Source organism: Nocardiopsis sp. NPDC050513 (assembly GCF_044457925.1).
GTDB lineage: Bacteria > Actinomycetota > Actinomycetes > Streptosporangiales > Streptosporangiaceae > Nocardiopsis.
This window is the reverse complement of sequence record NZ_JBITHK010000020.1, coordinates 1-56353: the sequence shown is the minus strand read 5'-3', so window position 1 is coordinate 56353 and position 56353 is coordinate 1. Positions and strand designations below refer to the sequence as shown.

Below are 56353 nucleotides of genomic sequence, written 5' to 3'. Positions count from 1 at the left end.
CCGGGGCCGTCGGCGCCGGGCACTTCGTCAAGATGGTCCACAACGGCATCGAGTACGGCATGATGCAGTCCTTCGCCGAGGGCTTCGAGCTCATGGCCGCGTCCGGGATCGTCGACGACGTCCCGGGGACCTTCGAGAGCTGGCGCGAGGGGACGGTCGTCCGCTCCTGGTTGCTCGACCTGCTCAGCCGCGCCCTGGAGCAGGACCCCGACCTCTCCGGGCTGCGCGGCTACGCCCAGGACTCCGGGGAGGGCCGCTGGACGGTGCAGGCCGCCGTCGACCACGCCGTCCCCGCCCCCGCGATGACCGCCGCGCTCTACGCCCGGTTCGCCTCCCGCCAGGACGACAGCCCCGCGATGAAGGTCGTCGCGGCCCTGCGCCAGCAGTTCGGCGGGCACGCCGTGACCAAGTCCGGTCCGGACCCGCGCACTCCCTCCCGGGACTGATCCCCACCGCTCCGAGGACGCGCCCGTCCGGGCTTCCCGCGGGCCGTCCCCGGGCCCCGCGTCCGTCGTCCAGCGCCACCGTCCCAGGAGGAGGGCCGGATGTACGTCTCCCATCTGCAACTGGTCGACTTCCGGTCCTACGGCGACGCCCTGCTGGAGCTCGGCCCCGGCGTGAGCGTGTTCGTCGGCGCCAACGGCCAGGGGAAGACCAACCTGGTCGAGGCGGTCGGCTACGTGGCCACCCTCGCCAGCCACCGGGTCTCCTCGGACACGCCGCTGATCCGCCAGGGCGCGCCCCGGGCCGTCATCCGGGCCAAGATCGTCCGCGACGACCGCCACATGGTGGTGGACCTGGAGCTCAACCCGGGCCGCGCCAACCGCGCCCGGATCAACCAGTCCGCTGCCGGACGCCCGAGGGACGTGTTGGGGATCCTGCGCACCGTGCTGTTCGCCCCCGAGGACCTGGCCCTGGTCAAGGGCGACCCCGGGGAACGGCGGCGCTTCCTCGACGACCTCCTCGTGGCGCGCACCCCCCGGATGGCGGGGGTGCGTTCCGACTACGACCGGGTCCTCAAGCAGCGCAACGCCCTGCTCAAGTCGGCCTCGGGCCGGATGTTCCGGCAGCGCTCGGAGCCCGACCTCAGCACCCTGGAGGTCTGGGACGCCCACCTGGCCGAGACGGGGGCGGAACTGCTGGCGGCGCGGCTGGCGCTCGTGGCCGAGCTCCGGCCGCGCGTCTCGGACGCCTACGCGGGCCTGACCGATTCCGGGGGACCGGCCGTGCCCGCCTACCGGTGTTCGGCCGACCCCGAGGGCGGCGAGCCGCCCGCCGACCGTCCACAGCTTGTGGAAACCCTGCGCGCGGCGATGGCCGAGGCCCGGGACCGCGAACTCCAGCGCGGGGTCAGCCTCGTCGGGCCGCACCGCGACGAACTCCACCTCCAGCTGGGCGACCTGCCCGCCAAGGGGTACGCGAGCCAGGGCGAGTCCTGGTCCTACGCGCTCGCGCTCAAGCTCGCCGCGTTCGACCTGCTGCGGGCGGACGGCGACGACCCGGTCCTCATCCTCGACGACGTGTTCGCCGAACTCGACACCGAACGCCGCCGCCGCCTGGCCGAGCGCGTGCGCGACGCCGAACAGGTCCTGGTGACCGCCGCGGTGCCCGACGACATCCCCAAGGAGCTGGACGGCGTCCGTTTCACGGTGAGCGCGGGGGTGGTCGAGCATGCGTGAGGGCCGTCCACAGCCTGTGGGCCGCCGCGAGGGGATCGCGGGCGCGGGCACGGGGTTGGGGCAGGACCGTCCACACCCTGTGGACAACGCCCGCGGCGGCGCGGCGGCTCCCGCCGTGGGCGCCCCGGACCCGGCGGCGCCCGCCCCGGCCGCTCCGACGGCGCCGGCCGTGTCCGGCGCCGACCTCGCCCGGCAGGCGCTCGCCCGCGCCCGGGCCGAGGCGCGCGAGCGCGGGGCGGTGCCCCGGGGCGCACCCCGCCGGCGCGCGCGTGGCCGGATCCGGTCACGCAACGAGCCCCAGCTGTTCGGCGACGCCGTCCGGGCATGGCTCGTCGAGCACGGTTGGCAGGAGCAGGTCGCGGTCGGCGGAGTGTTCGGCCGGTGGGCGGACATCGTCGGCGACTTCAACGCCCAACATCTCCGACCGGTGAGGTATGCGGAGGGCGAACTCGTCGTCGCGGCCGATTCGCCGACCAGTGCCGCCCTCGGGCGATCGATGGTGCGCGATCTGATGCGCCGCCTGAACGAGGAACTCGGTGAGGGAACGGTCGTCTCGATCGACGTCAAGGGTCCCGGCTCCCGCCGCCGGTGACCGCTCCGACCGCCCACGGGTGTGCGTTCGCGCAGGTCGGGGCGGTGTTTAGGGGCGCCCCGAACCTTCGGGCAGCACGGAGGGGGCGGTTCGGGCGCCGCCGGGGCGACGGCCGGGGCGGTGTGAGCCAACGGCCACTGAACCGCACCGGAACTTGCGAGAGGACCCACCCGCGTGGAGGGAGTCGTCTCCCTCCCTGAACGTTCGTTGTCGAGCGGCACAGCGCCGCGAATGCTCATTTGTCGCACCGCGCGGGGTATCATGGAGGCGGTTCTTCAGATGCCTGTAGCCGGTCCCACGCCCCCAGGAGAGGGTGGGCGGACGGCCCGTACGGTGATGTGGTGATCCCCCTGGTGTCGCGGTACGCCGACCCCTTCGGTCACCGCCCCGCGGGCTGACCGCCGTCCGCTCGGCCACGGCCGGCAGGCGTCCCCAGCAGGAGGGTGTTCCCACTTGGCCTACGACGCTCGATCAATCACGGTTCTTGAGGGGCTTGAGGCAGTACGCAAGCGCCCAGGGATGTACATCGGTTCCACCGGGGAGCGGGGCCTGCACCACCTGGTCTACGAGGTGGTCGACAACTCCGTCGACGAGGCGCTGGCCGGTCACGCCAACGCCATCGAGGTGACCCTGCTGGCGGACGGCGGCGTGCGGGTGGCCGACAACGGCCGCGGCATCCCCACCGACCTGCACCCCGTGGAGAAGCGTCCGGCCGTCGAGGTCGTGCTGACCACACTGCACGCGGGCGGCAAGTTCGACGGCAAGTCCTACGCGGTCTCCGGCGGTCTGCACGGCGTGGGCGTCTCCGTCGTCAACGCGCTGTCCACGGCCCTGGACGTGGAGATCCGCAAGGACGGCCACGTCTGGACGCAGCACTACGAGATGACCGCGCCCACCGGTGAACTGGTCAAGGGCGAGGAGACCGACGACACCGGGACGCAGATCACCTTCTGGCCCGACGGCGACATCTTCGAGACGACGGTCTTCACCTTCGAGACCCTCGCCCGACGGATGCAGGAGATGGCCTTCCTCAACAAGGGGCTGTCCATCACCATCCGCGACGAGCGGCCCGAGCACACCGACGACGGTCCGACGGTCAACACGTTCCACTACGACGAGGGCCTGTCCGACTTCGTCCGGCACATCAACGCCAAGAAGGAGGCGGCGCACGCGTCGATCATCTCCTTCGAGGAGGACGGCGAGGGCATCTCGGTCGAGATCGCGATGCAGTGGAACCAGTCCTACACCTCGTCCGTGCACACCTTCGCCAACACGATCAACACGGCCGAGGGCGGCACCCACGAGGAGGGCTTCCGCTCCGCGCTGACCACCCTGGTCAACCGGTACGCGCGCGACCAGAAGCTGCTGCGCGACAAGGACGACAACCTCACCGGGGACGACATCCGCGAGGGTCTGACCGCGATCATCTCGGTCAAGCTGGCCGACCCGCAGTTCGAGGGCCAGACCAAGACCAAGCTCGGCAACACCGAGGCCAAGTCCTTCGTCCAGAGGGTCACCAACGAGCACCTGCGCGACTGGTTCGAGCGCAACCCCGGCGAGGCCAAGGACATCGTCTCCAAGGCCAGCCAGGCCGCCCGTGCCCGGATCGCCGCCCGCCAGGCGCGCGACCTCACCCGACGCAAGACCCTGCTGGAGTCCACCTCCCTCCCCGGCAAGCTGTCCGACTGCCAGTCGACCAACCCGGAGGAGTGCGAGCTCTACATCGTCGAGGGCGACTCCGCCGGCGGCTCCGCCAAGGGCGGCCGCGACCCGCATCACCAGGCGATCCTGCCGATCCGGGGCAAGATCCTCAACGTCGAGAAGTCGCGGATCGACCGCATCCTCAAGAACAACGAGGTCCAGGCGATCATCACCGCGCTGGGCACCGGCATCCACGAGGACTTCGACGCCGGCAAGCTGCGGTACCACAAGATCATCCTCATGGCCGACGCCGACGTCGACGGCCAGCACATCCGCACCCTGCTGCTGACCCTGCTGTTCCGCTTCATGAAGCCGCTGGTCGAGGCCGGTCACGTCTACCTGGCGTCGCCGCCGCTGTACAAGATCAAGTGGGACCAGCGCGGCAGCGACGCGGGCTACGCCTTCTCCGACGCCGAACGCGACCGGGTCATCGAGGCCGGGATCGCCGCCGGGAAGAAGGACCCGCGTCCGCGCGACATGGTCCAGCGCTTCAAGGGTCTGGGCGAGATGAACGCCAACGAGCTGTGGGACACCACGATGGACCCCGACCGCCGTCTGCTGCTCCAGGTCAGCCTGGACGACGCGGCCCAGGCGGACGAGATGTTCAGCGTGCTCATGGGCGAGGACGTCGAGTCCCGGCGCTCCTTCATCCAGCGCAACGCCAAGGACGTCCGCTTCCTGGACATCTAGTCCGTGCCGCCCGGGTCGCGCCCCCTCGGGTGGCGGCCGGGCGGGAGAACCACGCTCAACGAAGCTTCGTAGAAGGGATCGACATCCGTGACGGATGCGAACAACCCGGACTCTCCTGAGGGTGCGGACTCCGCTGGCGGCGGCCCGGTCAGGGATCGGATCGAACCGGTCGACATCCAGGTCGAGATGCAGCGCAGCTACCTCGACTACGCCATGTCGGTCATCGTCGGGCGCGCCCTCCCCGACGTGCGCGACGGCCTCAAGCCGGTCCACCAGCGCGTGCTGTACGCGATGTACGACGGCGGGTACCGCCCCGACCGCGGGTTCTTCAAGTGCGCCCGCGTCGTCGGCGACGTGATGGGCAACTACCACCCGCACGGCGACAGCGCGATCTACGACACCCTGGTGCGCCTGGCGCAGTGGTGGTCGATGCGCATGCCGCTGGTCGACCCCAACGGCAACTTCGGCTCCCCGGGCAACGACCCGGCCGCGGCCATGCGGTACACCGAGTGCAAACTCGCCCCGCTGGCCATGGAGATGCTCCGGGACATCGACAAGGAGACCGTCGACTTCCGGCCCAACTACGACGGCCGCTCCGCCGAGCCGGTCGTGCTGCCCGCCCGCTTCCCGAACCTGCTGGTCAACGGTTCGTCCGGCATCGCGGTCGGCATGGCGACCAACATCCCGCCGCACAACCTGCGCGAGGTCGCCGACGGCGTCTACTGGTTCCTGGAGAACCCCGAAGTCGGCGACGAGGCGCTGCTGGACGCGCTCATCGAGCGGATCAAGGGCCCGGACTTCCCCACGCGCGGGCTCATCGTCGGCAAGCGCGGGATCGAGGAGGCCTACCGGACCGGCCGCGGCTCCATCACCATGCGCGCGGTCGTGGAGGTCGAGGAGGACAGCCGCGGGCGCCAGACGCTGGTGGTCACGGAGCTGCCCTACCAGGTCAACCCGGACAACCTGGCGCTGAAGATCGCGGACCTGGTCAAGGACGGCAAGGTCACCGGCATCGCCGACGTGCGCGACGAGAGCAGCGGCCGCACCGGTCAGCGCCTGGTCATCGTGCTCAAGCGCGACGCCGTCGCCAAGGTCGTGCTGAACAACCTCTACAAGCACACCCAGCTCCAGGAGACCTTCGGCGCGAACATGCTCGCGCTGGTCGACGGTGTGCCGCGCACCCTGCGCCTGGACCAGATGATCCGGCACTGGGTCAAGCACCAGGTCGAGGTCATCGTCCGCCGGACGCGCTACCTGCTGCGCAAGGCCGAGGAGCGGGCGCACATCCTGCGCGCGCTGCTGCGGGCGATGGACCGCATCGACGAGGTGATCAGCCTCATCCGGGCCAGCGCCTCCGCGGACGAGGCGCGCACCGGCCTGATGGCCCTTCTGGAGATCGACGACATCCAGGCCCGCGCCATCCTCGACATGCAGCTGCGCAAGCTGGCCGCGCTGGAGCGCAACCAGCTCACCTCGGAGTACGACGAGCTGATGGCGCAGATCGCGGACTACAACGACATCCTCGGCTCGGACCCGCGCCAGCGGTCGATCATCCGCGAGGAGCTGGCCGAGATCGTCGACAAGTACGGCGACGAGCGGCGCACGCACATCATCCCGTTCGAGGGTGACATGCGCATGGAGGACTTCATCGCCGAGGAGGACGTGGTCGTCACGATCTCCCGCGGCGGGTACGCCAAGCGCACGCGGATCGACAACTACCGGGCGCAGAAGCGCGGCGGCAAGGGCGTACGCGGCGCCCAGCTGAAGCAGGACGACATCGTCCAGCACTTCTTCGTCACCACCACCCACCACTGGATCCTCTGTTTCACGAACCAGGGCCGGGTGTACCGGACGAAGGCCTACGAGCTGCCGGAGGCGGCCAGGGACGCGCGCGGCCAGCACGTGGCGAACCTGCTGCCGTTCCAGCCGGGCGAGGAGATCGCGCAGATCATGGCCCTGCGCGACTACGAGGCGGCTCCGTACCTGGTGCTGGCCACCCGTGACGGCCTGGTGAAGAAGTCGCGCCTGGAGGACTTCGACTCCGCCCGGTCGGCGGGGATCATCGCGATCAACCTGCGCGAGGGCGACGAGCTGATCGCGGCGCGGCTGGTCTTCGCCGACGACGACCTGCTGCTGATCTCCAGCGACGCCCAGGCGATCCGCTTCCCGGCCTCCGACCAGTCGCTGCGCCCGATGGGCCGTGCGACCAGCGGTGTGATCGGCATGCGGTTCATGGAGGGCGACTACCTGCTGAGCATGGACGTCATCCGCCCCGAGGACGGGCCCTCCGACGTCCTGGTGGCCACGGAGAACGGCTACGCCAAGCGCACCCCGGCCGACCAGTACCCGGTGCAGAACCGGGGCGGCAAGGGCGTTCTGACGGCCAAGGTCGTCGAGGCGCGCGGCAAGCTGGTCGGAGCGATGATGGTCGACCCGGAGGTGGACGAGATCTTCGCGATCACCTCCGCCGGCGGCGTCATCCGCACCGGGTCCGCCGAGATCAAGCAGTCCGGCCGCACCACCATGGGCGTCCGCCTGATGAACCTCGACAAGGGCAACAAGATCGTGGCCGTGGCGCGCAACGCCGAGGCCGCTGAGGACGCCGACGAGGGCGAGGCCGGCGACACGGCCGAGTCCGCGGTGACCGAGGAAGGAAACCCCGAGGCCTAGACTGCGCGTTAGGTCCTATTGGTCCCGTGGGGTTCCGTTCGTGAGCCCCACGGGACAGTATTCTTCGCGGCATTCACCCGTCTCAACGAAAGTCCAGCGGTAACGTTTCTATGTCTGACAACCAGCGGAACACCCCCACGAACGAATCCGAAGCGGACACGGCGGTGACCGCCGGAGACGAGGCTGCGGAGAAGGACACGGTCGAGACGGAGGTCGTCGAGGAGACCCCTCCCGCCGAGGGGAAGGGCTCCGCCGACGAGCCGGAGCAGACCGAGGCCGAGCCGGAGCCGGACACCGAGACGGCCGCAGCCGGGATCCCCGCGATGGAGTCCGTGGAGGACCGCGCAGAGGCGGGAGAGACGGCAGTGACCGATTCCGAGACCTCGGTCCCCGAGGGGCCTGGCGCCGTGAAGGCGACCATGTCGAGCCGCAAGGCGCACCTGACGGTCTCCCGCGTGGAGCCGTGGTCGGTGATGAAGTTCAGCTTCGTCGTGTCGCTGGTGTGCTTCATCATCCTGTTCGTCGCGGTCGCGGTGATCTACGCGACCCTGTCCATGCTGGGTGTCTTCGAGGAGGTGACCAGCATGATGGAGGCGCTCCTGGAGGGTGAGAGCGGCGACGACGAGCTGGGCCTCGACCCGGCCGCGTGGTTCTCCCCGGGCCGGGTGCTCGGGTACACCGGCGTGGTGGGCGCGCTCAACATCGTGCTGATCACCGCCCTGTCCACGGTGGGCGCGATGGTGTACAACCTGGTCGCCGACCTGGTCGGCGGCGTGGACGTCACGCTGACCGAGGCGGAGTAGGCGCCGCGTCCGGCCCCGGGGGGCGTCCCCGGGGCCGCGCCGTGCCCCGGCACGAGCACTCGGGAAGCCCGGTAAAATGGGAGGTGAAGAGGGACGCGGTCGCCCGTGTCCCTTTCCCTTCCGCGTCATCATCCGGTTCGCCCCGCGCACCGGGATGCGGTAGAGTTCCACGAGGAACGAGGGCGTATAGCTCAGTCGGTTAGAGCGCATCCCTGATAAGGATGAGGCCCCAGGTTCAAGTCCTGGTACGCCCACCAGCCAAAAGACCCACCAGAAGTCTGGTGGGTCTTTTGCGTACTGCTGAAAAGTACTGCATCAGGCTTTCTGCGGCCCGACGTCAGGGGCCGTCTCCTCCCCCGGTGATGCTCCCTCCGAGCTTCTTCAGCGCGGCCACGGTCGTGTCGTCGTGCACCTGGGTGTACAGATCCATGGTCAGCTTGATCTGGCTGTGCCGGAGGATCCGCATAGCCACCCGGGGGTGGACGTCCAAGGCGGCCAGCAGGGTGCCGCACGTCTTGCGAGTGGTGTGCACCAGTCGTCCGAGCCCTTCCTGCCGCGCGCGGAGTCGACAACGGTGCGAAGCGCCATGTCGACTCGACCGCATGCGGTCGTCCTCCCAAGGGGAGGGCTGGCGTGTCACCGCCGTTCGGGGGCGAACCGGCGCCGCCAGGCCAGGGAGACGTAGACCAGGGCGATGAGCACCGGTACCTCGATCAGCGGACCGACGACCCCGGCCAGTGCCTGGCCGGAGGTGACGCCGAAGGTGGCGATGGCGACGGCGATCGCCAGTTCGAAGTTGTTGCCCGCCGCGGTGAAGGCCAGCGTGGCGGTGCGGTCGTAGTCCATTCCGATCGCCTTGCCCAGGGCGAAGGTGCCGAACCACATCAGGGCGAAGTAGGCCAGCAGCGGCAGGGCGATGCGCGCCACGTCCAGGGGCCGGCTGGTGATGGTGCCGCCCTGGAGCGCGAACAGCAGGACGATGGTGAACAGCAGACCGTAGAGCGCCCAGGGGCCGATCCGGGGCAGGAACGCCGACTCGTAGCGCTCGCGGCCCATCCTCCTCTCACCGAGCGTGCGGGTGAGGAAGCCCGCTGCCAGGGGGATGCCGAGGAAGATCACCACGTTGAGCGCGATCAGCCACGGGGAGACGTCCAGGCCGTCGGTGTCCAGGCCCAGCCAACCCGGGAGCAGGTCGAGGTAGAACCAGCCCAGGACGCCGAAGACCAGCACCTGGAACACGGAGTTGAGCGCGACCAGGACGGCGGCGGCCTCACGGTGCCCGCACGCGAGGTCGTTCCAGATGATGACCATGGCGATGCAGCGGGCGAGGCCGACGATGATCAGGCCGGTGCGGTACTCGGGCAGGTCGGCCAGGAAGATCCAGGCCAGGGCGAACATCACCGCGGGGCCGACGATCCAGTTGACCGCCAGGGAGGAGACGAGCAGGCGGCGGTCGCGGGTGACGGTGTCCAGGCGGTCGTAGCGGACCTTGGCGAGCACCGGGTACATCATGACCAGCAGGCCCAGGGCGATGGGCAGGGAGATCCCGCCCACCTCCATCGCGGCGAGGAGGCCGTTCAGGCTCGGGATCAGGCGGCCCAGGCCGAGGCCGACGGCCATGGCGAGCAGGATCCACACGGCCAGGAACCGGTCCAGCGCGGAGAGCCTGGCGGCGACGGAGGCGGTGGTCGCGGTGTCCGCGCGGGTCATGGGCAGGCCCTCCTGGTGTCGGCGGCGGCGGTCCGGCGGGCGGTGGCGGCGAGGTCGCCGAGGGCTCCGGCGAGGCCCTCCAGGGCCTGGGGGCGCAGTCGGTAGTAGGTGAACCGGCCGCACGGCTCGGTCTCGACCAGCCCGGCCTCGCGCAGGACGCGCAGGTGGTTGGACAGGTTCGTCTGCTTCGCTCCGGTCTCCTCGACCAGGTGCGTGGTGCAGAGGGTCTCGTGGGCGAGCAGGGAGACGATGCGCATGCGCAGCGGGTCGCCCAGCACCCTGATTAGATCAGTGTCGACTGATATCATCATGCACTGATGATGCCATACCCTTCGAGGCTGGTGCGCGTCGCGCACTGGCCCTGACCGACGACCGGGTCAGACCCGGGAAGAAAGGTGGGACCCCATGGCCGACGCCCCGTCCGTGCTCTTCGTCTGCGTCCACAACGCGGGCCGCTCCCAGATGGCCGCCGCCTGGCTGCGGCACCTGGCCGGCGACCGCGTGGAGGTGCGCTCGGCGGGCTCGGCCCCGGCCGAGACGATCAACCCCGCCGTCGTGGAGGCCATGGGGGAGGTCGGCATCGACGTCACCGACCAGAAGCCCAAGGTCCTCACCGCCGACGCCGTCGAGGCCTCCGACGTCTGCATCACCATGGGCTGCGGCGACGTGTGCCCGGTCTTCCCCGGCAAGCGCTATCTGGACTGGACGCTGCCCGACCCGGCGGGTCGGGGCGTGGAGGCCGTGCGCCCCATCCGCGACGAGATCAGGAAGCTCGTCGAGGGGCTGATCGCGGACCTGCGTGTGACTCCGGTCCGCTGACTCCTCCGGGTCGCCGTCGTGTCGGCCGGGCCGCGGTCGCGCGCGGCGGTCCGGATCGTCCCTGGATCGGAGCTGTCTGATCTGACCGATGATCCACGGGTTTTCCGAGCCCGAGCCCGTCTCCGCGTAGGTCCCGAGCAGCAGGATCACGATTCACGGCCGGAGTGCTCATGGCTCAGGGGCAGGCGCACGGTCACCGTCAGACCGCCGTCCTCGCGTGGGCGGGCGACGACGTCGCCGCCGTGTGCGCGCGCCACGGAGCGCACGATGGACAGGCCGAGTCCAGCACCCTTGGCGGTGACCAGCCGGTCCGCCCCCAAACGGCGGAAGGGCTCGAACAGGGCGGGAACCTCGTAGAGCGGGACAACCGGGCCGGTGTTGTCGACCACCACCTCCGCGACGTCGTCGTCGGCCACGACCCGGCTGGTGACGCGGACCCGGCCGCCGTCCGCGCGGTTGTGCCGGACACCGTTCTCCACCAGGTTCGACACCAGCCGCTCCAACAGCAGCGCGTCACCGAGCGTCGGCGCCTCCGCCGCGTCCTCCTCCACGGAGACCCCCGCCCGCTCCGCCTCCGGCGCGACCTGCGCGACCACGTGGGAGACGATGTCGGCCATGTCCACCGGACGGCGCTCGGGGATCTCGTTCTCCGAACCGGCCAGCAGGAGCAGGCCGGTGATCAGCCGCTCGTGGCGGGCGTTGATCGCCAGGAGGTCCTCCCCCAACCGCCGCACGTCCTCGGAGGCGGTGGCGCGGTTCACGGCCAGCTCGACCAGGGCGCGGCTCAGGGTCAGCGGGGTGCGCAGCTCGTGTGAGGCGTTGGCGACGAAGCGGCGCTGACCGTCGAAGGAGCGGTCGAGCCGCTCGACCATGGTGTCGAAGGCGACGGCGAGGTCCCGCACCTCGCCCTCCGGCCCGGTCATGTCGATGCGCTCGTGGAGGCCGCGGTCGGCGGCGGGGACGGCGGCGATCCGGCGGGCGGTGTCGGTCACACGGCGCAGCGGACGCAGGACCCGGCCCGCGACCAGCCAGCCCAGAACGGTAGCCGCACCGCCGACCACGAGCAGCGCGACCCCACCCCGGGTGAGAAGGGACGTGGAGGCGTTCTCCCGCAGCCGCTCCTGCTCCTCCTCCTGCCACTCCGTGGCGAACCGCACCAACATCTCCTCGGCCTCGGCCGGTGGCAGGGGCCCCCTGGCGCCGGTTGACTCCGCGCCCACCGGGGGCACAGTCATGCCGATGAGCGTTCCGGGTTCTTCGAGCCCCTGCTGGAACAGGACATAGGTGGTGCCCAGCAGAAGCCCTCCCCCGATGAGGAAGAGCCCGCCGAAGAGCAGGGTCAGGCGGTTGCGCAGCGAGATCCGGCGCGGCACGAACCCGCGCGCCGCCGCCCTCAGCACGTTCACGGGATCCGGTACCCCACTCCCGTGACGGTCTCCACGACCGGCGGTTCGCCCAGCTTGCGGCGTAGTTTCAGGACCGCCAGCCGGATCGCCCCCGTGAACGGGTCCGCGTGCTCGTCCCATGCCTTCTCCAAGAGGTACTCGGACGAGACCACGGCCCCGTCCGCGCGCAGCAGTTCGGCCAGGACGGCGAACTCCTTCCTGGACAACGGGACGTAGCGGCTGTCCCGGAAAACCTCGTGGCGGGCCGGGTCCAGGCTCAGCCCGGCGCGGCGCAGCACGGGCGGCGCGGCGGGACGGGAGCGGCGGCCCAGGGCCTGGACCCTCGCGGCGAGCTCGGCCAGGGCGAAGGGCTTGGTGAGGTAGTCGTCCGCGCCGAGCGCGAGTCCGTCGACCCGCTCGCCCACCTCAGCGGCGGCGGTGAGCATCAGAACCCGTGTCCCGCCCCCGGCGGCGACCAGCTCGCGGCAGACGTCGTCGCCGTGGACGTACGGCAGGTCCCGGTCCAGGACCACGACGTCGTAGTCGTTGACGTCGGCCCGTTCCAGGGCCGCCGCCCCGTCGTTGGCGACATCCACGGCGTGGGACTCGCCGCGCAGCCACTCCGCGATCGTGTCGGCGAGCATCGACTCGTCCTCGACCACCAGCACACGCACGTGCCGTCACCCCCTCGGTCCGCGTCCATGGTCGCAAACCGGGTTGTTTCCTCGCTGTTAGCGCTCTCGCGGTCGGGACGGAAACGCAGGGGAAACGGGCCGCGGCGTTGTATCGGCGTCGACGGCCGATATCCGGTCGGCCGCACGGACTCGGGAGACGACGATGCGATCACGAGCGTTCATGGCGCTGGCGGGCCCGCCGCTGGCGCTAGTCCTGTTGCTGACCGGCTGCGCCTCCGGTGACGAGGACCTCGGCATCGCCTCGGCCGGAGGGGACTCGCAGGAAGCCGCGGCGTCCGAGGAGCCGCTCAGCGACGGAGAGTCGGCGCTGGAGTACACCGAGTGCCTGCGCGAGAACGGCCTGGAAGTCGGCGACCCGGACTCGGAGGGGCGTTTGCAGCTCCGAATCCCGGAGGACCAGGCCGAGGTGGCAGAGGAGGCCATGGCGGCCTGTGAGGAGTTCGCTCCGCGCGTATCCGAGGAGCAGGAGGCGGAGACGCGTGACGAAGTGCTGGAGTTCGCGCAGTGCATGCGCGAGAACGGTGTGGAGGCGTTCGAGGATCCGCAGTCGGGCGGGGGAATCAGCCTCACCCCGGAAATCGCCGACGACCCGGACTTCGAGGAAGCCCAGGAGGCCTGTGAAGGAAATCTGAGCGGTCTGCGTGAGGAGCGCGGGGAGAACGCCGGATGATCGCGTTCGACAGCGGAGTAGGCGACGCCCCAGGGCGTCGGGGCGCGCGTACCGAGGCGGATCGGCGCACTCCCGACACAGCGGACACTGTGGACACGATGAACGCCGCCGGTGACGTGGACCCCTCGGAGACCTCGGAGACCGGGGACTCCCAGGACACTGGGCCGGGGACCGGCCGGGTTCGGCGCCGACGGAGGCTGTGGCTGCCGGTGGCCGCCGGAGCCGTCGCCCTGGTGACGGCGGGAGCGGGTTACTGGTTCCTGGAGCGGGGCGCCGCGACCGAGGCGGAGGGTCAGGCCGCCGCTGCGGACGCGACCGACACCGTCACACGGGGCACGATCTCGGCCACCGAGTCGTGGGACGCGACCCTGGGACACGGCTCGCCCCTGTCCGTCACCGCCTCGGCCCAGGGCACCGTCACCAGGATGGCCGAGCAGGCGTCGACGGTCGAGCGCGGCACCGAGCTCTACCGCCTGGACGAGACTCCGGTCACCGCGCTGTACGGAACGGTCCCCATGTACCGGGACCTCGAGCCGGGCGACATCGGGGCCGACGTCGAACAGCTCGAGGCCAACCTCTCCGCGCTCGGCTACGACGGATTCGACGTCGACGGCGAGTACACCTGGTACACACAGCTCGCCGTCCTGGAATGGCAGGAGGACACCGGAGCGGAGGAGACCGGCGACGTCTCCCGGCCGGAGGTCGTCTTCGTCCCCGGCGAGGGCCGGGTCGAGGAGGTCGCCGCCGACGTCGGAACGGCGACCGCCCCGGGCACGGAGGTCCTCACGGTCTCGGGCGGCGACCAGATCGCCACTCTGGAGGCCGATGTCTCCGACCTGGCGCACATGGCGAACGGCGACGAGGTGTCCGTCGTCCTGCCCGGCGGGGAGGGGGTCACGGGCACCATCACGTCCGTCTCGGTCGTGGCCGACCCCGACGCCCAGGAGAACTCCTCAGGATCCGAGGACTCCGTGGCAGAGGTCGAGGTCACGCTCGCGGAGGAGGTCGACGCGTCGCTCCTGGGTGGTCCGGTCGACGTCGTCCTGGCGGTGGCCGACGCCGAGGACGTGCTGTCCGTACCGGTCAGCGCCCTGCTGGCGCTGGCTGAGGGCGGATACGGCCTGGAGGTCGTCGCCGATGACCGCACCACGTCGATCGTCCCCGTCGAGACCGGGCTGTACGCCGACGGCCGCGTCGAGGTCAGCGGCGAGGGTATCGAGGAGGGCACGGTCGTGGGGGTGGCGGGCCGATGAGGACGAGTACCGGGAGCACCGCATCCCCCGCCGCGGTCTCCGACCCCGGCGCGACCGACTCCGACCGCGCTCCTGTCGTCCTCCTGGAACACGTCCATCGCGTCTACCCGGGGAATCCGCCGGTCCGGGCGCTGGACGGCGTCAGCCTGCGGATCGACCCCGGCGAGATGGTCGGCGTCGTCGGCCCGTCGGGGTCGGGCAAGTCGACCCTGCTGAACGTGCTCGGCACGCTCGACCGGGCGGACGAGGGCGTGGTCCGGATCGACGGGTACGACGTCGGCGGCCTCGCCGACCACCGACTGTCCGCGCTGCGCGCCCGCCGGATCGGATTCGTCTTCCAGCAGTTCTTCCTCGCGCCCGGCGTGAGCGCGCTGGACAACGTCGCCGACGGCTTGCTCTACACGGGGTTGCAGCCGCACGTCCGGCGAGCCCGGGCGCGGCGGACGCTGGAGCGCGTGGGCCTGACGGACCGTGTGCACCACCGCCCCGAGGAGCTCTCCGGCGGCCAGCGCCAGCGCGTGGCGTTGGCCCGCGCCGTCGTCGGCGAGCCGCCCCTGCTGCTCGCCGACGAACCCACGGGCGCCCTGGACTCCGCGTCCGGGGCCGTGGTCCTGGAGCTGCTGCACACGCTGTGCGCGGCGGGCACCACGATCGTCGTCATCACCCATGACCACGGTGTGGCCGCCGAACTGCCCCGCCAGGTGCACATCCTGGACGGCCGGATCGAGTCTGACACCAGGACGGGGGGGCGATCGTGAGCGCGCCGGGACCCGCGCCCTCGCGGCTTCGCCCCCGTGACACCGTGCGTGTCGCCTTCTCCGGTCTGCGCACCCGGCCGCTGCGCGCGGTGCTGTCCGCCCTGGGCATCGCCGTGGGCATCGCGGCGATGGTCGCCGTGGTCGGGATCTCCGCCAGCAGCAGGGAACAGGTCAACGCACAGCTCCGCGAGCTCGGGACCGACCTGCTCACGGTCTCCGCGGGGCAGCAGCTCATCGGCGGCGGGGAGTCCACCCTTCCTCAGGACAGCGTCGACATGATCGCCCGGATCGGACCGGTGGGCGCCGTCAGCGCGATCGGCACGGTCCCGGACACCGCGGTGTACCGCAGTGACCGGATCGAGGAGAGCCAGACCAACGGGCTCACGGTCGCCGCCGCGCGGACCGACCTGCTGGACACGGTCGGGGGCACGGTGGCCTCGGGCCGCTGGCTCGACGACGCCCAGGCGGCCTTTCCGACCGTCGTGCTGGGGGCGACGGCGGCCGAGCGGATGGGGATCACCGACACCGGGGTCCAGGTGTGGCTGGGCGGGGAGTGGTTCACGGTCGTCGGAATCCTCGCCCCCGTCGCGCTCGCGCCGGAGCTGGACACCGCGGCCCTGGTCGGCTGGTCCGCCGCCGAGGAGGCGCTGGACTTCGACGGCTCCCCGACCAACGTGTACGAGCGGTCCGGCGAGTCCGCCGTGGAGGCGGTCCGCGCGGTGCTGCCGGCCACGGTCAACCCCGAGCACCCTGAGGAGGTAGAGGTCAGCCGGCCCTCGGACGCACTGGCCGCCCAGGCCGCCGCCGATGAGACCCTGACGGCGCTCCTGGTGGGGCTGGGCGGGGTGGCACTGCTGGTCGGCGGGATCGGTGTGGCCAACACGATGGTCATCGCGGTCCTGGAGCGCCGCTCGGAGATCGGACTGCGCAGGGCCCTGGGGGCGACCCGGTCGCACATCCGGTGGCAGTTCCTCGGCGAGTCCGTCCTCCTGGCGGGGCTCGGCGGCGTCGGAGGCGCGGTCCTGGGCGGGGTGGCCACCGCGGTCTTCGCGGCCTATCGGGATTGGCCGACGGCGCTGCCGCCGTGGGTGCTCGCGGGGGCGGCCGGCGCGACCGTCCTCGTGGGCGCGGTCGCTGGCGCCTACCCCGCGGCACGGGCGGCGCGCATGTCGCCGACGGCCGCCCTGTCGGCCATCTGACCTGGTGACCCGCTCACCGGCCGGGTGTGGGGAGTGCTCGCACCCGGCCGGGACGCTCGTGGTGGGCGCCTCACGGTGCCGCGAACGTGTCGTGCGGGACGAACGCCGGACGCTCCGCGGCTGGCAGCGCGCCGCACGCACGTCTGTGACCGAAAGTGCCGATGGAAATACACTGAGTGGGATCTCGGCCTGGGTCGACGGCCGGCGACGTCGTCTGTCCTCCGCTCGAAGAACGGCTGCCCATGAGCTCACCGCACCGCCCCGCCCGGACCTGGCACGGCGCCCCTCCGACCCGGCGCGGACTGATCGCCTCGACGCTCGGGCTGGCGGCGGGTGCGGCCGTCGCCGCCCGCCCCTCCGCGTCGCACGCCGCGAGCGGCGCCACGGCTGTCGCGGACGGGCCGCCCTTCCGCGGGCCGCGCCAGGCGGGGGTGACCACACCGCACCAGTCCGACCTCCTCCTGGCCGCCTTCGACCTGCCGGAGGGGGCGGACGGCGCCCGGGCGCGCCGGGTGCTGCGCGGTGTCCTCGACACGTGGACCCGGGAGCTGACGTCCGTCCTCGACCGGGGCGAGGCGCCGGAGGTCCTCGCGCACGCCCGCACCTCCCGCCTGACCGCGACCGTGGGTCTGGGCGGCACGGCCTTCGACCGGATGGGGGTGTCCCGGCCCGCGCTCCTGACCGACTTCCCGGCCTTCCCCGGCGACCGGATCGATGACGCCCTCAGCGGCGGCGACCTGGTCGTGCAACTGTGCGCCGACGACGCCTGGACCGTGGCCACCGCGGCCGACCTGCTCACCGAGGCCGCGGAGGACACCATGCCGCCGCGCTGGCGGCAGAGGGGGTTCGTCGCCCCGGCGCCGGGAGGAGGGGCCTCCCGCAACCTGTTCGGGCACAAGGACGGCATCTCCAACCCGACGGCGGAGGAGTCCGAACGGTTCGTGTGGATAGGCGAGGGGGCCGAGAGGGACGGCACCTACCTGGTCTACCGGCGTATCCACATGGATGTGGACGGCTTCGAGGCGCTGCCCGTGGCGGAGCAGGAGCGCGTCATCGGGCGGCACAAGGACACCGGGGCGCCCCTCGGCCAGGACAGGGAGACCGACGAACCGGACTTCGCGGCGGTGACCGCCGACGGCGACCCGGTCATCCCCGACGACTCCCACATGGCGCTCGCGCACGCCCGGAGCCACGACGGTGACCGGATGCTGCGACGCGGCTTCGCCTACGCCGACGACCGGGGCGACCAGGGGCTGCTCTTCCTCGCCTTCATGGACGACCCCCGCCTGTTCACGCGGACCCAGAACCTGCTGGCCAGGAAGGACCCGCTGCACCCCTTCACCGAGCACCGGGGCACCGGTCTGTACCTGGTGCTCCCCGGAGCGACCGAGGGCCGACCGCTCGGCACGGGGGTCCTGTGACCGCGTAGGCGCCCGGCCCCGCGCGGTGCGCGTCGGCCCCACAGGGCAAGATCGGTCAAGCGGCGACGGCCCCGGCGTGAACATACTGGTCGCATGAGCGTTCCCACCGACGAACCGCCCTCGGGGCGCGACCGTCTGCGCGAACTCCTCGACGCGGTTCTGGACGAGGACAACGCGCGCCTGTCGGACATGGCGGTCAGCGCCCACTCCTCGCCGTTCCACTTCAGCCGGCGGTTCTCCCGGGACACCGGGGAGTCCCCGGTGGCGCTGCGCCGCCGGGTCCTGCTGGAGCGGGCCGCCTGGCAGATCGGCCAGGGCGCCAGCGTCACCGACGCGGCCTTCACCGCCGGATACGCGACCGTGGAGGGGTTCACGCGCGCGTTCGCGCGGGCCTTCGGCCATCCGCCCAGCGCCACCACCGCGGGGAGCGGACGGTGGCTGCCCTCCCCCAACGGCATCCACTTCCACCCCCCGCTCCACCTGTGGGTGGAGGGGAACCCGAGGAGTCGCCCCGCCATGGACCTGACCGCACTGCAGATCCACCACGACGTGGACGACACCGCGGCGCTCATCCGCCTGGCCGCGGGCCTGTCCGAGGAGGACTACCGGAAGGTGTGCGGCCCCGGGCGCACCGTCCTGTCCTGGGACGGCCCGGAGGAGACCATCGCCGCCACCCTGGAACACCTGGTGCGGGCCAAGGAGGTCTGGCTCGCCTCCATCGAGGGGTCGGACTTCCCCGAACGCGGGGCCGACGATCCCGAGTCGCTGCGGTCCCGCCACGAGGAGGCGGGCGCGCGCTGGATCGCGGCCGTGGAAGACATCGGGCGCCGCGACGCCTGGGGCGACCGCCTCATCGACGCCCTGTGCGACCCGCCGGAGAGTTTCCTGCTCGGCGGGGTCGTGGCACACGTCCTGACGTACTCGGCGCACCGCAGGCAGGCCGTTCGGCACATGCTGCGCTCGGTCGGGGTCGAGGTCGGCCACGGCGACCCGCTGGAATGGCTGCACCACCGCGACGAACGACGAAAGGACACACCGTGAAGACCGTCTACAACACCGCCACCAGCCTCGACGGGTTCATCGCCGACCAGGACAACTCGCTGGAGTGGCTGTTCTCGGTGGAGGGGGGCGAACCGGGTTCCGAGAGCGGTGACGCCCTCAGCGAGACCGAGGACTTCGTCAACGGTGCGGGCGCGATCGTGATGGGCGCGACCACCTACGAGTGGATCCTGGAGCACGAGGGCGGCAAGCCCTGGCCCTACCGGGCTCCGACCTGGGTCCTCACCCACCGGGAACTCCCCCGGGTCGAGGGGGACCTGCGCTTCGCGAGCGCCGACACCGACCAGGAGCTGCGGGACCTGCACGCGGACATGGTCAAGGCCGCGGACGGCCGCGACGTGTGGGTGGTCGGCGGAGGACGCCTGGCCGCGGACCTGGCCCGGCTGGGCCTGCTCGACGAGGTCGTCGTGTCCATCGCGCCGGTCAGTCTGGGCGGGGGCGCCCCCCTGCTGGACGGGCGGGTGCGGTTGCGCGCTCTGGACGCCAGGCTCCTGGGCCCCTTCGCCTGCCTGCGGTACGAGGTCGTCCGCGACTGAGGCCGCGCCGCCCGCCTCCTCCCCGGACCGGTCAGGAATCGAGAAGCGTCGGCCGCGGAGCCGGAACTAGCGTGACGGGCATGGCATCCATCGCATCCATCACCCTCGACGTGGCCGACCCCGCGGCCGCGAACCGCTTCTACACCGCCTTCGGCGTGGACTCCCTGATCCGTCTGAGGGCCTCCCAGGAACCCTCGACGGGCTTCCGCGGATTCACGCTCGCGCTCACCGTGGCGCAGCCGGCCGACGTCGACGGCCTCGTGGCCGCCGCCGCGGACGCGGGGGCCACGACGCTGAAGCCCGCCGCGAAGTCGCTCTGGGGCTACGGCGGTGTCGTCCAGGCGCCGGACGGGGCGATCTGGAAGGTCGCGACCTCGGCGAAGAAGGACACCGGACCCGCCACCCTCCGGATCGACGACGTCGTGCTCCTGCTGGGCGTCGCCGACATGGCCGCGAGCAGGAGCTTCTACGTCGACCGCGGACTCGCGGTGGCGAGGAGCTTCGGCCGCACCTACGTCGAGTTCGCCGCCGGGACGGGTCCCGTGAAGCTGGCGCTGTACCGGCGCCGTGCCCTCGCCAAGGACCTCGGCGTCTCCCCCGAGGGCACCGGGGCGCACCGGCTCGCGATCGGCGGCGACGCCGGGCCGTTCACCGACCCGGACGGGTTCGCGTGGGAGGCGGTGGACGCGCCCCGTCCGGGCCTGGTGTGACCCGGACGGGGCGCGGGGCGGGACGTTCAGCCCCGTCCGCCCCCGTCCAGGACGGCCAGGTCGATCCGGGCCAGGCGCACCGGGTCGGCCAGCGCGTCGATGCGCACGATCAGCCCGTCCGCCACGGTGAACCCCATGACGGAGAACGGCCGGCCCCCGTCGTCGAGCACGACGACCCCCGCGCCCCCGTTGACCAGGGCGGGCCGCACGAACTCCGCGGGACGCGCGTAGCTGATCGCGGAACGGGCCACGGCCTCGGCGCCGTGCACCACGGCCGCCACCCCCGGGCGCAGCGCGCCCCAGTCGGCGTGGGTCTCCACCCGCGGGTCCAGCACGCGCAGGAGCGCCTCGAAGTCGCCGCCGCGCGCGGCGGAGAGGAAGGCCTCCACCACCCGCCGCTGCAGGACGGGATCGGGGTCGGGCCGCGGCGCGACCCCCTGGACCCTGCGGCGGGCGCGGCTGGCCAACTGGCGTGCGGCGGCGGGGGCGCGGTCGACGATCGGGGCGATCTGGTCGAAGGGCACCGCGAACATGTCGTGCAGGACGAACGCCACCCGCTCGGCGGGCGGCAGCGTGTCCAGGACGACGAGGAGCGCCAGGCCCACCGAGTCGGCCATGAGGGCCTCGTGCTCGGGGCCCGAACGCTCGGCGGGGGCGACGATCGGGTCGGGAAGGTGCGCGCCCACCGGGTCCTCCCGGCGTGACGTGCGCGAGCGCAGCATGTCCAGGCACACCCGGCCCACCACCGTGGTCAGCCACCCGGCGAGGTTCTCGATCTCCTCGGCGTCGGTGCGGCTCAGCCGGATCCACGCCTCCTGGACGGCGTCGTCGGTCTCGGCGAGCGAGCCGAGCATCCGGTAGGCGACCGCGTGGAGGCGCCCCCGCTGTTCCTCGAAGCGCTCGGCCAGAAATTCCTTCGTGTCCACCCGTCACACCTTTCCTTCGTGATCCGTCACAAGGATGACGAACCGAACGGGCCGCCGTGAGCGGCCCCGCGCTGAGGCGCACACCCGAGGAGCGATCGCGTGACAACCCTGGACAAGCTTCCCACCCTCGTCGACGGCCGCGTCCTCCTGGACGGCGACGAGGGCTTCGATGCGGCCCGCACACCGTGGAACCTGGCGGTGCGCCAGCCGGTGGCCGCCGTGGTGGAGGCCGCCGACGCCGATGACGTGGCCGCGGTGGCCCGCTTCGCCCGGACCGCCGGGTTCACCGTGTCGGCGCAGCCCAGCGGGCACGGCGCCTCGGGCAACACGCAAGGGGTGATCCTCCTGCGCACGAGGGCTCTGGACGAGGTGCGGGTGGATCCGCGCGGCCGCACCGCCCGGGTGGGGGCGGGCGCGACCTGGGGCCAGGTGCAGGCCGCCGCCGGGCCGCACGGGCTGACCGGCCTGGCGGGCAGTTCGCCGGGTGTGAGCGCGGTCGGCTACACCCTGGGCGGCGGGGTCAGCTGGTTCGGCCGTGCGTTCGGCTGGGCGTCCGACAGTGTGACCGCGTTCGAGGTCGTGGACGCCGACGGCGCCCGGGGCCGGGTCACGGCCCAGTCCGACCCCGACCTGTTCTGGGCGCTGCGCGGCGGCGGGGGCGACCACGCTCTGGTGACCGCCATGGAGTTCGACCTGCACGCGGCCCCCGCCCTGTACGGCGGCCGGATGGTGTGGCCGGGACACATGGCCGAGGCGGCCATGGACGCCTTCCGGCGGGTGACCGCGACGGCTCCTCGGGAGCTGAGCACGTGGCTCACCCGTCTCCAGGTGCCCGGGCAGGACGCGATGGTCGTGGTGGACGTCACCTATCTGGGCGGGGAGGCGGAGGCCAAGGAGCTGCTGCGCCCCCTGGAGGGAGTCGGCGCCCCGCTGTCGGACTCGCGCGGCCCGCTCTCCCCGGCCGACCTGGGCTCGGTCACCTCCGACCCCCTCGATCCCGCTCCGGGCCAGTCCCGGGCCGAGCTGCTCACCGGCCTGGACGACGGTGCCGCCGAGGCGCTGCTCGGCGCGCCCGTCGCGCCGATGCTGCTCGCCCAGGTCCGCCACCTGGGCGGCGCGCTGGCCGGGCCCTCCGACAGCCCGCAGGGGCCGATGGCCGAGCCGTACGCGCTGTACATGTTCGGTGTGCCCGCCACCGCCGAGGCCGCCGAGGGCGTGCGGGCCCGCCAGGCGGAGTTCGCCGCGGCGCTCGCGCCGTACGTGAGCGGGCGCACCCCCTTCACGCTGTTGGCGCCGGGGAAGACGGCGGCGTCCGCGTTCTCGCCGGAGGCCCTGGAGCGGCTCCGGGAGGTCAAGCGGGCCCGCGACCCGCAGGGCGTGATCCGGAGCAACTACCCGGTCCTGGGCTGATCGTCCCGCCGCCGACGGGCGTGCGACGGCACCGCCCGCCCGCCTCTCGCTCCGCGCCCGGAGCGAGAGGCGGACGGCGTCGAGGAGTCGATCCGACGACGAGTCGACATGGGGACCTGTCCACCGCGCCGGGGCCGCCCGGCCTGGGTCCCGGAACGGAGAACGCGGTGTCCGATCTCCGCCAGCGCACGCGGGCCCCGGTCGGGATGCTGGACCCATGACCTCGACACACCACGCCAGTGCGATCGCCCCCGCCGTGCTCGCGGAGCTGCGCGAACGGGACGACGCGGGGTACGCCCGCGCCCCCTTCACCGACGACGAGGGCGGTGCGCCGCTGCGGTGCTGCCTGCGGCGCAGCGATCCGGGTGAGCGCCTCATGCTCGTCACGTACGCGCCTCTGCGGCGCTGGGCGGCGGACACCGGCGCGGACCCCGGGCCCTACGACGAGTGCGGGCCCGTCTTCGTCCACGCCGGAGAGTGCCCCGGACCCGCCGACGGCCCGGGGCGCCCTCCCATCCTCGACGGGTCGCGCCGTGTGCTGCGCGCCTACGACTCCCGTGGGCACATCCTGTGCGGACGGCTGGTGGAGCCGGTCCCGGACCCGAGGGGAGCGTCCGAACTCGACGACGCCCTGCGTGACCTGTTCGCGGACCGGGGGGTCGCGCTCGTGCACGCCCGCGCCGTCGAGTTCGGCTGCTTCCTCGTGGAGTTCCGCCGGGACGTCCCCGCCTGACCCCGTGCCGCCCGCTCAGGCGGTGGGTCCGTACCCCTCGTAGTCCCGCCAGGTGGGCTCGGCGGTCATGAGCTCACGCCAGGTGGGCCACCGCTCCCCGGTCCGCTGGCGGACGAGTTCACCCGGGAGGCTGAACGGCGGGGCCTTGTGCGGCTTGGCGAGCGCCTGGTCGACGATCGTGTCGAACAGCACCGCCGCGCCGTGCAGACGGGGGAACGAGGCGTGCACCCGGGCGACGAACTCCTCCGGGAGAGCGGGGCCGTCCGGCCCCAGGGGACCCAGGTCGAGCCCCGCGCCGGAGTTCACCAGCGCGATCTCCGGGCGTTTGCGGCGCGCGACGTGCGGTACCAGGTGCAGGGCGATCGCGTCCCAGACGACCTCCACCCGGTCGTCCGCGAGGCCCAGGCCGGACAGGAACTCGGCGGCCAGGTCGGCGCCGTCGACGTCGAAGGTCTGGTCCCGGTCGCCCTCGTCCGTCAGGCCGATGTCGTGGAGCACGCAGCCCAGGTAGAGGAGTTCGTCGTCGTAGTCGTGGCCGGGGCGCAGGCCCTGGTGCTCGCCGAGGAAGCGCCCGTAGAGGTAGGTGCGGACGCTGTGGTGGAAGACCGCGGGGGACTCGGTGCCGCGGGCGAGGCGCGTCGCGTTCCGCGCCAGGTCGGTGTCGGGCAGGTTCAGGTCGTCGGTCGTGGACACGGGTCGGCCTCCAGCGGGCTCGTGGACGGGCGGCGGTCAGGCGTGGTCGCCGGGGCGGACGATCATGAGCACGACCACGGCGGCCCACAGCAGGTTGAAGATCCCGGTGAGCGCCGAGAGCGTGCTCAGTGCTCCGCGATCGCCCGGTTCCCGCAGGGCCCGCCGCTGGCGCGGGTAGATCTGCCAGGCCAGCAGGACGCCCGCGGCGGCGGTGAGGACCATGGAGACGTTGATCCAGACCTCCCCCATCCGCCCCTGCGCGACGGCCAGGGCGATCCCGGCCATGGGCACGGTGACGCCGAGGATCGAGTAGACGCGGGTCGTGCGGTGCAGTGACAGGGCGACCCTCCGGCTTCGCTCGTCCTCGGGCGCCGCGGCGCCGGACGGGGCGGCGGGGACCGGTGCGGCCACCGGCGCGTAGCGGGGGAACAGGCTCGTGGCGACGGTCGCTCCGCCGACGAACACGATGCTCGCCAGGACGTGGACCGACAGCAGGACGTGCTCCATCGGTGCTCCTTCCAACCTTCAGTGTGTTTGAAGGCTATCTCATGCTTCAGGAAGGTTGAAGGTAGGGGCGGGGAAACGCGGGGGAGCGCGCCGCGGCCGGAGGGTCCGGGGTCAGCCGCCCGCGGGGAACGCTCGGCGGATGGTCCCCGCGATCTCCCGGGGAACCGGTTCCGCCTCCGGGCCGAACATCTTCTCGTCGACCGCGGAGATCGCCTCCCTCGCCCTGTCGAGCAGGTCGGCCCCCTCGGACGTCAGTTCGATCTCCGACGCCGAGCCGGCGCGGGCGGTGAGGTCGCGCACCAGCCCCGCGGACTGGAGCGCCCTGATCCCCGTGTGCACGCTCTGCACCGTCACTCCGCCCATGCGCGCCAGTTCGCTGAACGAGGCGCCCGGCAGGCTGGCGACGTGGCCGAGCAGCGCCAGGCGCGCGACGGTCAGGTCCAGCGGCGCGAGCGCGGCGTTCAGTTCGGCCTCCAGGCGGCGTGCCAGCGTCAACACGATGATGGAGGGGCTCGTCACCGGCGGTTCGGGGCGGGTGCTTTCGGTGCTCACCGGTCCAGTCTCCCGCACGGCCGGCCTCCCGCGCCCCACGGCGAACAGCCTCCGGTCCCCGGCGGCAGCGTTCTCACCCGAATCCAACCTTGGGCCGGATCCCTCCTCCCACCTGGGGTTCGGCCCCGGTCTCCCAGGAAACTCCCAGGAAGTTCTCCCCCTCGTCACACACGTGTCGACTTGTGTCCTTCTCGACGTCACCACGAGAGGAGGGCAATCGACGTGCGACCACAGCGAGCCCCGAGGACCGTCGGTCCCGGGGGACCCACCGCGGAGGACGAGGCCGGTCACCGGTTGCGGACGCCGAGCACACTGCACGCCTTCAACCGGTACGAACTCAAGTACCTGGTCCCCGTGTCCCGCGCGGCCGACGTGCGCGCCGAACTCGCCGCGCGCATGCGTCCCGACCGCAACGGGGACGGCACGGGATACGGCGTCTGGAGCCTCTACTACGACACCCGGGCGCTGCGCTTCTACCACGAGAAGATCGAGGGCCTCCGGTTCCGCCGCAAGCTGCGCGTCCGGCGCTACGGCGAGGTCGGCGCCGCCCCCGACGACACACCCGTGTCGGTCGAGATCAAGCAGCGGGTCAACCGGGTCACGCAGAAGCGCCGCGTCCTGCTCCCCTACGACCAGGCGCGGGCCCTGTGCGACCGGCGCGTGCGGATCGAGCACCCCGGCGCGGACCAGGCGTTCGTCGACGAGGTCCTCGACCTGATCGTCCGGCTCGACCTGCGGCCCACCGCGATGACCGGGTACCGCCGCGAGCCCTACGTCGGTGCCGACGCCGACCTCGGCCTGCGCGTGACCCTCGACCACCGCGTCCGGGGCCGCGACCGCGACTTCGACCTGCGCGCGGAGGCCGAGAGCCGCTACATCGTCGACCCGCACCTCGTGGTGATGGAGGTCAAGGCCAACGAACGCGCGCCCTACTGGGTGACGGACATGGCCGCGCGCCTCGACCTCCAGGTGGAGCGGATCTCCAAGTACTGCCAGAGCGTGGAGGCCTTCGGCATGGCCCCGCGCTCGGTCTTCCACGTCCCGGAGGGGGACGATTCCGTCCTCCGCGCCGCCTCCTCCTGACCGGGCGGCCACCGGCCGACCCGACCGACCAGACACCGAGAGCACACCATGAACCTCGACTTCGGCATCACCGACCTGTCCGGCACGTTCAGCGTCACGGACGTGGTCCTGGCACTGTCCCTGGCCTTTTTGACCAGCCTCGTGGTCGCGTGGACCTACCGCTCCACGCACCGCAACATCTCCTACAGCCAGAGCTACGTCCACACCCTCGTCATCCTGGGCATGCTCATCGCCCTGATCATGCTGGTGGTGGGCTCCAACATCGCCCGCGCGTTCGCCCTGGTGGGCGCGCTCTCCGTGGTCCGCTTCCGCAACGCGATCAAGGAGACCCGCGACGTCGGGTTCATCTTCCTGGTCATGGGCGTGGGGATGGCCTGCGGCACCCGCTTCTACACGCTGGCGGTCATCGCCACCCTGGTCATCTGCGCGGTCATCCTGCTCATGCACCGCTTCAACTGGTTCGCGCTGAACGTCCAGCGCCAGGTGGTCAAGGTCCAGGTCCCCGCCGACGGCGTCGACCACGAGCCCGCGATCGACGACGTGCTCGTCCGCTACACCGACGAGTACGAGCTGATCAGCACCGAGACCGTGCGCGGCGGCGCCCTGTTGGAGCTGGCCTACACGGCGCGGCTGAAGAAGGGCGTGCGGGCCGGCGACGTGATCGACCGGCTGCGCGCGATCAACGCCGGTCAGAAGGCCACCGTGCTGACCGGCTACGACCAGACGGACCTGTGATCGCGGTGGCCGACGACGATCACTCCCCGCGCCTGGCGCGGTCCACCCGCCCGCGCCACCGGGTCCCGGTCCGGCTGCGCCAGCACTGGAAACCCGCCGCGGCGGTGCTCACGGCCCTCGCCGTCCTGGTCCTGGCGTTCGGCGAGGCACGGATCCGCCCCTACGTCACGTCCGAACTCGTCTCGGCGGACACCGTCGTCGAGGACGTCGCGGGCACCGCCGACCTGTTCGGCGACGGCGCCCACGCCATCGAGGTGACGTTCGACCGGTCCGAGTACGAGGAGATGCTGGAGACCTTCCGCGAAGAGGGGGAGAAGGAGTACATCCGGGCGGACGTCGTGATCGACGGAACCGCGGTCTCCGACGTCGGGCTCCGGCTCAAGGGCAACTCGACCCTGATGGGCCTGCGGTCGGACGGCGGCGACGGGGAGGACGCCGACACCGGGCGGGCCGGAGGTCCGAGCGCGACCACCCTCTCCGACGACCAGCCCGAGACGCTCCCGTGGCTGATCAGCTTCGACGAGTTCGCCGAGGGCCGCGCCTACCAGGGCCACACCGAGATCGCCCTGCGTCCGGCCACCTCGACCTCGGACACCGCCCTGAACGAGGCCCTCGCCCTGGAGCTGACGGCGGCGGACGGGCAGACCGCACAGGACCACGCGTTCACCTCGGTCACGGTCAACGGCGGGGAGGCGGCGACCCGCATCCTCGTGGACGCCCCCGACGCGCAGTGGGCGGACGCCCTCGGCGACGGCGTGCTCTACAAGGCCGGGGCCGAGGGGTCGCTGGAGTACCTGGGCGGCGACCCCACCGACTACGAGGACGCCTTCACGCAGATCAACGACGAGGGAGGACACGACCTCCAACCGGTCATGGACCTGCTGGAGTTCATCGAGGAGGCGGACGACGAGGAGTTCGCCGAGGAGCTGGACGCGTACCTGGACACGGAGGCCTTCGCGCGCTACCTGGCGCTCCAGGCCCTCATCTCCAACGGCGACGCCATGGACGGCCCGGGCAACAACTACTACCTCTGGTACGACACGGAGGAGGAGCGGTTCACCGTGCTGTCGTGGGACCTGAACGGGGCCTTCGGCGGGATGGGGATGGGTTTCGGCGCCGACGCGGCGGGGGGCGGACAGCTGCCCGGGGGTGCCGAGGCGCCCGAGGGCATGCAGCCGCCTGGGGGAGGCGAGTTCCAGGGGACGCAGACCCCCGAAGGGACGGAGGCGCCCGAGGGCGACGAACGATCGGAGGGCATGGCCGGAGGCGGCAGAGGCAGCGGGGAACTCAAGGAGCGGTTCCTGGCCGACGCCGGGTTCGAGGAGATGTACCGGCAGGCGTACGCCGACATGTACGAGGACCTGATCGCCGGCGGAACCGCCGCCGACCTGCTGGAGGACATCGTGGCCAGCGCGGAGGCCGCGGGCGACGAGGGCGCGGCCCAGGCGGGGGAGCGGCTCGCCGAGTCGATCGCCGCCGTGGCGGAGACCCCGCAGGAGGCCGCGCTACCCGGACCCCGGGCCGACGGGGTCCGGCAGGGGACGGAGGTCCCCGACGCCTCAGCCGCCGACGGCGCCGCCGAGGCCGCGTCGACCCGAGGCACGGCGGCCGGGGCCTGACGCTCACGGCCAGGGGAACACGGCGTCCGGGGCGCCCGCGGCACGCGACACACCCCGGCTCCGAGTCCCGGTCGCGGAGCACATCGCGACCGGGACACCGAGGCCGCCCCGGCGGAACCGCCGGGGCGGTCCGGATCGGCGTCGCCGGACTCAGGCGGCGGTACCGGACGGTGCCGCGCCGCGGACGCGTCGCGCACGTCGGCCGGGTTCCTTGGCCGCCGACCGCGCGGCCAGGAAGGCGTTCCAGCGCTCGACCACCGGCTCCATGGCGTAGGAGGCGGCGGCCCCGACCGCCGCCTCGCCCATCCGCAGCCGCTCGTCCCGGTCCTCGACCAGCCGCAGCAGCCCCGCCGCGAGCGCGTCCACGTCCTGGTCCGGGACGAGCAGGCCGTTGCGGCCGTGCTCGATGATCTCCCCCGGCCCGTGCGGGCAGTCGAAGCTGACCGCCGGGACGCCCACCGAGAAGCCCTCGATGATGGTCATCCCGAACCCCTCCACCCGCGAGCTGACCGCGAGCAGCGACGCCTTGGCCAGTTCGCCGGTGATGTCCTTCGTCCGTCCCATGAGCGTGACCTGGTTGCTCAGCCCCAGTTCGAGGATCTTCGCGCGCAGCTGCCGGTCCAGCTTCCCGCCGCCGTAGATGCGCAGCCGCCACTCGGGGTGCTTGCGCGCCACGACCGCGAACGCCTCCATGAGCTTGGGGTACTGCTTGACGGGGGCCATACGGCCGGCGCCGACGATGATCGGGTTGTCCTGCGTCGAGCGCGGGTAGTCGCGCACGGGCAGGGGGTTGGGCATCGCGGACAGCCAGTCCGGATCGGCGCCGAGCAGGCCCCGGTAGGCCGCGCGGTCGGCCTCGGTGAGCACGGTCATCCCGTCGAGCCGGGGGTACGCGTGCGCGATGGCCGTGCGGAGCCGGTCGTCGTGGTCGGCCAGGTTGACGTGTTCCTGGCCGAGGGCGAGGACGCGCCGCGGCGCCCACCGGGACAGCAGGAGGTTGAGGCCGGGGCGGGTGCCGACGACGACGTCGGCGCTCGTCCGCCGCAGGTAGCGGCGCAGCGCCGCCACGGACCGCGCGGTGAAGAAGTTCGCCCGCCCGGCCTCCGGCGCGGTGACGAGCCGGGTGACCGCGCGCCGGTTGAGCAGGAGTTCGCCCATGCCGGGGGACGTGCGGGGCTCCTGTTCGGCGGCCTTCCCGACCGCGGACAGAGCGCGCAGCCCGACCCCGTCGGGTACGGGGAAGAACGGGGTGTCCGTGTGCCGCACGAGGCTGACGATCTCCACCTCGTGGTGGGCGGAGAGCCCTTCGGCGAGGTTGAAGACCGTGCGGATCGTGCCGCCCATCCCGTAGCCGTTGGCGATGAGGAAGGCGATCTTCACGCCGCGCCCCCGCTCCGCGCGGTGGCGAGCAGGGAGAACTCGTCCCTGACCGTGTAGTACGGCCGGACGCGGACCGCGGTGTCCGCGTCGCCTCCGGCCAGGTCCACACCGGCGTAGACGACCTTGCCCTTCTTGCCGACGACGTCGTCGGCGTGCGAGGCGAGCCGCAGTTCCGCCCCGTCGTCGGGAAGGCGCAGCCACAGGTCCCACTCGTTGTGCTCGCGCCTGGGCTGGAAGGCCCCGGCGAGCGGCGGCAACGGGATCGCGCACTCGAAACGGCCGCCGTCGAGCCGCGCGGGAGCGGTCTCCACCCCGCCGAGGCCGCGCTGGCGGGCGACGACCTCGCCGGCCGCGACGCCGTCCCGCTCGGGCGAGTAGGCGAGGAAGCCCGAGACGGTGACCGCCTCGGGAGCGACCTCGACCCACTCCACCTCCGCGTACGGCGTGACACGGGCGGACACGAGCCGCAACCGCCCCCGCGGGTCGCGGATCGCGCGCAGGTCGCGCGTACGCGGACGTCGGACGTAGTCGGCCCGGTGGCTCAGGCTCAGCCCCGAGTCACGGGTCAGGACCGGGTTCGCGGCTCCCGACCGATCGACCGATACGACGTCCCACGTCCCGTCCTCCAACGCGAGGCCGGCGAGCCGGGCGCGGACGAGCCTGCCCTCCCGCTCCACGTCGGTGACCGCTACCGCGTCCCCCTCCGACTCGCACCGCACCAGGGCCAACCCCGACCCGGGGTCCTCCCCGTCGGCCGCGAGCCGTAGCTCCAACACGTCTCTCGCGGTGATCCGACTGCGTTCGGCGTGCACTGATCCTCCCCAGGAATCCTGGCGGGCCGACCTGGGACGACGGACATCCTCGGGTGCGGCCCGCGACGCTCTCGACCACTCCCTGTGAGCGGGGATGGAGTGATACGTGGCAATAGTGGCAAATGAGATGTTTTGTTTACCTAAGTGAGCTATTGCCGTTCACCCCCGCGGAGGTTCACCGTGCGTCGGACTTCTTCGTCGCCGAACCTCCCGACGGCGTCCTGAGCAGGGCTTTTCTCGCGCGTGGTCGCACAGCGACTCCGGCGCCTCACCGACCGTTCGGTCAGTTCACACCTGCCGAGCTGCGGAAAAGCCCACCCCGCGAGAAAAGTGGACTGTGTCACATGGGATCGTGTCCTCGGACTCATCACCGGTGCACCCCGGCGTCCCCGTCCTGGACGCCCGCCGGTCGAGGGTCCGAGGGTCAGATCCGGCCCCGCGCGGGCCGGTCGAGAGCAAACGGAGTACCCATGGCATCTTCCGACCCCCAGGTCGTACCAGAGGGCACCGCAACCGAACAGCGGGAGAGACGCCGCGTCCTCGCCGGAACCATGGTCGGCACCACCATCGAGTGGTACGACTTCTTCATCTACGCGCAGGCGGCCGGGATCGTCCTCGCCCCGCTGTTCCTCGCGCCGCTGTCCGAGGCCAATCCCGGCGTCGCCCAGGTGCTGTCCTTCGCGACCATCGGCATCTCGTTCCTGTTCCGCCCCCTGGGCGCCGTGGTCGCGGGCTTCCTCGGCGACCGGCTCGGCCGGAAGCGGGTCCTCGTCGGCACCCTGGTCCTCATGGGCCTGTCCACGTGCCTCATCGGGGTGCTGCCCACCTACGCGCAGATCGGCGTGGCCGCTCCCGTGCTGCTCATCGTCCTGCGCGTGCTCCAGGGCTTCTCCGCCGGCGGCGAGTGGGGCGGCGCGGCCCTGATGTCCGTCGAGCACGCCCCCGTCGCACGGCGCGGTGTGTTCGGCGCCTACCCGCAGATCGGCGTGCCCTGCGGCATGATCCTCGCGACCTTCGTGGTGTGGGTGATCACCACCGCCATCGGCCCCGACGCGTTCGTCGCGTGGGGCTGGCGGATCCCCTTCCTCCTGTCCTTCCTGCTCATCATCGTCGGCCACCTGATCCGCAAGTCCGTCGAGGAGTCGCCGGTCTTCCGGTCGATGCGGGAGCTCAGCGCCACCGCCGCCACCCCGCTGCGCCGGCTCTTCCGGGGCAACACCCGCGAGGTGGTCCTGTCGGCCCTGATCTTCCTGGCCAACAACGCCGCCGGGTACCTGGTCATCGCCTTCGTCGCCACGTACGCCTCCCGGCCGGAGGCGGAACTGGGCCTGGGCATGGAGCGCGGTCCGGTGCTGCTGGCCACCACGCTCGCCTCGTTCGGCTGGCTCGTGTCCACGCTGTACGGCGGGTGGCTCAGCGACCGGATCGGCCGCGTGCGCACGTTCCAGATCGGCTACGCCATGCTCGCCGTCTGGTCGGTGCCGATGTGGCTGCTCATCGACACGGGCAGCATCGTCGGCTACTTCGCCGGAGTGTTCGTCTTCACGCTCGGCATGGGGCTGAGCTACGGGCCCCAGGCGGCGCTGTACGCGGAGATGTTCCCGGCGGCGATCCGCTACTCGGGCGTCTCGATCGGGTACGCGCTCGGCGCGATCATCGGCGGCGCGTTCGCTCCGATGATCGCGGAACTCCTGCTCACCAGGTTCGACGCGTCCTGGACCATCGGCGCCTACATCGTGGTGGCCGCGGCGGTCTCGTTCGCGGCGGTCACCCTGGTGAAGGAGCCGAAGGGCGTCGACCTGCACGTGGGTGACGACGCCGCGGTGTGAGGCGTCCCGGCACGGCGGCGCGGGGCGGGGCGGCGGTCCCCGCCCCGTCGTCGTGCCGGGGAGCCGCCGTGCGGACGTGTCGACTTCTCGCCGTGTCGACGGGTCTGTTTCACGTGAAACCCCGACCGGCGCCGTGCGGAGCGGGCCGGGGCCGTCCGGGGGCGCCCCTTGTCCACAGGCACGATTCTCCCCATAGCGGCCCCCTCCACGCTGTGTTTGACTCGCGGACATGCGACGCAACGACATCCACCACGGGGACGCCGACCGCATCGAGCTCGGGCCGTGGCAGCGGAGCCTGCTCCCGCGAGGGCTCTTCCGGCTGGTCGGCATCGGCGGCGCGGCCGCGGTCGTGCTGGCGGGGCTCCTCCTGTTCGGCCTGCCCCCGGCGCAGGGGTGGGCGCGTGCACCGGTATGGACCGGGGTCGTCCTCTCCGGCCTGACCCTCCTCGCCGCGTGCGGCGGTCTGGTCACGGCCGTCGCGTGGCTCCCGCGCGTCCGCACACGTCAGGGGATCGAGGCCGGGCCGTCCGGACTCCTCCTGCACCAGGACGCCCGGGGGCGTTTCCCCGGTCGGGAGCTGCTCATCCCCTGGCCGACGCTGGTCGGCACCGGTGCGCCGGTCAACCCGCGCCGGTGGGGCGGGCACGGTTTCGTCCTGCACCTGTCCGACGTCGCGCTGGGGGACAGGCCGCCGCACTGGGCGCATCTCGTCCTGGCCGGGAGCGAGCCCCCGGAGGGCGAGCCCGCAGGCGACACGGCCCGGCTCTTCCTGCAACTCCCCGCCGAGCGGGCGGAGGAGCTCTCGCGGATGGTTCGGCGGTGGAGCGGCAGGGTCGCCCGGACCGGGAGCGGCGTGGCCGTGCGGGGCTCCGTCGCCTCGACCTCGCCCCGGGGATCCGCGGTGGCACCGCCCCCCGCGTCCGGTGCGGAGGAACGGGTGGCCGTCGGGTTCGCCGGGACCCTGGCCTCCGTCGTCCTGGGCATGAGCGTGCCGACCGCCCCGGCGGTCATCCTCGTCTCCTCCCTCTCTGCCAACGGGTGGGCCGATCCGGTGACGCGGGTCGCGGCCGTGGCGACGGCCGTGTGCGCGGTGGTCGTCGCGGCGCTGGCGCCCTGGCGGCTGGCCCGGCAGGGGGTCGCCGTCGGCCCCCGGGGGATCACGGTGTTCCGGGACCGGCTGCTGTGGGCCCGGGAACGGCGGTCGCACGTGCTGTGGGAGCACGTTCTCGCCGTGGTCGCCACCCCCGAGGGCGCCGGTGGAGGCGCGTCGGCGCTGCCCTCGCTCCAGGTGTACGCCGACCGGCTGCCCGATCGCGCGGGGGTGCGCGGCCTGGCCAGGGTCGTGGCCGCGGACGAGCCCGCGCTCGGCACGATCGCCGACCGGCCGCGCCTGGTGATCCGGCTCGCGGACGTCCGGGACCGGAGCCGGATTGAGCTGCTGGTGCGCCGGGTGCGTCCCGAACGGTCCGCCGCGGACTCCCCCACCGCGCTCCGGCTGGACCCGTGGTTCGACCTGGCGAGCCGCAGCGCGCGCGTGGGGGCGCGGGTCACCTCCCACGGCCTGGTCCTCGCGCGCCGGACACGATCGTCGTCCCCCTTTCGGGAGAGCTTGGTGCCCTGGACGGACGTGCGCGAGGTCCGCCGGACGCGCGTGTTCTCCCCGCACCAGAGCTCGCCTCACACCTTCGAGCTGCGAAGACACGTTGTGGACCTGATCTTCGACGCCGAACGCCTGCCCGCGGTATCGGTGCCCGGGGTGTCGGTCCGGCACGACCGGGCAGGCGGCACCGCACGGTTGCGCCTGAGACCGGACGGCACCGGGCAACGCCTGGCGATGGCGATCGAGTCCGCCCGCAGGAGAGGCCGGGACGCCGGGCGTCCCCGTCCGGTTCCGGGCGGATGCGGACACAGGGGTGGGTAGCGGTACTCAGCACAGCCGGGGCCGGTGACCAGACCATGGAGGCCGTGACGAGGCGGACTCTCCCCCTCACCCCCAGGGCGCACGGGAGGGAAGGCGTTCGAGCGCGACGACCCGGCTCCTCCGGGGCGGCCGGCGTCCTACGGCGGCCCTCTCCGCCCAGCCCCGCCTCTCCCGGGACATGACCCCGGCCACCCGTCCACCATGGACGGTGTTCCATGTCACATCTCTGGACGAAATGTGCATAGAACCGGGCATCTCTGCGACATCTTCTTGAGTTTTTCCGGTCACTGGCGAACATATGGCCCACAACACCACCATGTCTCTGTACACCTCTCCCCGAACCAGGAGGTTGGAGCATGGCTGGTGGCCAGGACCTTCTTCCCTCCGAGCGACCGCTGAGGCTGCTCGACGAGACCGGACGGCGCGTGTCCGGCACGGAGCTGCCGTTCCCGGACACGGACCGCCTCCTCGCCGCGTACGCCTCCCTGGTGATCGGCCGCCGCGTCAACGACCAGGCCGGTGCGCTCGTCCGCCAGGGACGGCTGGCCGTCTACCCCTCCTCCCACGGACAGGAGGCGTGCCAGACCGGCGCCGCCCTCGCCCTGGCCGACGGCGACTGGCTGTTCCCCACCTACCGCGACACCGCCGCGATCGTCGCGCGAGGCGTCGACCCCGTCGAGGTCCTCACCCTCCTCAAGGGCGACTGGCACGCGGGCTACGACCCCTACGCGCACCGGGTCGCACCCCAGGCCACCCCGCTGGCCACCCAGCTCCCGCACGCCGTCGGCGTCGCGCACGCGGCCCGCCTGCGCGGCGAGGACACCGTCGTCATGGCCCTGTGCGGCGACGGCGCCACCAGCGAGGGCGACTTCCACGAGGCGCTCAACTTCGCCGCCGTCTTCGGGGCTCCCGTCGTGTTCTTCGTGCAGAACAACGAGTACGCGATCTCCGTCCCCCTGTCCCGGCAGACCGCCGCGCCCTCCCTCGCCCACAAGGGCGTCGGGTACGGCGTGCCCGGCCACCGCGTCGACGGCAACGACACCGCGGCCGTGCTCTCCGTCCTCGACCGCGCCGTCGAGGCCGCCCGCTCCGGCGAGGGCCCCCAGCTGGTGGAGGCGCACACCTACCGCATGCAGGCGCACACCAACGCCGACGACGCCACGCGCTACCGCAGCGCCGACGAGGTCGACCCGTGGGTGGCCCGCGACCCGCTCGTGCGCCTGGAGGCCTACCTCAGGCGCAGGCGGGTCCTCACCAAGGCCCGCCAGGCCGAGATCACCGAGCGCGCGGAGTCCGTGGCCGCCGCCATGCGCGAGGGACTGGCCCGCGACACCGACCCCGCGCCCGCGGACCTGTTCGCGCACGTGTTCTCCGCCCCGACCCCCCAGCTGGCCGAGCAGGCCGCCGTGCTGGCCGACGAACTGAGCAGAGAGGGCCACTGACATGGCGACGGACCCCACCAAGCTCACCATGGCCCAGGCGCTCAACCGCGCCTTGCGCGACGCCATGGCCGAGGACGGGAGCGTGTACGTCTTCGGCGAGGACGTCGGCCCCCTCGGCGGCGTCTTCAGGATCACCGACGGCCTCACCGACGAGTTCGGCGAGCAGCGCTGCTTCGACACCCCTCTCGCCGAGTCCGGCATCGTGGGCATGGCCGTGGGCATGGCGATGAACGGCATGCGGCCGGTGGTCGAGATGCAGTTCGACGCCTTCGCCTACCCGGCCTTCGAACAGATCGTCAGCCACGTCGCCAAGACCCGCAACCGCACCCGGGGACGGGTCGGGCTGCCGATGGTCATCCGGGTCCCCTACGCGGGCGGGATCGGCGGCGTCGAGCACCACTGCGACTCCTCCGAGGCCTACTACGCGCACACCCCCGGCCTGACCGTCGTCACCCCGTCCACCGTCGCCGACGCCTACTTCCTGCTGCGCGAGGCGATCGCGTCCCCGGACCCCGTCGTCTTCCTCGAACCGAAGAAGCTGTACTGGGACAAGGCGGAGGTCGACCTCACCGTCCCGGAGCCGGGCATCGGCACCGCGGTCGTCCGCCGCCCCGGCGCCGACGCGACCCTGATCGCCTACGGCCCCTCGGTACCGACCGCTCTGGAGGCCGCGGAGGCCGCCGCCCAGGAGGGCCGCAGTCTCCAGGTGGTCGACGTGCGCTCCCTCGTCCCCTTCGACGACGCGACCGTGTGCGAGGCCGTGCGCTCCACCGGCCGGGCGGTCGTGGTCGCGGAGGCGAGCGGGTACGCCAGCGTCGCCTCGGAGATCGTGGCCCGCGTGACCGAGCGCTGCTTCCACTCGCTGGCAGCGCCGGTGCGCCGCGTCACCGGGTTCGACATCCCCTACCCCCCGCCCAAGCTGGAGCGCTTCCAGCTGCCCAGCGTGGACCGCATCCTCGACGCCGTCGACGACCTGCAATGGGAGGACCAGTGAGCATCCGGACCTTCGACCTTCCCGACCTCGGCGAGGGGCTGACCGAGGCCGAGGTGGTCAGGTGGCTGGTCGCGGTCGGCGACACCGTGGCGATCGACCAGCCCGTCGCCGAGGTGGAGACCGCGAAGTCGATCGTGGAGGTCCCCTCGCCGTTCGCCGGGACGGTCGACGGGTTGCACGGCGCGGAGGGTGCGGTCCTCGCGGTGGGGACGCCCCTGATCAGCGTGGACGACGGTGAGGAGGCGGCGCCCGCCGCGCCGGATCCGGTGTCCGGGGCCGCGGTCACCGGCTCGCCGGAGGGTGAGCGCTACCGCGAGGAGGAGCGCGCCGGGTCCGGGTCGGGCAACGTGCTCATCGGGTACGGAACCTCCGAGCACCGGGCCGCCGGACGCCGCCGCAGGCCCAGGAACAGGCCGCCCGCACCCGTACCGGCCACGGCTCCGGCCTCCCCCGCACGCGGCACGCGTCCGCCGCTCGTGACCTCGCCGCTGGTCCGACAGCTGGCGCGCGAGGCGGGACTGGCGATCGCCTCGGTCACCGGCAGCGGCCCCGGCGGTCTCGTCACCCGGGCGGACGTGCGCGCCGCGATCGAGGCCGCGCGGGCGGAGCCGGCCCCGGCGGCGACCGCCGCGCCCGCGCCGGCCGCCACGGGCGGCACCGATCCGCGCACGGGTCTGGCCGAGTCCCGCCGAGTCCCGATGAGCGGGTTCCGCAGGAGCGTCGCCGAATCCCTGTCCCGCAGCCGCCGGGAGATCCCCGAGGCCACCGTCTGGGTCGACGTGGACGCCACCGAACTGGTCCGTCTGCGGCGCTCCGACCCCGACGGCCCCGGCCTGCTGTCCTACGTGGCGCGTTTCGTGGTCGCGGGGCTGCGCGCCCACCCGGAGCTCAACGGCCTGGTCGACACCGACCGCGGCGAACTCGTCCAGTACGACGGAGTGAACCTGGGCCTGGCCGTCCAGACCGACCGCGGTCTGGTCGCGCCCGCGGTCCTGGGCGCCCACCGGATGACCACGACCGAACTGGACCGGGAGATCCGGCGGCTCACGGCCGCCGCCCGCGAGGGGAGGGCCACCCCGGCGGAGACGACCGGCGGGACGTTCACCCTGAACAACTACGGATCGCTGCGGGTGGACGGCAGCGCCGCCATCATCAACCATCCGCAGGTCGCCATCCTCGGCCTGGGCCGGATCATGGACCGCCCGTGGATCGTGGACGGCGAGCTGACCGCCCGAAAGATCACACAGCTCTCCTTCGCCTTCGACCACCGCGTCTGCGACGGCGGCACGGCGGCGGGCTTCATGCGCGTGGTCGCGGACGCCATGGAGAACCCCGCGAAGGCCGTCGCCCAGTTGTAGGGCGGACACCACCGGCCGAGCGCCCCGGGGAGTCGGCACCCCGGGGCGCTCCTGTGCCCGGTGGCGGAGACAGGGTGACGAGGCGTCGTGTCGCCGTGTCGACTCGTCGCCAGGACGGGGAACGGCCGGGGCCGGTCCGCTCAGGTCCGACCGCCCCGGCGGCCCCTCCTCACGCCCGTGGAGGGTTCCCGTCGCGGACGGCCTCCAGGTACTCCGAGATGGCGTCCCTGTTCCTGGACAGGCAGGAGATGCGCTGGGACATCCGGTCGCGCTCGTGCTCCAGCAGCGCGAGCATCTCCGGGGTGGCGTCGGGGAAGTGGATGGACCGGGGCTGGTCCAGGCAGGGGAGGATCTGCCGGATCAACCGGGTGGGGAGCCCGGTGTCGAGGAGTCCCCGGATCTGCAGGACCCGGTCGACCAGCCGGGGGTCGTAGTCGCGGTAGCCGTTGGGCAGGCGGCGGGGGCGGATCAGGTCCTGCTCCTCGTAGTACCTGAGCAGTCGTCGGGGGGTGCCGGTCCGCTCGGACAGCTCTCCGATGCGCATGTGGTCGAGCTCACTCTCCGCCGCGTTGACCTTCACATCTATGTGATGGTTTGAGCATACGCGGTATGCGAAGCACCTCCACCACGGACCCCCGAACCCCACCGGCCGACCGTCTCCCCCTCGCCGCCCTGCTGGCCCTGGCCACGGCCGTCTTCGTCACCTCCCTCACCGAGACCCTGCCCGCCGGGGTGCTGCCCGCGATGAGCGCCGACCTCGCCGTCAGCGAGTCCGCCATGGGGCAGTCGGTGACGGTCTACGCGCTCGGCACGGCGCTCACCGCGATCCCCCTGACCGCGGCCACGGCGCGGTGGCGGCGCAAGCGGCTGCTGCTGGCGACGGTCGTGGCGTTCGCGCTCGCCAACACCGTCACGGCGGCCTCGACGGACTACCTCCTCACCATGGCCGCCCGGTTCGTCGCGGGCGTGGCCGCCGGGTTGGCCTGGGCGATGCTGGCCGGATACGCGCGCCGCATGGTCCCCGACCACCTCCAGGGCAGGGCGATCGCGGTCGTCATGGCGGGCATCCCGGTCGCGCTGTCCCTGGGCGTGCCCGCGGGCGCCTTCCTCGGCGCGGTCGCGGGCTGGCGGCTGACCTTCGGCCTGATGACCGCGCTCACCGTCGTCCTCGTCGTGTGGATCCTCGCCCTGGTCCCGGACCAGCCCGGCCAGGAGCCGGGCGCGGGGACGCCCGTGGGCCGGACCCTCGCCGTCCCGGGCGTCCTCCCGGTCCTGGTCGTCACTCTGGTCTTCGTGCTCGCGCACACCATCCTGTACACGTACGTGGCCGCGTTCCTGGGCCATGCGGGTCTGGACGAGGCGGTCGATCTCGTCCTGCTGCTGTTCGGCGCGGCGTCCCTCGTGAGCATCTGGGTCGTGGGCGCGCACATCGACCGCGGGCCGCGCACGCTCGTCGTGGGCAGCGTCGTCCTGGTCGCCGTGGCGGCCACCGCTCTGGCCCTCCTGTCCGACGGCGCCGTTCCCGTGTACGCCGCGGTGGTGCTGTGGGGGCTCGGCTGGGGCGGTGTCCCCACCCTCCTCCAGACCGCCGTGGCCGACGCGGGCGGCGAGGCCGCCGACACCGCGCAGTCGATGCTCGTCACCCTGTGGAACGTGGCGATGGCCGGCGGCGGGGTCGCGGGCGGGGCGCTGCTCGCCGGCCTCGGACCGGCGGCCCTGCCCTGGACCCTGCCCGTCCTGCTGGCCCCCGTGCTGGTCGTCGTGCTGGCCGCCCGCGTCCACGGGTTCCCCGCCCGGCGCCCGGGCGCCGGTGGTTGACCCTGCCCGGCACCCGAACGACGACGCGCCCCGCCCCGGTCCGCACCGGTGGCGGGGCGCCGCGCCGTCGACACGCCGATGCGGCGCCGCGTCGGGTTACGCGTCGTCTCCGTGCCCGAACGCGGGCAGGCCCCGGACCGCGGTCGCGAGCGCGTCGCGGATGAGGCGGCCCATCCCGGGTTCGTCGCCCTTCCTCTCCGTGCGGCGGACCCACTCCTCGGCGGCCAGCCGCAGCGCGGCGTTGAGCGTGGCGGCCTGCACCCGCACGTCCAGATCCTCCGCGCTCCCCCCGGTGCGCTCGGCGATGATGTCCGCGAAGACCGACTCGGCCGCGTGATGGACCTCCAACCACACGGCCGCGAGCGCGGGCTCCGTGTGCACCATCCGGACGAGGTCGGCCACCGGGCCCGCCAGCGGCGGTTCGTCGCCGAAGGCGTCCTCGCGCTCCAGGAACTCCAGGAGGGATGTCTCCGCAGGGCAGGCGCGCAGGTACGCGGCCATGTCGTCGAGGCCCGCGGTCAGCAGGGGCCGCACACAGCCCTCCTTGCTGGGGAAGTACCTCCACAGCGTCCGGGTGGAGATGCCGAGCTCACGCGCGATGTCGTCGCCGGTGGTCTCCGACACCCCGTTCTCCGTGAACAGCCGGACCGCGGCGTGCGCGATCTGCGTGCGGACGATCTCCCGTCGCCGGGGGGTCATGGGCGGGCGACCCCTGCCCGGGCGCGCACGGGCGGAGTCCGGAGACGGTGTCCTCCCCACGGTCCTCCCCCTCACGTCGCGGCTCCCCGGGCGGATCCCACCCTAGGCGTAAGGGCCGCCGAGTCCGGTCGCAGCCGCCCCGACCGGACTTCATTATTGTCATTAAGCGACAAAAAGTCCTACAGTGACACTATTGCACCCGTCACCAGCGGTTTCGAGAGGACATCCCATGAGCGGTTCGAGCTTCGAGGACAAGAGCGTGATCGTCACCGGAGGCGGGTCCGGCATCGGCCGGGCGAGCGCGCTGCGGTTCGCCGCGGAGGGCGCCCGGGTCCTCGTCGCGGATCTCGACGCCGACACCGCCGAGGCCGCGGCCGACGAGGTCCGCGCGGCCGGGGGAACCGCGGAGACCGTGGTCGGCGACCTCAGCCGCCAGGAGGTGGTCGACCGGGTCGCGGCCACCGCCGCCGACCGCTTCGGCGGCATCGACGTCCTGGTCAACAACGCCGGGATCATGGACGACCTGTCCGCCGCGGCCGAGGTCTCCGACGCCGTCTGGGAGCGGCTCATCCGTGTGAACCTCACCGCTCCGTTCCTGCTCACCCGCGCCGTCCTGCCGCACATGCTGGAGCGGGGCGCGGGCTCGATCGTGTTCACGGCCTCGGAGGCCTCGCTCCGCGGGAGCGCGGCGGGCGCCGCCTACACCGCCGCCAAGCACGGGGTGGTCGGCCTGGTGAAGTCCACCGCGGTGATGTACCGGGACAGGGGGATCCGGGTCAACGCCGTCGCCCCGGGCGGAACCGCGACGGGCATCTCCGTGAACCCCTCTCCCGGGGCCCACGGGCCCGCCGTCATGGGCACGTACGCGGCCAACATCGGCCGGGTCGCCGAGGCGTCCGAGCTCGCGGCGGCCATCGTCTTCCTGGCCTCCGACGCCGCGAGCAACGTCAACGGCGTGGTGCTGCCGGTCGACAACGGATGGGCGGCCGTCTGAGGGCTTGCGAACGACGAAGCGCCCCGCCCCGGTCCGCACCGGTGGCGGGGCGCCGCGCCGTCGACATGCCGATGCGGCGCCGCGTCTACTCGTCGCCCTTCGCGACCAGCGTGAGCACGTCGTAGGTCGCGACCGGCTCGTCGCGCTCGTTCGTGACCAGCGCGTCCCAGCGCACCTCGCCGTAGTCGGCGTTCGTGCGGGGCGTGATCTGCTTGGCGGTCAGCCGCACCCGGATGGACTCGCCCTCCTTGACGGGCGTGAGGAACCGCAGGTTGTCCACGCCGAAGTTGGCCAGGACCGGGCCCGGGGCCGGGTCGACGAACAGTCCCGCGGCGAGCGAGACCACCAGGTAGCCGTGGGCCACGATCCCGCCGAACAACGGGTTGGCCGCGGCGGCCTCCTCGTCGGTGTGGGCGTAGAACGTGTCCCCGGTGAACTCGGCGAAGTGGTCGATGTCCTCGCGCGTGACCGTGCGCGTCGCGGAGGCGATCGTGTCGCCGATCCGCAGCTCGGCGAGGTTCTTGCGGAACGGGTGCACCTCGCCGACGTCGCGCCTGGAACCGGTGGTCCAGTGCCCCGTGATCGCGGTCACCATGTCCGGGGAGGCCTGGACCGCCGTGCGCTGCATGTGGTGCTTGACGCCGCGCACGCCGCCCATCTCCTCACCGCCGCCCGCGCGGCCCGGGCCTCCGTGCACCAGCATCGGCAGCGGCGAGCCGTGCCCGGTGGACTCCTTGGCGTCGTCGCGGTCGAGCACGAGGATCCGGCCGTGCCACGGGGCCAGGCCGAGGACGACCTCGCGGGCCACGTCCGGGTCGTGCGTGACGACCGAGCCGACCAGGCTGCCCCGCCCCCGCGCGGCCAGCCCGATCGCCTGGGCCAGGTCCTCGTAGGCGATCACGGTGCTCACCGGGCCGAACGCCTCCACCTCGTGCGGCTCGTCGGCCTCGGGGCGGGCGCGGAGCAGGATGGGCGACATGAACGCGCCCGACTCGGCGTCGGCGCCCACCACCTCGACCTCGTCCAGGTCGCCGTGGACGAGGTCGGCGGAGGCGAGCAGCGCCCTGACCGCCTTGCGGACCTCGGCGCGCTGGTCGAGGGTGGCCAGCGGGCCCATCCGCACTCCGTCGTGGTCGGCGGCGCCCACGACGACGGTGGACAGGCGGTCGGTGATGGCCTCGGTGACGGCGTCGGCCATCGGCTGGGGCACGATCACGCGGCGGATGGCGGTGCACTTCTGCCCCGCCTTGACGGTCATCTCCGTGACCACCTGCTTGACGAACAGGTCGAACTCGGGGTCCTCGACCCCGACGTCCGGGCCGAGGATCGAGCAGTTCAGCGAGTCGGCCTCGACGTTGAGCTGGACCCCGCCGCGCACGACGTTCGGGTGTTCGCGCAGAAGGGCGCCGGTCGCGGCCGAGCCGGTGAAGGCCACGACGTCCTGCGGGCCGAGGTGGTCGAGCAGACCGCGGTGGGTGCCCACGAGGAGCTGGAGCGAGCCCTCCGGCAGGAGGCCGGACTCGACCATGCGCCGCACGACGGCCTCGGTCAGGTACGCGGTCTGGCCCGCGGGCTTGACGATGCTCGGCATCCCGGCGAGGAAGGCGGGCGCGAGCTTCTCCAGCATCCCCCACACGGGGAAGTTGAAGGCGTTGATCTGCACGGCCACCCCCGGGCGGGAGGTGTACACGTGCTGACCGACGAAGGTGCCCTGGCGGCTGAGCGGCTCCACGGGCCCGTCGAGGATGACCGTCGCGTTGGGCAGCTCGCGCCGCCCCTTGCTGGAGAAGCTGAACAGCGTGCCGAAACCGCCGTCGACGTCGACCATCGTGTCGCGGCTGGTGGCGCCGGTGCGGTGGGACAGCGCGTAGAACTCGGCCTTGTGTTCGGTCAGGTGCGCGGCGAGCCGCTTGAGGACGATCGCACGCTGGTGGAAGGTGAGCGCGCGCAGCGCGGGGCCGCCCACGCTCCGCGCGTAGTCGATCATCCCGGCCACGTCGGGTCCGTTGGCCGAGATCCGGGCGACGGTCTCGCCGGTGTTCGCGTCGGCCAGCGGCGCGCCCTCGTCCTCGGGGGTGAACCACGATCCGCGCGCGTAGCTCTCCAGTGTGTGGGACACCTGACGGTCCTCTCCTCGGGCTGTGGGTCTGCTCGCACAGTATTACAGACCGATCGTTCAGTAAATAGTCACTGGTGAGGCGCCGTGCCCGCCGTTCGCGGGCCCCTCCGCGCGGCGGGGGTTCCGGACAGTCCGACCGCGTCGATAAACCGGGAGGAACGCGCCCAAACGATGTGTCGTTGTGTCGACATATCGACTTACGCCGGAACGCGGCCCTCCCCGGTGCCCCGAGCTCCCGCTCAGGAGTGCCGACGGGTGACGGCCAGGGCCAGGTCGGCGAGCCCCTCGGCCCGGTAACCGGGCCAGCCGTGCACGGCGGACACGTACTCCGCGGGGATCGACCGGGCACCCCACCGTGCGCCCAGCAGCGCACCGGCGATCGCCGCCACGGTGTCCGTGTCGTTCCCGGCGCGCACGGCGGACGTCAGCGCCGGTGCGAACCCGTCCTCCCGCGTGACCGCGGACCACGCGGCCTGGAGCGCCCGGACGACGAACCCGTTGTCGCCGAACGCGTGCGGAGGACGCGCCTCGGCCTCGTCCAACCACCCCGACCACGCGTCGCGCCGATCCTCTGGCAGCAGGTCGAGGCCCGCGCGGACGCCGCCGAGGTCGGCGTCGGCCACAGCGTGCCGCACACCCTCGCACCACAGGACGCACGCCTCCCCCGCCAGCGGGTCGCCGTGGGTGAGGTCGCTGAACCGCCGCGCCGCCACGGCCAGTCCCCGGGGATCGTCGAGGTAGGCCAGCGCGAGCGGCCCCGTGCGCATCAGGGAGCCGTTCCCCGCGCTCGGGACGCCCGCCGCGTACAGCTCGGCCGCACCCTCCGCCATGACCTGGGCGACCCGGTCGGTCCGCCGGGCGTGCTCGGCCTCGCCCAGGACCCGCGCGGTCTGGTTCCCGATGTCGGTGGCCCCCTCGTCCCGCCACCTCAGGAACGCCCGCGCCGTCGCCGCCAGCGCCTCGGGGGAGAGCGGGTCGTCGTGGTCGCGCAGGGCCTCGGCGACGCAGACCGCCATCTGGGTGTCGTCGGAGTACTCTCCCGGCGCGTAGGGCCCGAGCCCGCCGCCCACCATCGCCGGGGTCTCGTCCTCACGCAGCGGCGGCCGGAACTCGTAGGGAACGCCCAGCGCGTCCCCGCAGGCGGCGCCCAGCAGGACGCCCACGGCACGGTCGTCGGCGGTTCCGGGGAGAGGAAGGGACACTGCGGGCCTCGCGGTCGTCTCGGGGGTCGCCGGCCCTCCGAGCCTACCGAGCCGTGGGCGTTCGGCCCCGTCAACCGCCGCCCTGGTCGCCGAGGAGGTCCACACCCTCGTCGAGCAGACCGTGCAGGTGCAGCGCGAGCTGTAGCTCCAGTGCGCGGTCGGGGCGCTGCCAGTCCGCTCCGATCAGCTGACTGATCCGCTCCAGGCGCTGCGCCACGGTGTTCACGTGGATGTGCAGGTCGTCCTTGGCGCGGGACAGGTTGCCCCCGGCCGCGAAGTAGGCGCGCAGCGTCTGGACGAGCAGCGTGCCGCGCCGTGCGTCGTAGTCCAGCAGCGGGCCCAGGGTCGCCCCCACGAAACCGGGCACGTCCCGGTCCTGGCTGAGCAGCAGACCGGAGAAGCCCAGGTCGTCCGCGGTCGCCACGGCGCCCTCCCGGCCCAGCGCCCGCAGCGTCTGGAGGCAGCGGGTCGCCTCGGTGAACGCGCCCCGGAACGTCGCCGGGCCCTCCGTCGGCCCGGCCAGACCCGCCGTCACCGGCCCGTTGGCCGCGGCGGACAGCTCCGCGACCACCCGGCTCCCCACCTCGGCCGGATCGGTTCCGGGGAGCGCGAGCACCAGGCGCCCGGCCCGCTGACCGGTCAGGCCGCCGGTGGTCTCCGCGGCGTAGGTCGCCGCCGACCGCAGCCGCCCCGGATCGGCGCCGGGCGCCTCGGCCACCACCAGCACGTGCGGGGCGTCCAGGTCGGCCCTGAGCAGGGCCGCGCGCTGGCGCAGCGACCCCGGTTCACGCGCGGGCACCTCCAGCAGCTCGTTGAGCAGGTCGCCGCGCACCCGGTGCTCGGTCTCGCTCACCGACCGGCGGATGAGCAGGAGCAGCGCGGTCACCATCGCCGCCCGTTCCAGGATCCGCTGGTCGGTGTCGTCCAAGGCCACGCCGCGCAGAACCAGTGTGCCCAGGGGTTCGTTCCCGGCCGCGGCCACCGCGACCCACACGCCGTCCGCCTCCCCCGCGCGCACGGCGCGTCCGCTGGCCAACGACGAACGCGCCGCCTCGGACAGATCCGCCTCGTCCAGCGGGTCGCCGCCCGGTTCGGCCTCGCCGACCACCCCCTCCGGGGTGGCGGTCACCGACGCGTCCGAGGCCGTGTCGTGGATCAGCACCGAACCGCCCAGGACCCCGGCGATCGCCGCCGCCACCTCGCGCACCCCGCCGCCGCGCAGCACCAGGTCCGTGAGCCGGTCGTGCGCCGCCGCCGACCGCTCCACGGACGCGGTGTGCCGCTGGAGCCGCTCGTTGACGGTGTGCAGCTCGTCGAGGGCGCGGCGGGTGTCGTCGATGAGGTTCGCGCTGTCGATCGCGATCGCCGCGTGCGTGGCCAGCGACGCCAGCAGCGCGACCTCGGAGTGCGCGAACGGCCGTTCCCGGCGGTTGGCCGCGAACAGCACCCCCACGTCGCGGCCGTTCATCTTCAGCGGCACGCCCAGGATGGCCACCAGGCCCTCCTCGCGCACCGCGTGGTCGATGTTCTCCGCGTGGGTGAACCGCGGATCCGCGAAGTAGTTGGCGGTGACGTAGGGCAACGCGGTCGAGGCCACCAACCCGCCCAGCCCCTTGCCCGCGCCGAGCCGCAGCCGCTGGAAGGCCGCCGACACCGAACCCGACGTCACGCGCATGTACGTGCCGCCCACCTCCGGGTCGCTCAGCGTCAGGTACGCGACGTCGGTGCCGAGCAGGTGGCGCGCCCGCTCCACGATCGCCTGGAGCACCTGGTCCAGGCTGCGCATCCCGGCCAGGTCGTTGGCCGTCTCGAACAGCGCGCTCAGCTCGGACTCGCGGCGCTGCCGGTCGCGCATGACCGACCGCACGCGCAGCGCCGTCAGCTTCGTGTTCTCCAGCGCGGCCACGACCGCCGGGTCGGCGCCCTCGGCGCGGGCGCGCAGCACCGGCCGTTCGTACTCCACGGTCGGCGCGTCCCGCAGCAACAGGTCCAGGAAGAACGCCTGGTCCGCCGCGCCCGCCGGGTCAGGGGCGGACGCGTGGTCTGGATGGGGCTCCGGGACGGGCCCGTCGGCGGGGGTGGTGTTCAGCTCGCGCTCCATGCTCCGTCGACCGGCAACGACGCGCCGTTGACGAACGACGCGTCCGGACCACACAGGTAGGCGACCAGTTCGGCGACCTCGGCCGGTTCGACCAACCGCTTGACCGGACTCCGCGCCAGCAGGACCTCCGCGGCCACCCGTTCCTCGGGGATCCCGTGCGCCGCCGCCTGTTCGGCGATCTGCCGCTCCACCAGGGGCGTCCGCACGTAGCCGGGGTTCACGCAGTTGGAGGTCACGCCGTGGGCGGCGCCCTCCAGGGCCACCACCTTCGAGAAGCCCTCCAACCCGTGCTTGGCGGTCACGTAGGCCGACTTGTAGGCCGAGGCCCGCAGCCCGTGCACCGAGGAGATGTTCACGACCCGGCCCCACCCCCGCTCGTACATGTGCGGGAGTGCGCCGCGCACGACGCGGAACGGCGACTCGACCATGAGTCGAAGGATGAACGAGAAACGCTCCGGAGGGAAGTCCTGGACGGGCGCGACCGTCTGGACGCCCGCGTTGTTCACGACGATGTCCGCTCCGCGCCCGGCCTCCTCGGCGGCGTCCAGGTCGGTGAGGTCGATCTCGACGGCCTCACCCACGCCCTGCCGGGCCAGCTCCGCCAGCGCCCCGCCGTCGAGGTCCGCCATGCGCACGGTCGCGCCGGCGGCGGAGAGCCGCAGCGCGCAGGCCCGACCGATGCCGCTGGCCGCGCCGGTGACCAGCGCGGTCCTGCCGGTCAGGTCGACGCGGACGCTGTGGGCGGCGGGGGTCGCGGCGGCGTCGGGGGTGTGCGGGGCCCGCCGTGCCGCGTGCGACGGGTACTCGTGCGTCGTCATGTCTAGCAACGTAGGTCGGGCGCGGCGGTCAGGGGATGGGCTGCCCGGACACTCGCCCGGGCGAGAGTGTGTGCGGACCGGACATGTGCGCGGTGACCGCTGTGGGCACTCCACCGCTCCGCACGAGCGGATCGGGGTCCCACGGACATGTCGCCCGCGCCGGGGCCGGGGTTAGGCTCCGCGCAAGGTTCGGCCGAACCCTCCCCCCACCGTCGAACCCGGAGGCTCCCATGCACTCCCCCACGGCCGTGCGGACGGCCCCGACCCCGCGAAGCCTCGCGGCGGCGCTGGTGACCCTGCTCGCGGCGACCGCGACCGTACTCCTCTCCAGCGCGCCGCGCGCCGAGGCCGCCGCGCTGCACCCGGTGCCCTTCTTCGGCGCCAACCCCGGTGCCCTCGGCATGTACGCGTACGTCCCCGACGGGCTGGACGCCGACGCGCCCCTGGTCGTCCTCCTGCACGGCTGCGGCCAGGACGCCGCCGCCTACCACGCCCACTCCGGCTGGGCCGAGCACGCCGACGCCCACGGCTTCGCGCTCGTCTACGCCGAACAGCGCTACACCAACAACCTCAACCGCTGCTTCAACTGGTTCTCCCCCGGCGACGTGGCCCGGGGCTCCGGCGAGGCCGCCTCCGTGCGTTCCATGGTCGCCTACGCCGTGGCCCGGTACGGGCTCGACGACGGACGGGTGTACGCCTCCGGCCTCTCCGCGGGCGGCGCGATGACCGGCGAACTCCTCGCCGCCTACCCCGACGTCTTCGCCGGCGGATCGATCGTGGCCGGTGTCCCCGTGGGCTGCGCCCGCACCGTGATCGACGCCTTCACCTGCATGAACCCGGGCCGGTCGCGTACCCCCGAACTGTGGGGCGACCAGGTGCGCGCCAAGAACCCCGACTGGACGGGCCCGTGGCCGCGCGTCGCCGTCTGGCACGGCACCGCCGACCACACGGTGGTGCCCGCCAACGCGGACGCGAGCGTCGCCCAGTGGACCGATGTCGCGGGCGTGCCCGGAGCACCCGACTCCACCGAGGACCTGGGCGGCTCCACCACGGCCGCCTACCACGGCGGCGGACCGACGACCGCGGCCGTCGCCCGCTACACGGTGACCGGTATGGGACACGGCACCCCCGTCGACCCCTCGTCCGGATGCGGGAGCGCGGGCGCCCACTTCCTCGACACCGTCTGCTCGACCGGGCACACCGCCGCCTTCTGGGGCATCGGCGAACCGGTGACGTGACGGGGAGGCGTCACAGGGTGCTCTCGCCCCTGGCCAGACGCCCGAAGTGGGCGACCGTGGCGCCCAGCACGAAGTGCGCGGCCTGGTGCTCGGTCATCGGCACCACCCCCGCGGCGATCTGCACCCGGAAGGGGAACTCGTCCTCGGGGCGGATGCGGAAGTCGTCGATCACCCCCTGGGACAGGAGCATGGTCAGGGCCTCGCGCACCTGTCCGCTGCGGTTGTCGGACGCCCAGATCGACATGTCCCCACGGTAACGCAGAGACTCCGCCGCGTACGGGGTTCGGGCCGATCCGGGACCGCGCGTGGGCGGGCACGCGGGCCCGCCCACACACGTGGGGACGGGCACGACCCCCGTGGTGCCCGTCCCCGCCGCCACCGTGTCCGCCGCCGTCCCCCGGCGGCGGACACGCGCGACGGAGACTCAGGTACGCCGTCGCCGCGGAGTGTCCGCCCCGTGCCCGAGCACGTTCGCCCGCAGACGCCCCAGGGACAGGCGCGTGGCCTCGAACTCGTCCCCGGGCAGGTCGATGGCGCGACCGATCGCGTCCGGGATCCCCTCGGCCCGGACGCGCAGCCGCCTGCCCTCCTCGGTGGCGGCGACACGGACGGTCCGCTCGTCCTCCGGGTCACGGCCGCGGTGGAGGAGTCCCCGAGTCTCCAGACGCTTCAGCATCGGGGTGAGGGTGCCGTAGTCGAGTTGCAGGACGGCGCCGATCTCCTTGACCGAGCATTCCTCCCGCTCCCACAACAGCATCATCACCAGGTACTGGGGATAGGTCAGGCCCAACGGGTCGAGGTGGGGCCGGTAGATGTTGGTGACGGCCCGCGCGGCGGTGTACAGCGCGAAGCACATCTGCTCGTCGACGGGTGGGAGGGGGGAACCGCCCTCGGGGCCAGGGGTTCGGTCCGACACCGGACTCATGGTAGTTACCGCGCACACGATGTCAAAGTCTTCGATGTCCTCGTGCACGAGGTGTCCGGAGCGGCCGTCACCGCGGGGGGAGGTCCGTCGGAAGGTGCCGCTTCATCACCTTGCCCGCGGGGTTGCGCGGCAACTCGTCCAGCGGCACCACGTCGCGCGGCACGGCGAACCGGCTGACCTCGGTACGGACGACCGCGCGGACCTCGTCCGGGTCCACCTCCGCGCCCTCCCGCGGCACGACGAACGCCGCGAACCGCTGCCCGAACTCCTCGTCCGGCACACCCGTCACAGCGACCTCGCTCACGGAGGGCAGCGTCAGGATCGCCTCCTCCACGGGACGCGGGAACACGTTCTCCCCGCCCGAGACGATCATGTCGTCGTCGCGCCCGGACACGTGCAGCAGCCCGTCGGCGTCGAGTCGCCCGCGGTCGCCCGTCTCCATGAGCCCGTGCGCGCGGTTCTTGTTCGCGCCGTTCGTGTAGCCGTCGAAGAGCATGTCGTTGCCGACGAAGATCGAACCCTCCGTCCCCGGCGGCACCTGCGCGCCGTCCGCGTCGAGGATCGCCACCCGCGTGCCCAACGGCGGGCGTCCCGCCGTCGTCGGCACCGCCCGCATGTCCTCGGGGGTCGCGATGGTCGCCCACGACACCTCGGTCGAGCCGTACAGGTTGTAGAGCACGTCCCCGAACTCGTCCATGAACTCCGTGATCAGCCGGGGGCTCATCGCCGACCCGCTGCACGCCACGATCCGCAGCGAGGAGGTGTCGTACCCCGCCCGCACCCGTGCGGGCAGGTCCATGATCCGCCGCAGCATCACCGGGGCCGCGAACAGCGCCGTGCACCGCTGCTCCGCCACCGTGCGCAGCACGTCCTCGGGATCGAAACGACGGCGCATGACCAGTGTCGCGCGCATGGTCATGCCCAACTGGACGCCCGCCAGCCCCCACGCGTGGAAGGCCGGGGCCGAGACGAGGATCCGGTCCGCGGAGTTCAGCGGGATCCTGGAGAGGATCGCCGCCGCGTCCCGCGGGCCCCGGGGCGTCGGGCGTCGCGCCCCCTTCGGTGTGCCCGTGGTTCCCGAGGTGAGGATGATCAGCCGTCCCGGACGCTCGGGCGGCGCCGGTTCGGCCTCCGCGCTCTCCTGGGCGCTCCACGGCACCCGGAGTCCCCCGGCGGGACCGTCCCCCCACGCGCGGACGCGGGCGACGTCGGACGGGACCTCCGCGCACTGCGCGTCGAACTCCTCGTCCAGGACCAGGACCGACACCTGGTTCGCCGTCGTGGCGGCGGCCAGCTGCCCCGGGGCCAGCCCGGTGTTGAGGAGGACGGCGTCGGCGCCCAGCCGACCGCAGGCGATCATCGTCTGCACGAACGCGCTGTGGTTGCGGCACAGCACGCCCACGCGCGACCCCGCTCCCACGCCCGCCCGGTGCAGCTCCCGGGCGAGGGCGCGCCCGCGCAGGACCATCTCGCGGAAGGTGAACGCTCCCCGCTCGTCGACGATCGCCACGGCGTCGGGGACGCGCTCGTTCGCGGCGGCGTAGGCGCCGGCCACGGTCGCGCCCCACACGCGCAGGGCGCGGAGTTGGCGGACGATCCGGTCGGGTCGTCCGGGGCTGATCACCCCGGACCGGACGAGCACCCGCACCGTGCTCAGGGTTCGGTTCAGGGGGGAGGTGCCGGACGGACGTGCTGCTGCCATCGTGTCTCCGTAGGGGTCGGGGACGGGCGAAGCGGTCCGCGCCGCACCGGAGAGCCTTCGCCACCCCCTCCCCGGAGTACTGCGACCGTAGGTGACACGGTGGCGCGGTTTCTCCGTCCCGAAGTGAGTGTCCGGCCGGGTGCGGTTGTCACCTCCCGACAATCCGCCGCGGGGCGGTCAGAGATCGAACTTCATCGGCTGCTCGCTCGGCTCGGGCATGCCGCCCTCGGGCTCCAGGGAGACCCCCACCTGGATCGGCGTCCCCATGTCGTGGGCCATGCCGGAGTACCGGCCGTCGTCCGACAGCGTGAGCATCCCGGCCGACCGCATGCCGTCCTCGTCGACGTACCACATCTGGTACTCCATCCCCGGCGGCGTGTCCGGCAGCCCGTCGACGACCAGCATGAGCGCGTCCATCTCGTAGGACGTGAAGGCCGTCGCCCTGGCGCCCTCGCCGAGCGGCCCCTCGTGCATGTGCGTGTCCGGAGCCGCCAGCAGCGCCTCGACCTCGGCGTGGTGCCGCCTCGACTCGTCCATGCTGCGGTCCACCGACAGCAGCGCGGCGCCGAGCGCCACCGCGACCAGCGCGCACGCCGCCGCGACGAGCCACGGCAGCCGGCCGCGCCACCAGCGCGCGGGGCCGTGCACGACATCGGCGGTGCTCCCGTCCCCGCCGCGGTTCCCGGTCCCGTCCCCGCCGTCGGTCCCGTCCCCGTGACCGCGACCGCCGTCCTCCGCCGTCCCGTCCGTCCTCGGCGCTGACGGGAGCGGGGCCTGTCTCGTTCGGCTCGCGAGCGCGCTGACCCGCGTCCACAGTTCCTCCGACGGTTGCGCGGCCTCGGCGTACGCCAGCCTGACCAGCGTCTCCCGGAACTCCGCCAGGTCCCGGCGGCAGTCCTCGCACTCCGGCAGGTGACGCTCGACGGCGTCCCGTTCCTCGGCCTCCAGCGCGTCCACCGCGTATCCGGCGATCAGTCCGTGGACGTCCACGTCGCTCATGCGGTCACCCCCAGGCAGTCACGGAGCCGGATCAGGCCGTCCCGCAGACGCCCCTTCAACGTGGTCAGCGGAACCTCCAGCAGCGCGGCGGCCTCCCGCTGCGTGTACCCCGTGTAGTACGTGAGCCGGACGGCGTCGTGCTGGAGCGCGGTGAGGCGGCGCAGACAGCGCCGCACCTTCTCGCGTTCGAGGCTGGTCTCGACGTGCTGCTCCACGCCGTCGGCCGGGGTCGCCCCCGGCTCCAACCGTCCCGCCGCGGTCGCGCGCTCGGTCGCGGCCTCCTCCGACCGCACCCGGTCGACGGCCCGTCGGTGCGCGATGGTCAACACCCAGGAGCGCGCGCTCCCCCGTGCCCGGTCGAATCGGGCGCAGTGCCGCCACACCTCCAGGAACACCTCCTGGGCCACCTCCTCGGACTGGGCCTCGTCCAGGAGGACCCTCCGCACCACCCCGAACACGGGACCGCTCAGCTCCCGGTAGACGCGTTCGAACGCGGCCAGGTCGCCCACCGCCGCCTGGCGGAGCAGCCCGGCCAACTCGTCGTTCGACGGCACGGATCCACCGCCGGGCCTCCCGGCGCCATCCATCCTGATGCCTCTCACCCGTTCCACGGTCACCCTCTTCCCACCTGCCGTCGTCTCCCTGTTCGGCGCGGGGGACGGTGAGGTGACGTCTCGGCCGGAACATGTTTATCAGTTCGTGACCACACCCCACGTCTCCTCGACCGGAGCGGATCCGAACCCAGGGCATGTTCGACACCACCCGTACCACCGGACGCGGTCCGGGAGCGATCGTCGGCCTCGTCGCGGCCGGTGCCGCGCTCGCGTCGGCCGAGGTCGTCGGCGCCCTGCTGTCCAGGCCCTCGTCAGCCCCGCTCCTGGCGGTGGGCGACGCCGTCGTCGACCTCACCCCGCAGCCGGTGAAGCAGTTCGCGATCGACACGTTCGGGACCGCCGACAAGATCGCTCTCTTCGTCGGCATGGGCGTGATCCTGGCGGGCGCCGCCGCTCTGCTGGGCGCGGGCGCGGCGCGACGGAGGTGGATCGGCCACGTCGGGATCGCGGCGTTCGCGGCCGTCGGTCTGGCCGCCGCGCTCACCCGGCCGGGGAGCGGGATCCTCGACACGCTGCCGACGCTCACCGGGGCGGCCGTGTGCGGCACGGTCCTGCTCTGGCTGCTGGGGGCCGCGTCCCGACCGGCGGCCGCGCCGTCCGGGCGAGAGGAGGCGGGGCCGGACGGATCCGACGGGACCGAGCACGCGGAGGAGGAGCCCCGGGGGTTCGACCGGCGGAGGTTCACCCTGCTCGCGGGGGCCGCGGCCGTGGCCTCGGCGGGCGCGGGGACGGCCGCCCGGCTGTTCAGCTCGTCGGGGGCGGGCGTCGGGCTCGCACGGGAGGACGTCACCCTGCCCAGGCCCGCGTCCGTGGCCGCGCCCGTCCCGGACGGCGCGGACCTGGAGATCGACGGCCTGGCCTCCTTCTTCACCCCGAACGAGGACTTCTACCGGATCGACACGGCGCTCTCCATCCCCCGGGTGGACGCCTCCACCTGGTCGCTGCGCGTCCACGGCCTCGGGGCGCGCGAGCGGGTGTACACGTACGCCGATCTGCTCGCCCGCGACGATCTCGTCGAACGGGACATCACCCTGGCGTGCGTCTCCAACCCGGTCGGCGGGGAGTACGTGGGCAACGCGCGCTGGATCGGTGTTCCGCTCGCCGCCCTCCTGGAGGAGGCGGGTGTGCGCCCGCCCGCGGACGGCGGTCCGGCGGACCAGCTCGTGTCGCGGTCCGACGACGGCATGACCATCGGCACGCCCGTGGCCGACGTGATGGACGGCCGCGACGCCCTGATCGCCATCGGCATGAACGGCCAGCCGCTCCCCTACGACCACGGGTTCCCGGCGCGCATGGTCGTGCCCGGTCTGTATGGCTACGTGTCGGCCTGCAAGTGGATCGTCGACATCGAACTGACCACCTTCGACGCCTTCGACGCCTACTGGGTCCCGAGGGGCTGGTCGGCCCGGGGGCCGATCAAGACCCAGTCCCGGATCGACACACCGCGCGAACGCGCGACGGTGCCCGCCGGAACGGTCACGCTCGCGGGTGTGGCCTGGGCGCAGAACACGGGGATCGACCGGGTGGAGGTCCGCGTGGACGACGGCGAGTGGCGGGAGGCGGCGTTGGCCGAGGAGGACACGGCCGACACCTGGCGTCAGTGGGTCCACGAGTGGGACGCCGAGCCGGGAGAACACCGGATCTCCGTACGCGCCACCGACAGGGACGGCGGGACCCAGACCCCGGACCGGGCGGCCGTGGCCCCCGACGGGGCGACCGGCCACCACACGATCGAAGTCGTCGTCACCTGACCGCGCGCCGTCCGCGTGCGCGCACAAGCCTCCCTGGGAGCGTCCGCTGCCCAGGGACGACCGGACAACGGATCAGAACGGAAAAGAGTTCATCATGCCCGCAGCCAGCACCCTCCGCCGCCTGCTCATGGCCGGAGCGATCAGTGCCACGGCCGTCCTCACCATGGCCGCCTGCAACGACACGGCGTCCGACGGGTCCTCCGTGGAGTCCGAGGAGATGGAGGAGGGCACCGAGGACGAGATGACCGACGACATGGAGGACGACTCCATGGAGGACGACATGACCGAGGACATGGAGGGCGACTCCATGGAGGAGGACATGTCGGATGACATGGACGGGGACACCATGGACGACGAGATGACCGACTCCATGGAGGACGACATGGACGGGGAGAACTGATCTCCCCGGGGTGAGTGGCGTTCCGGGGAGCCCGGCCCGAGCACGGGCCGGGCTCCCCGTCGACCATGGCGGCGTCGCGTCCGGTCCCGAGGCACTCGGGCCGGGCGTCACCGTCCGTCCGGGGCTCGTCGGTGATCAGGTCGCCCGCTTCGGTGGGTGTTCCCCGGTTCCGGTGGTGAGGGTGAGGCGGAGGGTGCGGAGGACGGGGAATCCGGCGGGTACGGACTGGCGGAGGCGGAGGACGCCGGCGCTCGGGTGACCACCGACACAGGGATCCCGGTTTGCCTGGGGGCGGGGCTGGGGGTAATGTTCTCCGAGTCGCCGCGGGACGGCGAGCGGCCCCCAGGGGCCGACTCGGAACCGGGCCGCGATCTGAACTCCTTCCACTGAATCCACTGGTTCGAGCATGCGCTCGGGACCGGTATGCTCGGTGGGCGCTCCAGGGCCGATCAATTGCGATCGAGAATGGTGCGAATCAGGATAAAGTCTGACACACGGGTGCTTTACCCCGTTCGGTTGATCCGAAACCGCCGATTTGGCGGGGCACGGAACACCTGATAAAGTAAAGACACAACAAAGCGGAAACGCAGACGCCTTCCACGGAAGAGCGACCGGACACACGATCCACC

52 protein-coding genes and 1 tRNA gene (1 of these 53 cut by a window edge) are annotated in these 56353 nt (G+C 72.7%); 31 read left to right on the top strand and 22 right to left on the bottom strand.

Going from position 1 to position 56353, the window contains the following annotated elements:
* The 7 genes from gnd to ACIBFB_RS25760 all read left to right on the top strand — a co-directional run.
* Positions 1 to 446: the 3' end of a phosphogluconate dehydrogenase (NAD(+)-dependent, decarboxylating) gene (gnd, locus tag ACIBFB_RS25790; RefSeq protein ID WP_397234478.1), read on the top strand. 460 nt of this gene lie to the left of the window's left edge; 446 of the gene's 906 nt are visible here — the last part of the coding sequence; its start codon lies off the left edge, out of view; it ends in the stop codon at positions 444 to 446.
* 99 nt (positions 447 to 545) lie between these two features.
* A complete protein-coding gene (gene recF, locus ACIBFB_RS25785) occupies positions 546 to 1679 on the top strand; it encodes a DNA replication/repair protein RecF (RefSeq protein ID WP_397234476.1) in 1134 nt (377 codons plus the stop codon).
* 115 nt (positions 1680 to 1794) lie between these two features.
* Positions 1795 to 2271 carry a DUF721 domain-containing protein gene (locus tag ACIBFB_RS25780; protein WP_397234486.1) on the top strand — a complete coding sequence of 159 codons (477 nt, stop codon included), beginning with the start codon at positions 1795 to 1797 and terminating at the stop codon, positions 2269 to 2271.
* Positions 2272 to 2724: 453 nt separating this feature from the next.
* A complete protein-coding gene (gene gyrB, locus ACIBFB_RS25775; RefSeq protein ID WP_397234474.1) occupies positions 2725 to 4662 on the top strand; it encodes a DNA topoisomerase (ATP-hydrolyzing) subunit B in 1938 nt (645 codons plus the stop codon).
* An 87-nt stretch (positions 4663 to 4749) separates the two neighbouring features.
* Complete coding sequence (gene gyrA, locus ACIBFB_RS25770; RefSeq protein ID WP_397234472.1) at positions 4750 to 7332, top strand: DNA gyrase subunit A; 2583 nt, start codon at positions 4750 to 4752, stop codon at positions 7330 to 7332.
* A 110-nt stretch (positions 7333 to 7442) separates the two neighbouring features.
* Positions 7443 to 8135 carry a DUF3566 domain-containing protein gene (locus ACIBFB_RS25765; protein WP_397234470.1) on the top strand — a complete coding sequence of 231 codons (693 nt, stop codon included), beginning with the start codon at positions 7443 to 7445 and terminating at the stop codon, positions 8133 to 8135.
* Positions 8136 to 8315: 180 nt separating this feature from the next.
* Positions 8316 to 8392: transfer RNA gene (locus ACIBFB_RS25760), tRNA-Ile, on the top strand.
* Between the two features lie 80 nt (positions 8393 to 8472).
* Here ACIBFB_RS25760 and ACIBFB_RS25755 read toward each other — a convergent pair.
* The 3 genes from ACIBFB_RS25755 to ACIBFB_RS25745 all read right to left on the bottom strand — a co-directional run bounded on the left by ACIBFB_RS25755 (position 8473) and on the right by ACIBFB_RS25745 (position 10156).
* Entirely contained in the window at positions 8473 to 8667 is a 195-nt protein-coding gene (locus ACIBFB_RS25755; RefSeq protein WP_397234468.1) for a hypothetical protein, read from the bottom strand.
* 104 nt (positions 8668 to 8771) lie between these two features.
* Positions 8772 to 9845: an ACR3 family arsenite efflux transporter gene (gene arsB, locus ACIBFB_RS25750; protein ID WP_397234466.1), complete on the bottom strand. Its 1074-nt coding sequence runs from the start codon at positions 9843 to 9845 to the stop codon at positions 8772 to 8774.
* On the bottom strand, positions 9842 to 10156 hold the full coding sequence (locus tag ACIBFB_RS25745) for an ArsR/SmtB family transcription factor (protein WP_397234464.1): 315 nt from the start codon (positions 10154 to 10156) through the stop codon (positions 9842 to 9844). The genes arsB and ACIBFB_RS25745 overlap by 4 nt, the downstream gene beginning before the upstream one ends.
* Before the next feature lie 94 nt (positions 10157 to 10250).
* On the opposite strand from ACIBFB_RS25745, the gene ACIBFB_RS25740 reads away from it, so the two are divergent.
* On the top strand, positions 10251 to 10664 hold the full coding sequence (locus ACIBFB_RS25740) for an arsenate reductase ArsC (RefSeq protein ID WP_397234462.1): 414 nt from the start codon (positions 10251 to 10253) through the stop codon (positions 10662 to 10664).
* 146 nt (positions 10665 to 10810) lie between these two features.
* Here ACIBFB_RS25740 and ACIBFB_RS25735 read toward each other — a convergent pair whose 3' ends face one another.
* Together ACIBFB_RS25735 and ACIBFB_RS25730 are read right to left on the bottom strand one after the other, a co-directional pair.
* The gene (locus ACIBFB_RS25735) at positions 10811 to 12070 is read right to left on the bottom strand and encodes a sensor histidine kinase (protein WP_397234460.1); all 1260 of its coding nucleotides are present in this window, start codon (positions 12068 to 12070) and stop codon (positions 10811 to 10813) included.
* Positions 12067 to 12723: a response regulator transcription factor gene (locus ACIBFB_RS25730; protein ID WP_397234458.1), complete on the bottom strand. Its 657-nt coding sequence runs from the start codon at positions 12721 to 12723 to the stop codon at positions 12067 to 12069. Before ACIBFB_RS25730 ends, ACIBFB_RS25735 begins: the two co-directional genes overlap by 4 nt.
* A 163-nt stretch (positions 12724 to 12886) precedes the next feature.
* Between ACIBFB_RS25730 and ACIBFB_RS25725 the strand changes: the two genes are divergently transcribed.
* From ACIBFB_RS25725 to ACIBFB_RS25690, 8 genes are all read left to right on the top strand, one after another.
* The gene (locus tag ACIBFB_RS25725) at positions 12887 to 13414 is read left to right on the top strand and encodes a hypothetical protein (RefSeq protein ID WP_397234456.1); all 528 of its coding nucleotides are present in this window, start codon (positions 12887 to 12889) and stop codon (positions 13412 to 13414) included.
* A gap of 98 nt (positions 13415 to 13512) precedes the next feature.
* Positions 13513 to 14667, top strand: a complete 1155-nt coding sequence (locus ACIBFB_RS25720; protein WP_397234454.1) for a peptidoglycan-binding protein — start codon at positions 13513 to 13515, stop codon at positions 14665 to 14667.
* Positions 14664 to 15425, top strand: a complete 762-nt coding sequence (locus ACIBFB_RS25715) for an ABC transporter ATP-binding protein (protein WP_397234452.1) — start codon at positions 14664 to 14666, stop codon at positions 15423 to 15425. Before ACIBFB_RS25720 ends, ACIBFB_RS25715 begins: the two co-directional genes overlap by 4 nt.
* A gap of 44 nt (positions 15426 to 15469) precedes the next feature.
* Positions 15470 to 16624 (top strand): ABC transporter permease, encoded by a 1155-nt coding sequence (locus ACIBFB_RS25710; protein WP_397234450.1) that lies wholly within the window; start codon positions 15470 to 15472, stop codon positions 16622 to 16624.
* Positions 16625 to 16866: 242 nt separating this feature from the next.
* Positions 16867 to 18045, top strand: coding sequence for a Dyp-type peroxidase (locus ACIBFB_RS25705; RefSeq protein WP_397234448.1), 1179 nt, complete (start codon positions 16867 to 16869; stop codon positions 18043 to 18045).
* A 93-nt stretch (positions 18046 to 18138) separates the two neighbouring features.
* Entirely contained in the window at positions 18139 to 19086 is a 948-nt protein-coding gene (locus ACIBFB_RS25700; protein ID WP_397234446.1) for a helix-turn-helix domain-containing protein, read from the top strand.
* Positions 19083 to 19640: a dihydrofolate reductase family protein gene (locus ACIBFB_RS25695; RefSeq protein ID WP_397234444.1), complete on the top strand. Its 558-nt coding sequence runs from the start codon at positions 19083 to 19085 to the stop codon at positions 19638 to 19640. Before ACIBFB_RS25700 ends, ACIBFB_RS25695 begins: the two co-directional genes overlap by 4 nt.
* A gap of 80 nt (positions 19641 to 19720) precedes the next feature.
* Positions 19721 to 20350 (top strand): glyoxalase, encoded by a 630-nt coding sequence (locus ACIBFB_RS25690; protein WP_397234443.1) that lies wholly within the window; start codon positions 19721 to 19723, stop codon positions 20348 to 20350.
* 26 nt (positions 20351 to 20376) lie between these two features.
* On the opposite strand, the gene sigJ is transcribed toward ACIBFB_RS25690, so the two are convergent.
* A complete protein-coding gene (gene sigJ, locus ACIBFB_RS25685) occupies positions 20377 to 21276 on the bottom strand; it encodes an RNA polymerase sigma factor SigJ (protein ID WP_397234441.1) in 900 nt (299 codons plus the stop codon).
* Positions 21277 to 21375: 99 nt separating this feature from the next.
* On the opposite strand from sigJ, the gene ACIBFB_RS25680 reads away from it, so the two are divergent.
* Together ACIBFB_RS25680 and ACIBFB_RS25675 are read left to right on the top strand one after the other, a co-directional pair.
* Positions 21376 to 22686, top strand: a complete 1311-nt coding sequence (locus ACIBFB_RS25680) for an FAD-binding oxidoreductase (RefSeq protein ID WP_397234439.1) — start codon at positions 21376 to 21378, stop codon at positions 22684 to 22686.
* A 217-nt stretch (positions 22687 to 22903) separates the two neighbouring features.
* Positions 22904 to 23419, top strand: coding sequence for a DUF1203 domain-containing protein (locus ACIBFB_RS25675; protein WP_397234437.1), 516 nt, complete (start codon positions 22904 to 22906; stop codon positions 23417 to 23419).
* Between the two features lie 15 nt (positions 23420 to 23434).
* Here ACIBFB_RS25675 and ACIBFB_RS25670 read toward each other — a convergent pair whose 3' ends face one another.
* From ACIBFB_RS25670 to ACIBFB_RS25660, 3 genes are all read right to left on the bottom strand, one after another.
* Positions 23435 to 24112, bottom strand: coding sequence for an HD domain-containing protein (locus tag ACIBFB_RS25670; RefSeq protein WP_397234435.1), 678 nt, complete (start codon positions 24110 to 24112; stop codon positions 23435 to 23437).
* Positions 24113 to 24148: 36 nt separating this feature from the next.
* The gene (locus tag ACIBFB_RS25665) at positions 24149 to 24619 is read right to left on the bottom strand and encodes a hypothetical protein (protein ID WP_397234433.1); all 471 of its coding nucleotides are present in this window, start codon (positions 24617 to 24619) and stop codon (positions 24149 to 24151) included.
* 111 nt (positions 24620 to 24730) lie between these two features.
* Positions 24731 to 25171 carry a MarR family winged helix-turn-helix transcriptional regulator gene (locus ACIBFB_RS25660; protein WP_397234431.1) on the bottom strand — a complete coding sequence of 147 codons (441 nt, stop codon included), beginning with the start codon at positions 25169 to 25171 and terminating at the stop codon, positions 24731 to 24733.
* Positions 25172 to 25393: 222 nt separating this feature from the next.
* On the opposite strand from ACIBFB_RS25660, the gene ACIBFB_RS25655 reads away from it, so the two are divergent.
* The 3 genes from ACIBFB_RS25655 to ACIBFB_RS25645 are packed head-to-tail and all read left to right on the top strand — an operon-like array spanning position 25394 to position 28608.
* Complete coding sequence (locus tag ACIBFB_RS25655) at positions 25394 to 26254, top strand: polyphosphate polymerase domain-containing protein (RefSeq protein WP_397234429.1); 861 nt, start codon at positions 25394 to 25396, stop codon at positions 26252 to 26254.
* Positions 26255 to 26302: 48 nt separating this feature from the next.
* Entirely contained in the window at positions 26303 to 26989 is a 687-nt protein-coding gene (locus ACIBFB_RS25650; RefSeq protein WP_397234427.1) for a DUF4956 domain-containing protein, read from the top strand.
* 5 nt (positions 26990 to 26994) lie between these two features.
* Entirely contained in the window at positions 26995 to 28608 is a 1614-nt protein-coding gene (locus tag ACIBFB_RS25645; protein ID WP_397234425.1) for a CotH kinase family protein, read from the top strand.
* A 150-nt stretch (positions 28609 to 28758) separates the two neighbouring features.
* Here ACIBFB_RS25645 and ACIBFB_RS25640 read toward each other — a convergent pair whose 3' ends face one another.
* Both ACIBFB_RS25640 and ACIBFB_RS25635 read right to left on the bottom strand, forming a co-directional pair.
* Positions 28759 to 29988, bottom strand: a complete 1230-nt coding sequence (locus ACIBFB_RS25640; RefSeq protein ID WP_397234423.1) for a glycosyltransferase family 4 protein — start codon at positions 29986 to 29988, stop codon at positions 28759 to 28761.
* On the bottom strand, positions 29985 to 30764 hold the full coding sequence (locus ACIBFB_RS25635) for a hypothetical protein (RefSeq protein ID WP_397234421.1): 780 nt from the start codon (positions 30762 to 30764) through the stop codon (positions 29985 to 29987). The genes ACIBFB_RS25640 and ACIBFB_RS25635 overlap by 4 nt, the downstream gene beginning before the upstream one ends.
* A gap of 506 nt (positions 30765 to 31270) precedes the next feature.
* Between ACIBFB_RS25635 and ACIBFB_RS25630 the strand changes: the two genes are divergently transcribed.
* The 5 genes from ACIBFB_RS25630 to ACIBFB_RS25610 all read left to right on the top strand — a co-directional run bounded on the left by ACIBFB_RS25630 (position 31271) and on the right by ACIBFB_RS25610 (position 38344).
* A complete protein-coding gene (locus tag ACIBFB_RS25630) occupies positions 31271 to 32629 on the top strand; it encodes an MFS transporter (protein WP_397234419.1) in 1359 nt (452 codons plus the stop codon).
* Between the two features lie 229 nt (positions 32630 to 32858).
* Positions 32859 to 34550: a hypothetical protein gene (locus ACIBFB_RS25625; RefSeq protein WP_397234417.1), complete on the top strand. Its 1692-nt coding sequence runs from the start codon at positions 32859 to 32861 to the stop codon at positions 34548 to 34550.
* A gap of 356 nt (positions 34551 to 34906) precedes the next feature.
* A complete protein-coding gene (pdhA, locus tag ACIBFB_RS25620; protein WP_397234415.1) occupies positions 34907 to 35992 on the top strand; it encodes a pyruvate dehydrogenase (acetyl-transferring) E1 component subunit alpha in 1086 nt (361 codons plus the stop codon).
* Position 35993: 1 nt separating this feature from the next.
* Positions 35994 to 36986 (top strand): alpha-ketoacid dehydrogenase subunit beta, encoded by a 993-nt coding sequence (locus ACIBFB_RS25615; RefSeq protein ID WP_397234413.1) that lies wholly within the window; start codon positions 35994 to 35996, stop codon positions 36984 to 36986.
* Positions 36983 to 38344: a dihydrolipoamide acetyltransferase family protein gene (locus ACIBFB_RS25610; RefSeq protein WP_397234411.1), complete on the top strand. Its 1362-nt coding sequence runs from the start codon at positions 36983 to 36985 to the stop codon at positions 38342 to 38344. The genes ACIBFB_RS25615 and ACIBFB_RS25610 overlap by 4 nt, the downstream gene beginning before the upstream one ends.
* A gap of 169 nt (positions 38345 to 38513) precedes the next feature.
* Here the strand turns inward: ACIBFB_RS25610 and ACIBFB_RS25605 are convergent, their stop codons facing one another.
* On the bottom strand, positions 38514 to 38888 hold the full coding sequence (locus tag ACIBFB_RS25605; RefSeq protein WP_397234484.1) for a MerR family transcriptional regulator: 375 nt from the start codon (positions 38886 to 38888) through the stop codon (positions 38514 to 38516).
* A gap of 65 nt (positions 38889 to 38953) precedes the next feature.
* On the opposite strand from ACIBFB_RS25605, the gene ACIBFB_RS25600 reads away from it, so the two are divergent.
* Positions 38954 to 40162, top strand: a complete 1209-nt coding sequence (locus tag ACIBFB_RS25600) for an MFS transporter (protein WP_397234409.1) — start codon at positions 38954 to 38956, stop codon at positions 40160 to 40162.
* Between the two features lie 96 nt (positions 40163 to 40258).
* Here the strand turns inward: ACIBFB_RS25600 and ACIBFB_RS25595 are convergent, their stop codons facing one another.
* A complete protein-coding gene (locus ACIBFB_RS25595) occupies positions 40259 to 40861 on the bottom strand; it encodes a TetR/AcrR family transcriptional regulator (RefSeq protein WP_397234407.1) in 603 nt (200 codons plus the stop codon).
* Positions 40862 to 41090: 229 nt separating this feature from the next.
* Here ACIBFB_RS25595 and ACIBFB_RS25590 point away from each other — a divergent pair, with 229 nt between their 5' ends.
* Complete coding sequence (locus ACIBFB_RS25590) at positions 41091 to 41855, top strand: SDR family NAD(P)-dependent oxidoreductase (RefSeq protein WP_397234405.1); 765 nt, start codon at positions 41091 to 41093, stop codon at positions 41853 to 41855.
* Between the two features lie 85 nt (positions 41856 to 41940).
* On the opposite strand, the gene paaZ is transcribed toward ACIBFB_RS25590, so the two are convergent.
* From paaZ to ACIBFB_RS25570, 4 genes are all read right to left on the bottom strand, one after another.
* Entirely contained in the window at positions 41941 to 43974 is a 2034-nt protein-coding gene (gene paaZ, locus ACIBFB_RS25585) for a phenylacetic acid degradation bifunctional protein PaaZ (RefSeq protein WP_397234403.1), read from the bottom strand.
* A 239-nt stretch (positions 43975 to 44213) separates the two neighbouring features.
* Positions 44214 to 45176 carry an ADP-ribosylglycohydrolase family protein gene (locus tag ACIBFB_RS25580; protein ID WP_397234401.1) on the bottom strand — a complete coding sequence of 321 codons (963 nt, stop codon included), beginning with the start codon at positions 45174 to 45176 and terminating at the stop codon, positions 44214 to 44216.
* 70 nt (positions 45177 to 45246) lie between these two features.
* Entirely contained in the window at positions 45247 to 47277 is a 2031-nt protein-coding gene (locus ACIBFB_RS25575; RefSeq protein ID WP_397234399.1) for a helix-turn-helix domain-containing protein, read from the bottom strand.
* Positions 47262 to 48095 carry a 3-hydroxybutyrate dehydrogenase gene (locus tag ACIBFB_RS25570; RefSeq protein WP_397234397.1) on the bottom strand — a complete coding sequence of 278 codons (834 nt, stop codon included), beginning with the start codon at positions 48093 to 48095 and terminating at the stop codon, positions 47262 to 47264. Before ACIBFB_RS25570 ends, ACIBFB_RS25575 begins: the two co-directional genes overlap by 16 nt.
* Before the next feature lie 230 nt (positions 48096 to 48325).
* Here ACIBFB_RS25570 and ACIBFB_RS25565 point away from each other — a divergent pair, with 230 nt between their 5' ends.
* Positions 48326 to 49333, top strand: coding sequence for an alpha/beta hydrolase family esterase (locus ACIBFB_RS25565; RefSeq protein ID WP_397234395.1), 1008 nt, complete (start codon positions 48326 to 48328; stop codon positions 49331 to 49333).
* Between the two features lie 10 nt (positions 49334 to 49343).
* On the opposite strand, the gene ACIBFB_RS25560 is transcribed toward ACIBFB_RS25565, so the two are convergent.
* The 5 genes from ACIBFB_RS25560 to sigK all read right to left on the bottom strand — a co-directional run bounded on the left by ACIBFB_RS25560 (position 49344) and on the right by sigK (position 53546).
* The gene (locus ACIBFB_RS25560) at positions 49344 to 49577 is read right to left on the bottom strand and encodes a hypothetical protein (protein ID WP_075926532.1); all 234 of its coding nucleotides are present in this window, start codon (positions 49575 to 49577) and stop codon (positions 49344 to 49346) included.
* A 180-nt stretch (positions 49578 to 49757) separates the two neighbouring features.
* A complete protein-coding gene (locus ACIBFB_RS25555; protein ID WP_397234392.1) occupies positions 49758 to 50258 on the bottom strand; it encodes a MarR family winged helix-turn-helix transcriptional regulator in 501 nt (166 codons plus the stop codon).
* Between the two features lie 67 nt (positions 50259 to 50325).
* Positions 50326 to 51960, bottom strand: a complete 1635-nt coding sequence (locus tag ACIBFB_RS25550; RefSeq protein ID WP_397234390.1) for an AMP-binding protein — start codon at positions 51958 to 51960, stop codon at positions 50326 to 50328.
* 177 nt (positions 51961 to 52137) lie between these two features.
* Entirely contained in the window at positions 52138 to 52959 is an 822-nt protein-coding gene (locus ACIBFB_RS25545; RefSeq protein ID WP_397234388.1) for an anti-sigma factor domain-containing protein, read from the bottom strand.
* On the bottom strand, positions 52956 to 53546 hold the full coding sequence (sigK, locus tag ACIBFB_RS25540) for an ECF RNA polymerase sigma factor SigK (RefSeq protein ID WP_397234482.1): 591 nt from the start codon (positions 53544 to 53546) through the stop codon (positions 52956 to 52958). The genes ACIBFB_RS25545 and sigK overlap by 4 nt, the downstream gene beginning before the upstream one ends.
* Before the next feature lie 161 nt (positions 53547 to 53707).
* Here sigK and ACIBFB_RS25535 point away from each other — a divergent pair, with 161 nt between their 5' ends.
* The gene (locus ACIBFB_RS25535) at positions 53708 to 55324 is read left to right on the top strand and encodes a molybdopterin-dependent oxidoreductase (protein ID WP_397234386.1); all 1617 of its coding nucleotides are present in this window, start codon (positions 53708 to 53710) and stop codon (positions 55322 to 55324) included.
* Positions 55325 to 55418: 94 nt separating this feature from the next.
* On the top strand, positions 55419 to 55724 hold the full coding sequence (locus ACIBFB_RS25530) for a hypothetical protein (RefSeq protein ID WP_397234384.1): 306 nt from the start codon (positions 55419 to 55421) through the stop codon (positions 55722 to 55724).
* Positions 55725 to 56353: the final 629 nt, after the last annotated feature.

Bases quoted from the DNA above. Each gene is read 5' to 3' on its own strand.
- ACIBFB_RS25720 (WP_397234454.1), top strand. From the start codon at position 13,513: ATGAACGCCGCCGGTGACGTGGACCCCTCGGAGACCTCGGAGACCGGG.
- ACIBFB_RS25675 (WP_397234437.1), top strand. From the start codon at position 22,904: ATGACCTCGACACACCACGCCAGTGCGATCGCCCCCGCCGTGCTCGCG.
- ACIBFB_RS25615 (WP_397234413.1), top strand. From the start codon at position 35,994: ATGGCGACGGACCCCACCAAGCTCACCATGGCCCAGGCGCTCAACCGC.
- ACIBFB_RS25565 (WP_397234395.1), top strand. From the start codon at position 48,326: ATGCACTCCCCCACGGCCGTGCGGACGGCCCCGACCCCGCGAAGCCTC.
- ACIBFB_RS25705 (WP_397234448.1), top strand. From the start codon at position 16,867: ATGAGCTCACCGCACCGCCCCGCCCGGACCTGGCACGGCGCCCCTCCG.
- ACIBFB_RS25590 (WP_397234405.1), top strand. From the start codon at position 41,091: ATGAGCGGTTCGAGCTTCGAGGACAAGAGCGTGATCGTCACCGGAGGC.
- ACIBFB_RS25600 (WP_397234409.1), top strand. From the start codon at position 38,954: ATGCGAAGCACCTCCACCACGGACCCCCGAACCCCACCGGCCGACCGT.
- ACIBFB_RS25725 (WP_397234456.1), top strand. From the start codon at position 12,887: ATGCGATCACGAGCGTTCATGGCGCTGGCGGGCCCGCCGCTGGCGCTA.
- recF (WP_397234476.1), top strand. From the start codon at position 546: ATGTACGTCTCCCATCTGCAACTGGTCGACTTCCGGTCCTACGGCGAC.
- ACIBFB_RS25575 (WP_397234399.1), bottom strand. From the start codon at position 47,277: ATGGAGCGCGAGCTGAACACCACCCCCGCCGACGGGCCCGTCCCGGAG.
- ACIBFB_RS25715 (WP_397234452.1), top strand. From the start codon at position 14,664: ATGAGGACGAGTACCGGGAGCACCGCATCCCCCGCCGCGGTCTCCGAC.
- ACIBFB_RS25650 (WP_397234427.1), top strand. From the start codon at position 26,303: ATGAACCTCGACTTCGGCATCACCGACCTGTCCGGCACGTTCAGCGTC.
- ACIBFB_RS25595 (WP_397234407.1), bottom strand. From the start codon at position 40,861: ATGACCCCCCGGCGACGGGAGATCGTCCGCACGCAGATCGCGCACGCC.
- ACIBFB_RS25740 (WP_397234462.1), top strand. From the start codon at position 10,251: ATGGCCGACGCCCCGTCCGTGCTCTTCGTCTGCGTCCACAACGCGGGC.
- ACIBFB_RS25560 (WP_075926532.1), bottom strand. From the start codon at position 49,577: ATGTCGATCTGGGCGTCCGACAACCGCAGCGGACAGGTGCGCGAGGCC.
- ACIBFB_RS25530 (WP_397234384.1), top strand. From the start codon at position 55,419: ATGCCCGCAGCCAGCACCCTCCGCCGCCTGCTCATGGCCGGAGCGATC.
- ACIBFB_RS25605 (WP_397234484.1), bottom strand. From the start codon at position 38,888: ATGCGCATCGGAGAGCTGTCCGAGCGGACCGGCACCCCCCGACGACTG.
- ACIBFB_RS25570 (WP_397234397.1), bottom strand. From the start codon at position 48,095: ATGACGACGCACGAGTACCCGTCGCACGCGGCACGGCGGGCCCCGCAC.
- ACIBFB_RS25545 (WP_397234388.1), bottom strand. From the start codon at position 52,959: ATGAGCGACGTGGACGTCCACGGACTGATCGCCGGATACGCGGTGGAC.
- arsB (WP_397234466.1), bottom strand. From the start codon at position 9,845: ATGACCCGCGCGGACACCGCGACCACCGCCTCCGTCGCCGCCAGGCTC.
- ACIBFB_RS25690 (WP_397234443.1), top strand. From the start codon at position 19,721: ATGGCATCCATCGCATCCATCACCCTCGACGTGGCCGACCCCGCGGCC.
- ACIBFB_RS25535 (WP_397234386.1), top strand. From the start codon at position 53,708: ATGTTCGACACCACCCGTACCACCGGACGCGGTCCGGGAGCGATCGTC.
- ACIBFB_RS25765 (WP_397234470.1), top strand. From the start codon at position 7,443: ATGTCTGACAACCAGCGGAACACCCCCACGAACGAATCCGAAGCGGAC.
- pdhA (WP_397234415.1), top strand. From the start codon at position 34,907: ATGGCTGGTGGCCAGGACCTTCTTCCCTCCGAGCGACCGCTGAGGCTG.
- ACIBFB_RS25550 (WP_397234390.1), bottom strand. From the start codon at position 51,960: ATGGCAGCAGCACGTCCGTCCGGCACCTCCCCCCTGAACCGAACCCTG.
- ACIBFB_RS25745 (WP_397234464.1), bottom strand. From the start codon at position 10,156: ATGATGATATCAGTCGACACTGATCTAATCAGGGTGCTGGGCGACCCG.
- ACIBFB_RS25665 (WP_397234433.1), bottom strand. From the start codon at position 24,619: ATGGAGCACGTCCTGCTGTCGGTCCACGTCCTGGCGAGCATCGTGTTC.
- ACIBFB_RS25630 (WP_397234419.1), top strand. From the start codon at position 31,271: ATGGCATCTTCCGACCCCCAGGTCGTACCAGAGGGCACCGCAACCGAA.
- sigK (WP_397234482.1), bottom strand. From the start codon at position 53,546: ATGGATGGCGCCGGGAGGCCCGGCGGTGGATCCGTGCCGTCGAACGAC.
- ACIBFB_RS25700 (WP_397234446.1), top strand. From the start codon at position 18,139: ATGAGCGTTCCCACCGACGAACCGCCCTCGGGGCGCGACCGTCTGCGC.
- ACIBFB_RS25625 (WP_397234417.1), top strand. From the start codon at position 32,859: ATGCGACGCAACGACATCCACCACGGGGACGCCGACCGCATCGAGCTC.
- ACIBFB_RS25555 (WP_397234392.1), bottom strand. From the start codon at position 50,258: ATGAGTCCGGTGTCGGACCGAACCCCTGGCCCCGAGGGCGGTTCCCCC.